Annotated in this window: 46 protein-coding genes and 3 pseudogenes (2 of these 49 only partly in view); 29 read left to right on the top strand and 20 right to left on the bottom strand. The window is 71.0% G+C overall.

Annotated features, from left to right (window positions below; translation table 11 throughout):
- Positions 1-23, top strand: the 3' portion of a protein-coding gene (locus tag ABZ079_RS18485; protein WP_356940485.1) for a carboxymuconolactone decarboxylase family protein. It extends 511 nt beyond the left edge of the window; 23 of the gene's 534 nt are visible here — the last part of the coding sequence; its start codon lies beyond the left edge, outside the window; it ends in the stop codon at positions 21-23.
- A gap of 342 nt (positions 24-365) precedes the next feature.
- Here ABZ079_RS18485 and ABZ079_RS18480 read toward each other — a convergent pair whose 3' ends face one another.
- The 3 genes from ABZ079_RS18480 to ABZ079_RS18470 all read right to left on the bottom strand — a co-directional run bounded on the left by ABZ079_RS18480 (position 366) and on the right by ABZ079_RS18470 (position 3,504).
- On the bottom strand, positions 366-1,853 hold the full coding sequence (locus ABZ079_RS18480) for a glutamate synthase subunit beta (RefSeq protein ID WP_356940484.1): 1,488 nt from the start codon (positions 1,851-1,853) through the stop codon (positions 366-368).
- A gap of 233 nt (positions 1,854-2,086) precedes the next feature.
- Positions 2,087-2,566 carry an anthrone oxygenase family protein gene (locus ABZ079_RS18475; protein WP_356940483.1) on the bottom strand — a complete coding sequence of 160 codons (480 nt, stop codon included), beginning with the start codon at positions 2,564-2,566 and terminating at the stop codon, positions 2,087-2,089.
- A gap of 242 nt (positions 2,567-2,808) precedes the next feature.
- Positions 2,809-3,504: a DUF2293 domain-containing protein gene (locus ABZ079_RS18470; protein WP_356940482.1), complete on the bottom strand. Its 696-nt coding sequence runs from the start codon at positions 3,502-3,504 to the stop codon at positions 2,809-2,811.
- Between the two features lie 556 nt (positions 3,505-4,060).
- On the opposite strand from ABZ079_RS18470, the gene ABZ079_RS18465 reads away from it, so the two are divergent.
- Entirely contained in the window at positions 4,061-4,690 is a 630-nt protein-coding gene (locus tag ABZ079_RS18465) for a uridine kinase (protein ID WP_356940481.1), read from the top strand.
- Positions 4,691-5,120: 430 nt separating this feature from the next.
- On the opposite strand, the gene corA is transcribed toward ABZ079_RS18465, so the two are convergent.
- Positions 5,121-6,248 (bottom strand): magnesium/cobalt transporter CorA, encoded by a 1,128-nt coding sequence (gene corA / locus ABZ079_RS18460; protein WP_356940480.1) that lies wholly within the window; start codon positions 6,246-6,248, stop codon positions 5,121-5,123.
- Positions 6,249-6,456: 208 nt separating this feature from the next.
- Between corA and ABZ079_RS18455 the strand changes: the two are divergent.
- Positions 6,457-7,111, top strand: a pseudogene (locus ABZ079_RS18455) (class I SAM-dependent methyltransferase).
- Positions 7,112-7,188: 77 nt separating this feature from the next.
- Here ABZ079_RS18455 and ABZ079_RS18450 read toward each other — a convergent pair.
- The gene (locus ABZ079_RS18450; protein ID WP_356940479.1) at positions 7,189-8,127 is read right to left on the bottom strand and encodes a PfkB family carbohydrate kinase; all 939 of its coding nucleotides are present in this window, start codon (positions 8,125-8,127) and stop codon (positions 7,189-7,191) included.
- Complete coding sequence (locus tag ABZ079_RS18445) at positions 8,112-9,020, bottom strand: pseudouridine-5'-phosphate glycosidase (RefSeq protein ID WP_356940478.1); 909 nt, start codon at positions 9,018-9,020, stop codon at positions 8,112-8,114. The genes ABZ079_RS18450 and ABZ079_RS18445 overlap by 16 nt, the downstream gene beginning before the upstream one ends.
- Positions 9,021-9,118: 98 nt before the next feature.
- On the opposite strand from ABZ079_RS18445, the gene ABZ079_RS18440 reads away from it, so the two are divergent.
- Entirely contained in the window at positions 9,119-9,550 is a 432-nt protein-coding gene (locus ABZ079_RS18440; RefSeq protein WP_356940477.1) for a VOC family protein, read from the top strand.
- 15 nt (positions 9,551-9,565) lie between these two features.
- Here ABZ079_RS18440 and ABZ079_RS18435 read toward each other — a convergent pair whose 3' ends face one another.
- On the bottom strand, positions 9,566-10,120 hold the full coding sequence (locus ABZ079_RS18435; protein WP_356940476.1) for a methylated-DNA--[protein]-cysteine S-methyltransferase: 555 nt from the start codon (positions 10,118-10,120) through the stop codon (positions 9,566-9,568).
- A 41-nt stretch (positions 10,121-10,161) separates the two neighbouring features.
- On the bottom strand, positions 10,162-11,076 hold the full coding sequence (locus ABZ079_RS18430; protein WP_356940475.1) for a glycerophosphodiester phosphodiesterase family protein: 915 nt from the start codon (positions 11,074-11,076) through the stop codon (positions 10,162-10,164).
- 279 nt (positions 11,077-11,355) lie between these two features.
- Here ABZ079_RS18430 and ABZ079_RS18425 point away from each other — a divergent pair, with 279 nt between their 5' ends.
- From ABZ079_RS18425 to ABZ079_RS18400, 6 genes and pseudogenes are all read left to right on the top strand, one after another.
- Positions 11,356-12,228, top strand: coding sequence for an MHYT domain-containing protein (locus tag ABZ079_RS18425; RefSeq protein ID WP_356940474.1), 873 nt, complete (start codon positions 11,356-11,358; stop codon positions 12,226-12,228).
- A 40-nt stretch (positions 12,229-12,268) separates the two neighbouring features.
- Positions 12,269-14,425, top strand: coding sequence for an excinuclease ABC subunit UvrB (gene uvrB / locus ABZ079_RS18420; RefSeq protein WP_356940473.1), 2,157 nt, complete (start codon positions 12,269-12,271; stop codon positions 14,423-14,425).
- A 159-nt stretch (positions 14,426-14,584) separates the two neighbouring features.
- Positions 14,585-15,163, top strand: a complete 579-nt coding sequence (locus ABZ079_RS18415) for a TerD family protein (RefSeq protein WP_356940472.1) — start codon at positions 14,585-14,587, stop codon at positions 15,161-15,163.
- 67 nt (positions 15,164-15,230) lie between these two features.
- Positions 15,231-17,228 carry a TerD family protein gene (locus ABZ079_RS18410; RefSeq protein ID WP_356940471.1) on the top strand — a complete coding sequence of 666 codons (1,998 nt, stop codon included), beginning with the start codon at positions 15,231-15,233 and terminating at the stop codon, positions 17,226-17,228.
- Positions 17,229-17,451: 223 nt separating this feature from the next.
- Entirely contained in the window at positions 17,452-18,453 is a 1,002-nt protein-coding gene (locus tag ABZ079_RS18405; RefSeq protein WP_356940470.1) for a TerC/Alx family metal homeostasis membrane protein, read from the top strand.
- A gap of 24 nt (positions 18,454-18,477) precedes the next feature.
- Positions 18,478-18,791: pseudogene (locus tag ABZ079_RS18400) on the top strand (ionic transporter y4hA); the annotation flags it as partial.
- Between the two features lie 71 nt (positions 18,792-18,862).
- Here the strand turns inward: ABZ079_RS18400 and ABZ079_RS18395 are convergent.
- Positions 18,863-20,134, bottom strand: a complete 1,272-nt coding sequence (locus ABZ079_RS18395) for an MFS transporter (protein WP_356940668.1) — start codon at positions 20,132-20,134, stop codon at positions 18,863-18,865.
- 210 nt (positions 20,135-20,344) lie between these two features.
- Here ABZ079_RS18395 and aroQ point away from each other — a divergent pair, with 210 nt between their 5' ends.
- Complete coding sequence (gene aroQ, locus ABZ079_RS18390) at positions 20,345-20,818, top strand: type II 3-dehydroquinate dehydratase (protein WP_356940469.1); 474 nt, start codon at positions 20,345-20,347, stop codon at positions 20,816-20,818.
- A 25-nt stretch (positions 20,819-20,843) separates the two neighbouring features.
- Here the strand turns inward: aroQ and ABZ079_RS18385 are convergent, their stop codons facing one another.
- The 5 genes from ABZ079_RS18385 to ABZ079_RS18365 form a co-directional block, all read right to left on the bottom strand.
- Complete coding sequence (locus ABZ079_RS18385) at positions 20,844-21,596, bottom strand: amino acid ABC transporter ATP-binding protein (protein WP_356940468.1); 753 nt, start codon at positions 21,594-21,596, stop codon at positions 20,844-20,846.
- Positions 21,593-22,528 carry an amino acid ABC transporter permease gene (locus ABZ079_RS18380; RefSeq protein ID WP_356940467.1) on the bottom strand — a complete coding sequence of 312 codons (936 nt, stop codon included), beginning with the start codon at positions 22,526-22,528 and terminating at the stop codon, positions 21,593-21,595. The genes ABZ079_RS18385 and ABZ079_RS18380 overlap by 4 nt, the downstream gene beginning before the upstream one ends.
- Positions 22,525-23,409 carry an ABC transporter substrate-binding protein gene (locus ABZ079_RS18375; RefSeq protein WP_356940466.1) on the bottom strand — a complete coding sequence of 295 codons (885 nt, stop codon included), beginning with the start codon at positions 23,407-23,409 and terminating at the stop codon, positions 22,525-22,527. The genes ABZ079_RS18380 and ABZ079_RS18375 overlap by 4 nt, the downstream gene beginning before the upstream one ends.
- 450 nt (positions 23,410-23,859) lie before the next feature.
- Positions 23,860-24,516 carry an MBL fold metallo-hydrolase gene (locus tag ABZ079_RS18370; protein ID WP_356940465.1) on the bottom strand — a complete coding sequence of 219 codons (657 nt, stop codon included), beginning with the start codon at positions 24,514-24,516 and terminating at the stop codon, positions 23,860-23,862.
- A gap of 45 nt (positions 24,517-24,561) precedes the next feature.
- Complete coding sequence (locus tag ABZ079_RS18365) at positions 24,562-25,248, bottom strand: maleylpyruvate isomerase family mycothiol-dependent enzyme (protein WP_356940464.1); 687 nt, start codon at positions 25,246-25,248, stop codon at positions 24,562-24,564.
- A gap of 224 nt (positions 25,249-25,472) precedes the next feature.
- On the opposite strand from ABZ079_RS18365, the gene uvrA reads away from it, so the two are divergent.
- Positions 25,473-28,499 carry an excinuclease ABC subunit UvrA gene (uvrA, locus tag ABZ079_RS18360; RefSeq protein WP_356940463.1) on the top strand — a complete coding sequence of 1,009 codons (3,027 nt, stop codon included), beginning with the start codon at positions 25,473-25,475 and terminating at the stop codon, positions 28,497-28,499.
- A gap of 227 nt (positions 28,500-28,726) precedes the next feature.
- On the opposite strand, the gene ABZ079_RS18355 is transcribed toward uvrA, so the two are convergent.
- Both ABZ079_RS18355 and ABZ079_RS18350 read right to left on the bottom strand, forming a co-directional pair.
- Complete coding sequence (locus tag ABZ079_RS18355) at positions 28,727-29,638, bottom strand: carbohydrate kinase (protein ID WP_356940462.1); 912 nt, start codon at positions 29,636-29,638, stop codon at positions 28,727-28,729.
- Positions 29,635-29,883, bottom strand: a pseudogene (locus tag ABZ079_RS18350) (substrate-binding domain-containing protein); the annotation flags it as partial. The pseudogene ABZ079_RS18350 and the gene ABZ079_RS18355, both read right to left, overlap by 4 nt.
- Positions 29,884-30,337: 454 nt before the next feature.
- Between ABZ079_RS18350 and ABZ079_RS18345 the strand changes: the two are divergent.
- On the top strand, positions 30,338-30,766 hold the full coding sequence (locus tag ABZ079_RS18345) for a Rieske (2Fe-2S) protein (protein WP_356940461.1): 429 nt from the start codon (positions 30,338-30,340) through the stop codon (positions 30,764-30,766).
- Positions 30,767-30,918: 152 nt separating this feature from the next.
- Here ABZ079_RS18345 and ABZ079_RS18340 read toward each other — a convergent pair whose 3' ends face one another.
- Positions 30,919-31,866 carry a hypothetical protein gene (locus tag ABZ079_RS18340; RefSeq protein WP_356940460.1) on the bottom strand — a complete coding sequence of 316 codons (948 nt, stop codon included), beginning with the start codon at positions 31,864-31,866 and terminating at the stop codon, positions 30,919-30,921.
- A 590-nt stretch (positions 31,867-32,456) separates the two neighbouring features.
- Between ABZ079_RS18340 and uvrC the strand changes: the two genes are divergently transcribed.
- From uvrC to pgi, 12 genes are all read left to right on the top strand, one after another.
- Positions 32,457-34,580, top strand: coding sequence for an excinuclease ABC subunit UvrC (gene uvrC, locus ABZ079_RS18335; protein WP_356940459.1), 2,124 nt, complete (start codon positions 32,457-32,459; stop codon positions 34,578-34,580).
- Positions 34,577-35,593: an RNase adapter RapZ gene (rapZ, locus tag ABZ079_RS18330; protein WP_356940458.1), complete on the top strand. Its 1,017-nt coding sequence runs from the start codon at positions 34,577-34,579 to the stop codon at positions 35,591-35,593. Before uvrC ends, rapZ begins: the two co-directional genes overlap by 4 nt.
- Positions 35,590-36,684: a uridine diphosphate-N-acetylglucosamine-binding protein YvcK gene (yvcK, locus tag ABZ079_RS18325; RefSeq protein ID WP_356940457.1), complete on the top strand. Its 1,095-nt coding sequence runs from the start codon at positions 35,590-35,592 to the stop codon at positions 36,682-36,684. Before rapZ ends, yvcK begins: the two co-directional genes overlap by 4 nt.
- Positions 36,675-37,664 (top strand): DNA-binding protein WhiA, encoded by a 990-nt coding sequence (gene whiA, locus ABZ079_RS18320; RefSeq protein ID WP_145491577.1) that lies wholly within the window; start codon positions 36,675-36,677, stop codon positions 37,662-37,664. The genes yvcK and whiA overlap by 10 nt, the downstream gene beginning before the upstream one ends.
- A gap of 174 nt (positions 37,665-37,838) precedes the next feature.
- Positions 37,839-40,793 carry a M14 family zinc carboxypeptidase gene (locus tag ABZ079_RS18315; protein ID WP_356940456.1) on the top strand — a complete coding sequence of 985 codons (2,955 nt, stop codon included), beginning with the start codon at positions 37,839-37,841 and terminating at the stop codon, positions 40,791-40,793.
- 297 nt (positions 40,794-41,090) lie between these two features.
- Positions 41,091-42,098 carry a type I glyceraldehyde-3-phosphate dehydrogenase gene (gene gap / locus ABZ079_RS18310; RefSeq protein ID WP_356940455.1) on the top strand — a complete coding sequence of 336 codons (1,008 nt, stop codon included), beginning with the start codon at positions 41,091-41,093 and terminating at the stop codon, positions 42,096-42,098.
- Positions 42,099-42,232: 134 nt separating this feature from the next.
- Complete coding sequence (locus ABZ079_RS18305) at positions 42,233-43,444, top strand: phosphoglycerate kinase (RefSeq protein ID WP_356940454.1); 1,212 nt, start codon at positions 42,233-42,235, stop codon at positions 43,442-43,444.
- A 5-nt stretch (positions 43,445-43,449) separates the two neighbouring features.
- Complete coding sequence (gene tpiA, locus ABZ079_RS18300; protein ID WP_356940453.1) at positions 43,450-44,226, top strand: triose-phosphate isomerase; 777 nt, start codon at positions 43,450-43,452, stop codon at positions 44,224-44,226.
- 114 nt (positions 44,227-44,340) lie between these two features.
- Positions 44,341-44,571, top strand: coding sequence for a preprotein translocase subunit SecG (gene secG / locus ABZ079_RS18295; protein WP_356940667.1), 231 nt, complete (start codon positions 44,341-44,343; stop codon positions 44,569-44,571).
- A gap of 215 nt (positions 44,572-44,786) precedes the next feature.
- Positions 44,787-45,122: an RNA polymerase-binding protein RbpA gene (locus tag ABZ079_RS18290; RefSeq protein WP_003957010.1), complete on the top strand. Its 336-nt coding sequence runs from the start codon at positions 44,787-44,789 to the stop codon at positions 45,120-45,122.
- A 121-nt stretch (positions 45,123-45,243) separates the two neighbouring features.
- A complete protein-coding gene (locus ABZ079_RS18285) occupies positions 45,244-46,065 on the top strand; it encodes an MFS transporter (protein WP_356940452.1) in 822 nt (273 codons plus the stop codon).
- 73 nt (positions 46,066-46,138) lie between these two features.
- The gene (gene pgi / locus ABZ079_RS18280; protein WP_356940451.1) at positions 46,139-47,791 is read left to right on the top strand and encodes a glucose-6-phosphate isomerase; all 1,653 of its coding nucleotides are present in this window, start codon (positions 46,139-46,141) and stop codon (positions 47,789-47,791) included.
- A 417-nt stretch (positions 47,792-48,208) separates the two neighbouring features.
- Here the strand turns inward: pgi and ABZ079_RS18275 are convergent, their stop codons facing one another.
- Genes ABZ079_RS18275 through ABZ079_RS18265 form a run of 3 tightly spaced genes read right to left on the bottom strand, consistent with a single transcriptional unit; the run spans position 48,209 to position 51,811 of the window.
- Positions 48,209-50,491: an FtsX-like permease family protein gene (locus ABZ079_RS18275; RefSeq protein WP_356940450.1), complete on the bottom strand. Its 2,283-nt coding sequence runs from the start codon at positions 50,489-50,491 to the stop codon at positions 48,209-48,211.
- A gap of 55 nt (positions 50,492-50,546) precedes the next feature.
- Positions 50,547-51,299: an ABC transporter ATP-binding protein gene (locus ABZ079_RS18270; protein WP_356940449.1), complete on the bottom strand. Its 753-nt coding sequence runs from the start codon at positions 51,297-51,299 to the stop codon at positions 50,547-50,549.
- Positions 51,296-51,811 (bottom strand): PadR family transcriptional regulator, encoded by a 516-nt coding sequence (locus ABZ079_RS18265; RefSeq protein ID WP_356940448.1) that lies wholly within the window; start codon positions 51,809-51,811, stop codon positions 51,296-51,298. Before ABZ079_RS18265 ends, ABZ079_RS18270 begins: the two co-directional genes overlap by 4 nt.
- Positions 51,812-51,934: 123 nt before the next feature.
- Here ABZ079_RS18265 and ABZ079_RS18260 point away from each other — a divergent pair, with 123 nt between their 5' ends.
- The 4 genes from ABZ079_RS18260 to ABZ079_RS18245 all read left to right on the top strand — a co-directional run.
- Positions 51,935-53,206, top strand: a complete 1,272-nt coding sequence (locus tag ABZ079_RS18260) for an ABC transporter substrate-binding protein (RefSeq protein WP_356940447.1) — start codon at positions 51,935-51,937, stop codon at positions 53,204-53,206.
- A 131-nt stretch (positions 53,207-53,337) separates the two neighbouring features.
- Entirely contained in the window at positions 53,338-54,996 is a 1,659-nt protein-coding gene (locus tag ABZ079_RS18255) for a glycoside hydrolase family 13 protein (RefSeq protein WP_356940446.1), read from the top strand.
- Positions 54,997-55,037: 41 nt separating this feature from the next.
- Positions 55,038-56,363, top strand: a complete 1,326-nt coding sequence (locus ABZ079_RS18250; protein WP_356940445.1) for an ABC transporter substrate-binding protein — start codon at positions 55,038-55,040, stop codon at positions 56,361-56,363.
- An 8-nt stretch (positions 56,364-56,371) separates the two neighbouring features.
- Positions 56,372-57,671: the 5' portion of an ABC transporter permease subunit gene (locus tag ABZ079_RS18245; RefSeq protein ID WP_356940444.1), read on the top strand. It continues 53 nt past the right edge of the window; only the first 1,300 of its 1,353 coding nucleotides appear in the window; its start codon is at positions 56,372-56,374; the stop codon falls past the right edge of the window.

Here is a 57,671-nt window from a genome sequence, read left to right as displayed (position 1 = left end):
GGACGGACGAGAGGCGCGGCTGACCTCGCACGCTCCCGGCGGGTCACCTCTTCGCGCCGGACATTCGATGCGATCCCGCGGTACCTGATCCCGCCTGGCAGCGGCTGTCTCCAGCACGTGATCAGGCCGAGCAGCCGCTGCCGTCGGCACGAGATCCGGCCGGTCCGCTGACCGCATCGGGCCGCCTCACCGGATCGGGCCGGCTGATCCCATCGGGCCGCCTCACCCCTCGGGGCCGGCTGATCCCATGAGAGGGGGCCGTCTGATCCCGTCGGCCACGTGATCCCACCGCACCGGTGATCGACCACGGGCGGCGGTGACCCGGTGGTGTCGAACCGGGCACGATCACGGCCGCGGTGCCGCTCTCACACCCGCATCGGCCGATCCCTCGGAGAGACCGGCGCCGGCAGCCGTGAACGTCCCGTGAGATACCGGTCGACGGCCGCGGCCACCGCCCGCCCCTCCGCGATCGCCCACACGATGAGCGACTGCCCGCGCGCCGCGTCCCCGGCGGCGAACACGCCGGGAACGTTGGTCGCGAAGCCGTCGTCCCGGGCGATCGTGCCGCGCGGCTCGAGCGCCAGCCCCAACTCCTCGACCAGCCCGTCCTCCTGGTCGGGCCCGGAGAAACCGAGCGCGAGCAGCACAAGGTCGGCGGGGAGCATCCGCTCGGTGCCCGGCACCGGCAGCCGCCGCTCGTCGACCTCCACCAGGCGCAGCGACCGTACGTGACCACCGTCGTCCCCGGTGAAGCGGAGCGTGGACGCCGCGAACAGCCGCGCGTCCGCGTCCGCGGCCGGTGCCGTCCGCAGGTCCCGCGCCTCCTCGTGCGCGGCCGACAAGCGGTAGACCTTCGGGTACGTCGGCCATGGCTCCGTGTCCTCGTCGCGCTCGGCGTCCGGCTGTGCGTAGATGTCCAACTGGGTCACGGACGCGGCCCCCTGGCGCACCGCCGTCCCCAGACAGTCCGCCCCGGTGTCCCCGCCGCCGACGATCACGACGTGCCGGCCGGCCGCGGACAGCGGTGAAACCTCCAGATCCCCCTCACACACGCGATTGGCCAGCGGCAGATACTGCATCGCCTGGTGTATCCCGTTCAACTCCCGACCGGGCACCGGAAGTTCCCGCCACGCCGTCGCCCCCGTGGCGATCACCAGCGCGTCGTACCGCGCCCGCAGGTCCGCCGCCGGAACATCCCGCCCGACCGCCGTCGACGGACGGAACTTCGTGCCCTCCGCCCGCATCTGCTCGATCCGGCGCTCCAGATGCCGCTTCTCCATCTTGAACTCGGGGATGCCGTACCGCATCAGCCCGCCGATCCGGTCGTCCTTCTCGAACACGGCGACCGTGTGCCCGGCCCGGGTCAGTTGCTGTGCCGCGGCGAGCCCGGTGGGCCCGGAGCCGATGACGGCGACGGTCTTGCCCGACAGCCGTTCGGGCGGACATGCGGGGGTGAATCCTTCCTCCCACGCCCGGTCGGCGATCGCGCACTCGACGTTCTTGATGGTCACGGCCGGCTGGTTGATCGCCAGCACGCAGCCCGCTTCGCACGGCGCCGGGCACAGCCGCCCGGTGAACTCGGGGAAGTTGTTGGTGGCGTGCAGCCGGTCGCTCGCGGCCCGCCAGTCCTCCCGCGAGACCAGGTCGTTCCACTCGGGGATGAGGTTGCCCAGTGGACAGGCGTCATGGCAGAACGGGACGCCGCAGTCCATGCAGCGGTCGGCCTGTTTGCTGATGATGGGCAGCAGCGCTCCCGGGACGTACACCTCGTCCCAGTCCCGCACCCGTTCCTCGATGGGCCGTCGCGGCCATTCCTGGCGCGGCGTGGTCATGAACCCCTTGGGATCGGCCATGGTCGTCTTCCTCGCGTACGGGTACCGGAGGCACCGGATGTACGACGGGCCGTGCGTCATCGAGCGGCACGCTTTCGGCCACGATACGTCCCCGACGACAGCCGTGCAGAGCGGCGGACAGCGCTTTCTGCCGCGATCTCCTCAGCGCGGGATCAGACGGCTCCCTGCCGCCTTCCAGAGCAGGCCGAGGGCAGGGACGGGGGAGGGGCAGGGCAGGCCCCGGGCACCGGGATTCACGTGAGCGCCAGCACGTGGACGAGGGCGGCCACTGCGGAGGCGACGGTACGGACGTGGTTCCAGAACGTCCACTCGCGCACGTACACCGGCCAGTACACGACCGCGTCCGGGGCACCGGTGGTCAGCCGGGCCAGTCTGTCGTTGCGGGGCACGTGAGCGACCAGCGTCAGCCCGAAGGAGCCGAACAGGTACAGCGCGCTGCCCAGCAGCAGTTCCACCTTCCCCTCGTCCGGCCACACGACGAACGTGCCCACCGCGATCAGTGTGCTCAGCACCGCCGAACCGGTGAACACCGCCATGAAGGCGGGCCGCACCGCGGCCACGTTGATCGCGTTCATCGCCGCGACGCCCTGCGCGGGCGGCAGCGCGGCAAGGCCACGCATCACGAAGGTCGAGAATCCGCAGAAGACCCCGGCCACCAGCCCGGTCCCCAGGATTCCCAGCACGACCAGTACGAAGAACGGCCCAGCGATCATCTCCACGCCCTCCTCGTTCCACCCGGGCCGGGGCCCGCCCCCCGGCTCCCACCAGTGAATGCCGGGGACGGGCGCGCGACCATGGCCGAGGGACTCAGCGGCATACGCGAGCGTCCAGGGGAAGGGGCGGGTGCTTCCCGCGGACCCCTGTCGTGGGCGTTCCCCTGCGAGCCTTTCCTGCGGAGCCATCACGAGCGCTGTCTGGGGGAGCCGGCGCCGCCTGCCGCCTTCTCGCCGCCCCGTCAGCCCACCCCCTCCCCGGCCCCCTGCCATGCCCGCAGCACGCTCTGCACGGCCGGGGCGATCCGGCGTCGTGCGTCGTGGCGCGACACCCCGCTCATCAGCAGGTGGTCGTACGGCGTGTCCACATGCCGTACGGCCGCCACGACCGCCGAGATCACCGCCCCCTCGGACAGCGCCCGCCCGGCCGCGCTGCGCCCGACCCGACCGCTGCCCCGCACGGACGCGTGCGCGGCGATGGCGCTGGCCCGCTCGGCCGGGCAGCCGGGAAACAGCCGGAGGATCTCCGCGGCGAACGCCGCCGCGAACCGCTCGTCCTCGACCGCCCGGCGCCGGGCGTCGCGCGCCCGCCGCCGGCGCCGGGCCTCCGCGTCCGCCAGGCACCGTTCCTCGGCCCGGGCCAGGGCCGTCTCCTCGATGAGGACGCCCTGCCGTTCGTAGCGGCTCTTGCGCCGGTTGAACCGGACGACCACCACCGACAGCGTGCTCTCCTCCCGCGACCTGCGGGTCAGCGCCGTGTCGCCGCGCGGCAGGAACACCAGGTGTCCGAGGTCGGCGCAGTCCAGGCAGTGCGGGGCCCCGTTCTCCAGCACGAGCGACGACAGCGGACCGCGCCGGCAACCGGTACAGCGTTGGGGTTTCACCGGCTGGATGGCGACAAGCCGACCGGGGGAGTGGGGAGTTGCGGGAAGCGCCATATGCGGTACTTTCCCCGTCACCGCCTGCGCCTCCCCCACCCGGTCCGCGCCATCTCCTCCCAGCCGGAACTCTCCTTTCTTACGGGAAGTCGTCTTCCCCAGCGGAAGCCGAACACCGACACCCGCGTACGGTGCCGCACCGGTGTCTGGGTCTCGTCCACCACCGCCACCGCGGGATCGGCGTACGCCAACCGCCGCTCGCCGCCGTCGGTACCCTCGCCACCGACGCCGACGGGCAGCCGCTCCCGCCCAGGCGGTACCACCCGTCCGGGTCCCGCCGCGCCCCAGATGCCCGGCGGGCGTGAGCATCACCCAGTCGACGGGCCCGTTCCCGCGTTTCCGCAGTCGCGCAGCCCGGCGGTGTGCGCCCGGGCGAAGACGCCGGATCCCGGGCGGGGCGGATCGTCCACCAGTGGCCGTCCGTCCACGCCCATCAGGTTCGCGCCCAGCCCCACCGCGACGAGCCGGTCCACTCCGGCCGCGGCCGGGCCGTCGAGCAGCGCGTCGGCCGCCGCGCCAGCACCGGTCGCCGGGTCCGCCCGGCATCATGGGCCCTGTGCGACTCGAAGCGATCACCTGGGACCGGCTCGCCGAACTGCTCGCCGACCGGCTGGCCGGCCTGGAGCCGGCCGGAGGCGCCTGGCCGCGCGTCGGCTTCGACGGAGCGCCGGCCGCCCGCCCCGGAGACCTCGCCGAGCGGGTCGGGGAGGCGCTGCGGGTGCGTGGCCGGCCCTCGCTCGTGGTCGGCGCGGAGGGTTTCCTGCGCCCCGCCTCGCTGCGCCTGGAACACGGACGGCGGGACGCGGAGTCGTACTACAGCGGATGGTTCGACACCGGCGCCCTGTGGCGCGAGGTCTTCGGCCCGCTCGACCCCGGAGGCAGCGGGTGGGTCCTGCCCGACCTGTGGGACCCGGCCACCGACCGGGCCACCCGCAGCCCTTACGTTCAACTCCCGCCCGGCGGAATCCTGTTGCTCCATGGCCCTCTCCTGTTGCGCCACTGGTTCCCGTTCGACCTGACCGTGCACATCCGCCTTTCTCCGGGCGCCCTGCGCCGCCGGACCCCCGAAGCCGACCACTGGACGCTCCCCGCCTTCGAGCGCTACGAGTCCGAGACGGACCCGGCCGGGACGGCGGACGTCCTGGTGCGTGCCGACGACCCGCGCCATCCCGCCTGGGGCGGCTGATCCGCAGGGTCGGTCCCGAAGATCCCCCCTCGGAAATTCGCCGGCGTCGCGACGCCCGGCCCCCGGCGGTGCCCCGCAGAACTCCGTGGTCTGGATCACACGCGAGGGTGACACCGTGCTCTCCTCGTCCGTGGACCGCCGTCAGAAGGTGCGCGACCTCCGCCGCGACCCCCGTATCAGCCTCTCCGTCTTCGACCTGGCGAACCCCTGTCACTCGGCCGAGATCCGGGGGCGCCGAGATCCTGCCGGACGAGAACAAGCGGCTGCCGTACGAGCTGTCGCACACGTGGCTCGGCATCGACCCGCCGGCGGAGAAGAAGGACGAGATCCGGGAGATCATCAGGATCGTCCCGCAGAAGGTCGTGTCCTTCTCGGCGTGACCGCCGGCGGACGTGACGAGGGCCGGCGAACCGGAGGGAACGGCGGGCCGTCAGAGCCAGCCGTTGCGCCGGAAGCCCCGGTACAGCGCCAGGCAGGCCCCGGCCATCACGGCCATGACCAGTGGATAACCGAACCGCCAGCGCAGCTCCGGCATGTGGTCGAAATTCATGCCGTACACGCCGCACACCATCGTCGGCACGGCGATCACCGCGGCCCAGGCCGTGATCTTCCGCATGTCCTCGTTCTGCGCGACGGTCACCTGCGCGAGGTGCGCCTGCAGGATGGAGTTGAGCAGCTCGTCGAACGCGGCGATCTGTTCCTTGGCCCGTATCAGGTGGTCGAGCACATCCCGGAAGTAGGCCTGTATCTCCGGGGCCACGACCCGAATGGGCCGGGTGGCCAGGTCCTCCACCGGGCGGCTCAGCGGCACCACCGCCCGCTTGAGCTCGAGCAGTTCCCGCTTCATCTGGTAGATGCGGCCCGGGTCGACCCGTGCGCCGATCTCCGAGAACACCTCCGTCTCGACCTGGTCGATGTCGGCCTGCACCGCGTCCGTGACGCTCAGGTAGTCGTCGACGACGTGGTCGGCGATCGCGTGCAGCACCGCCGCCGGCCCCTTGGCGAGCTGCTGCGGATCCGTCTCCAACTCCTCGCGCAGCGGCCCCAGCGAGCCGTGCCGGCCATGGCGCACCGTGATGACGAAGTCCTTTCCGACGAACGCCATGATCTCGCCGCTGTTCACCACCTCGCTGGTCGCGGTGAGCTGTTCGTGCTCCACGTAGCAGACGGTTTTGAACACCGCGAAGAGCGTGTCCCCGTAGTGCTCCAGCTTCGGGCGCTGATGCGCCTCGACCGCGTCCTCCACCGCCAGCGGATGCAGATCGAACAGCTCGGCGACGCCCGCGAACTCGTGGTCCGTCGGCTCGTGCAGGCCGAGCCAGACGAACCCCTCACCGCTCCTGCGTACCAGCCGGACGGCATCCACCAGATCCGCGCACTCCGGCACGCGCACGCCGTCCCGATACATCACGCAGTTCACCACCGACGAGCCCAGCGGTGACCTGGCGGGATGACTCAGGTCCACCCGCGGCCGCCGCCGGGCCAGCCGCGCCACCCTGCGCAGGCCGCCGACCCCGCCCAGCCCCGTGACCTTCCGCAGATTCCCTGCCATGGACATCTGGATCTCCTCGCGCAACGCTTCCCGCCTTGCCCGGCAAGTCTGCCAGCCGACGGGCACTGTGCCGGTCAGTCTGTGGGAACAAGGAGTTCCGCTTGGTTCCCGCCTGTGGACGCGGCGTCGAGTCGGCACTCGGCCCCGGCTCCCTTCCCCGCGAACGGAGGACCGGCCGATACGGACAAACCAGGGTGACTGGGATGACCGCGGCATGACGCGATCCGACGGGTACCTCCTGGACAACCGGCAGCGCGAGGCGGGTCGGCGCTTCGACGCCTTCGCCACCCTCTTCGATCCCACGACCTTCCGGCACATCGAAGGGCTCGGCATCGGCCCCGGCTGGCGCTGCTGGGAAGTGAGGGCGGGCGGCACCTCCGTGGTGTCCTGGCTCGCGACGAAGGTGCGCCCGGCCGGCAAGGTCGTCGCCACCGACATCGACACCTCGCGGCTCGCCCCCGTGGCCCATCCGCCGGTGGACGTCCGCGTCCACGACGTGGGTGCCGGACAACCGCCGGGGGAGGGCTTCGACCTGGTCCACGCCCGGCTCGTCCTGGTCAACCGGCTTCGCCAGGGCTTCCGCAAGCTGCTCGCCGAACGGGGCGCCGATCTGTCCTACGGCCGCAAGTCCGGCGGCTGCTCCGCGAGGCCGGGCCGCACGAGGTGGAGGCCGACACGTACTTCCCCGTGACCTCACCCGCCTGCACCGCCTTGGAGGCCGCGACGGTCCGTCAGGTCCGTGACCGGCTCGTCGCCGCCGCGCTGGCCACCGATGAGGAGATCGACCAGCACCCCTGGCCAACGCCGAGGCCGGCCACATGGACCTGGCCACCGCACCGATGATCTCCGCGTGGGGCAGCAAAGCGTAGAAAGCGATCGGCCGCCCGCTCAGCCTGCCCGGTGGGGGCGTGCCGGCCGCCTGCGGACGCGTGCCCGAGGTCTCGCCTTAGCCGTCACTCCCCGGCTGCGGCGGTCTTCCGCCCACCCGTCGCACCGCCTCCGCCCCCGCCTCGCACCCGCGTGCCGCCGCCTCCTCCGGGTCCGCGCCCGAGACCAGGGCGGCGAGGAACGCGCCGGTGAAGGCGTCGCCGGCGCCGGTGGTGTCCCGAGGGGTCGCCGACACCGCCGGAATCCGGGCGCCCACGGCGCCGGAACGGGCCACCAGCGCCCCGTCCGCACCCGCCTTGGCCACCACCAGCGGCACGAGACGGCTCAGCTTGGCCGCCGCGTCCGCCGGATCCGACAGTCCCGTCAGCAGACACGCCTCGTCCCGGCTGGGCAGCAGCACGTCCACGCCTTCCGCGAACGCCAGGAAACGGTCCACCCCCAGCTCCGTCAGGAAGCCCGCCGACGCGGGATCCAGGCTGACCGGCACGCCGCGCACGCGTGCCGCCGCGAGAGCCACCTCGGCGAGCGCCCGGCTCGAGTCCGTGAACAGCAGATAGCCCGACAGATGCAGCCGGGCGACCCCGTCCAGCAGCGCGTCCGACCAGTCGGCGGGTTCGAGTCGCAAAGACGCCCCGCTGTCCGTGAGGAACGTGCGCTCGGCCGCCGCACCCGTGTCGACGAGGCAGATCACCGTCCCGGTCGCCGCCTCCGAATCGACCACCAGCCGGGGCCGCACCCCGGCGGCCACCAGTTCCCGCTCGTGCCACGCGGCCGCGTCCGCGCCCACCCGTCCCAGTAGCCGTACGTCCGCACACCCCGTGTGGGCGGCCCAGCAGGCCACGTTGGCGCCCGCGCCGCCCGGAAGCGCCCGGATCACGGCGGCCGTGTCGGTGCCGGCCGCGAGCGGCCCCCGGTGCCGGGCGACCACATCCGTGACCACGTCCCCGACGACCAGCAGCGCCCGGTTCCGGCGCCCCGCGGTCACCCCCTGGTCCACGCCGTGGCGATCCGTGCCGCCAGCCGTACGTTCCCGCGTACGGCCGCCAGATTGGCGCTCAGGGAAGCACCGTCCGTGTGCCGGACCAGGTAGTCCAGCAGGAACGGGGTCACCGCCTGTCCGGTGACGCCCCGCTCCGCACAGGTGGCGAGCGCGTCGGTGAGCACACGTGCGTGCAGCTCGGGGTCGAGCTGTTCCGCCTCCGGCACGGGATGGGCGACGATCAGCGCCGACTCCGGTGCGCCCAGCGTGTCCTGGGCCCGCATCACGTCGGCGACCTGCTCCGGACTGCTCAGCGTCCAGTCGACCGGATGGCCCGAGTCGGACACATAGAAGCCGGGGAAGCGGTCCGTGCCGTACCCGGCGACGGCCACGCCCAGTGTCTCCAGCCGTTGCAGGGTCGCCGACACGTCCAGGATCGACTTCACGCCCGCGCACACCACCGTGATCCGCGTGCGCGCCAGCACTCCGAGGTCGGCCGACTCGTCCTGCGTCACCGTCCACTCCCGGTGCACACCGCCCAGACCGCCCGTCGCGAACACCCGGACGCCCGCCAGCGCGGCCAGCTGTGCCGTCGCCGACACCGTGGTCGCCCCGCTCGCCCCCGCCGCCACGGCGAGGGACAGGTCGCGGTGGCCCAGCTTGCGGATGCCCTCCTCGTTCGCGACCCGCTCCAGCTGCTCCTTGTCCAGGCCGACCCGGGGACGTCCGTCGAGCACGGCGACGGTCGCCGGGACGGCGCCCTCCCGCCGCACCGCATCCTCCAGTTCCAGCGCCACCTGCAGATTGCGCGGACGCGGCAGGCCGTGCGCGATGATCGTGGACTCCAGTGCCACCACCGGCCGCCGCCCGTCGATCGCCTCCCGGACTTCTTCCGACACCACCAGCACCATGCGCCCGCCTCCTGTCCGTCGGTCCTTCCTCATCTCTGGCGGGCAGCAACCCCCGCTAAACGCTTGCGAACCGTGGGAGGCGCCACCAGCCTGGTGGCATGACGAGCAAGAGCGCGCGCCTCGACCATGTGGTCCTCTGGGTGGCCGATCCGGTCGCCGCCGCCGGCTTCTACGAGGAGGCCGTCGGTCTGCAACCCCTGAGAGTCGACGAGTTCGCCGAGGGGAAGGTGACGTTTCCCTCCGTACGCGTCAATGAGGAGACGATTCTGGACCTCGCGCCGCACGGCGTCGCGGACCGCATGAGGATGCTGCCCGGCTCGGCCGACAGCGCGGGCCACCCCGTCAACCATGTCTGCCTGTCCCTGCCGGCCGAAGCCTTCGACGCCCTGCGTACCCGCCTGCAGGAACACGGCGTGCCGGTGAGCGACATCGGCCACGACTCCTTCGGCGCCCGCGGCGAGGCCAGGCGCACCTTCTACTTCCGGGATCCCGACGGCAACGTCCTGGAGGCCCGGCACTACGACGAGTAGCGGGCACCCGGTCGGTCAGAACAGCGGCTCGGGCAGCACGCCCTCCAGCGCGAGCAGCTTCCGCTTGGTCTCCAACCCGCCCCCGAACCCGCCGATGCCGCCGTCGCTCTCCACCACCCGGTGGCACGGCACGACCACCGGCAGTGGATTGGCGCCCATCGCCGCGCCGACCGCTTGCGCCCCGCCGGGCTGTCCGACCCGCCCGGCGAGATCGCCGTACCCCACCACGGTGCCGTACGGCACACCGGACGCCAGCTCACGCAGCACCTGCCGGTTGAACCCGGTGATCAGCGACCAGTCCAGCGGCAGGTCGAAGTCGTGCCGCTCGCCCGCGAAGTAGGCGCTCAGCTGGTCCATCGCCTCGGCCAGCAGCGGCGAGTCCGGGTCCTCCACGGGCTCGCCGCCCAGCCGGGCCGCCAGCCGCTCCAGGGCCCGGTCGCGCACCGCGTCCGTGGCGTGGAAGACGACGTTGACCAGGCCGTCAGGGGTCGCCGCCAGCATCAGGGGGCCGAGGTCGCTGCCGACGACGGCCCACACGATCCGCTGCTCATCCTGCCCGAGGCTGTCCATGCGCCCACGGTACGACCCGCCACTGACAACGCCCTCCCGGTTCAGCCGGAGGCCACCGCCGAGTCCACCGCCGAGTCCACCGCCGACCCCACCACGTCGGGCTTGTTGGTGATGATCCCGTCGACGCCGTAACCGGCGACCTTGCGGGCGGTGGCCGCGTCGTCCACCGTCCAGACGAACACCCCGAGCGGCCTGCCGTGCGGACCGTCGAAGGCATGGACGGCCGAGACGTACCCCGGAGAGAGCGTCCCGTACGAGGGATTGATCAGATCGGCGAACCGGGTGTACTGGTGCAGCTCCGCCACGGTGGGCATGCCGAGGTAGCCGGTGGTGACCGCGGGCTTCAGCTCATGGACCGTCCGCACACTGTCGGCGCTGAAGCTCTGCACGATGAGCCGTCGTAGGTGGCCGTGGTCCAGCCAGCCCTCATCGCCGAGCAGCGTCAGGGTCTGCTGCTCGATGCCCGGATACAGCTCCGGGTTCTTGATCTCCAGGAGGAGTTTCTCGCGGTTGTGCTCGACCCGGCGCATGTACTGTTTCAGCGTCGGCACGCGCGCCCCCGCGTACGCGGGGGAGAACCAGCTGCCCGCGTCCAGCCGGGCGATCTCGGCGGCGGTGAAGTCCTTCACCTTCCATGGTGCCCGGCCGGGGAAGAGGTCCTCGACGTTCGTGGTGCGCCGCAGGCTGTCGTCGTGGACGACGACCAGCTCGCCGTCCTTCGTTCGCTGGACGTCGTTCTCGACCCAGGAGAAGCCGAGCTTCGCCGCCTTGTCGATCGAGGCGAGCGTGTTCTCTGGAGCGTAGGCGGAGGCTCCCCGGTGAGCGATCACCGTGGGCTCGCCGACCGCGGTGACCTCGCCGCCCTCGTCGGCTTCGGCGCCGGAAGTGGGGCTCAGCAGGGTCACCGCCGTCCCCAGGACCACGGCGGCCGCGGCGAAAACTACGCGCGCGTGCATGCAGACTCCTCGCGTCGAGCAAATACGGACAGCACCAGACTGACAGCAGAGGGTCAACAACACCCGAGCGCACGATGGCCACAGATGGAACGGAGACGTCCAAGTGCGCTCACCGGTGCCGCACAACTGCGGCAAGGCCGTGTTTCTTTGCCGGAAAATCGTTCGACCATTCCGGTGGGGGTCATACTCTCTGCGACAACCCTGACCGCCCGCGCGGTCCTGGGACGGGGGCACATCGCAGACATTCCGGGACGCAAGAAGGCGGAAGGGCAGCCGCGGATGCAAGGCACGGTCGACGGATTCGGCTACGGGGCCGTCACCCCATTGGTGGCCTATGTGATGGCCTGCCTCGGCAGCGCTCTCGGCCTGCGCTGCACCACCCGTTCCCTGCTGGTCACGCACTCCTGGCGCCCCGCCTGGCTGGCCCTCGGCGCCGCCGCGATCGGCTCCGGCATATGGACGATGCACTTCGTCGCGATGATGGGCTTCACCATCGGGGAGACGCCGATCCACTACGACAAGCCGGTCACCTATGCGAGCCTCGCCCTCGCCATCGTCATGGTCGGCGTCGGGATCTTCATCGTCGGCTACCGGGGCGCCACCGGCACCGCTCTGTTCACCGGCGGCACGATCACCGGTCTGGGCGTCGCCTCGATGCACTACCTCGGCATGGCCGGCATGCACTTCCCCGGCCGGTTCACGTACGACACCGTCACCGTCGCCGCCTCCGTCGTCATAGCGGTCGTGGCGGCCACCGCCGCCCTGTGGGCCGCCGGACGCGTCCGGGGTCTCCTGTGGAGCGTGGGCGCGAGCCTCGTCATGGGCCTCGCGGTCAGCGGCATGCACTACACCGGCATGGCCGCCCTCAGCGTCCAGCTCGACGGCGCCCCCCACACCTCCGGGGGCGGCCCGGCGGCGTCCGTGCTCGCGCCGATGCTGATCGGCCCGCTCGCCTTCCTGCTCCTCGCGGGCGTGATCGTGATCTTCGATCCGCTGATGGTCGCGGGCCGGCCGGTCCGCACGCCCGTCGAGCACAAACCGGGTGTCCCGGCCGCCGCCGCCCACCCCGGCCGCCGTCCCGCTCCCGACGAGGGCCGCGGGCCGGTCCGCCGGCCCGAGCACCACGGCTCCCGCACCCCCCAGAACCGCTGATCCGGACCCGTTGTCAGTGCGGGGTCGTACGGTGGATGACATGCGGCCCGTTTCCCACATCGAACGCACGGTGGCGCCCTTCGAGGTCGTCAGCCCCTACCAGCCCAGCGGCGACCAGCCGGCAGCCATCGCCGAGCTGGCCAAGCGCATCGAGGCCGGCGAGAAGGACGTCGTCCTGCTGGGCGCGACCGGCACCGGCAAGTCCGCCACCACGGCGTGGATGATCGAGAAGCTCCAGCGCCCCACTCTCGTGATGGCGCCGAACAAGACGCTGGCCGCCCAGCTGGCCAACGAGTTCCGCGAGCTCCTGCCGAACAACGCGGTCGAGTACTTCGTCTCGTACTACGACTACTACCAGCCCGAGGCCTACGTCCCGCAGTCGGACACCTACATCGAGAAGGACTCCTCCATCAACGAGGAGGTCGAGCGCCTGCGCCACTCGGCGACGAACTCGTTGCTCACCCGCCGTGACGTGGTCGTGGTCGCCTCGGTGTCCTGCATCTACGGCCTCGGTACCCCGCAGGAGTACGTCGACCGGATGGTCCCGCTCCGGGTCGGCGACGAGATCGACCGCGACGAACTGCTGCGCCGCTTCGTCGACATCCAGTACACGCGCAACGACATGGCCTTCACCCGGGGCACCTTCCGGGTCCGCGGCGACACCATCGAGATCTTCCCGGTCTACGAGGAGCTGGCCGTCCGCATCGAGTTGTTCGGCGACGAGATCGAGGCGCTGTCGACACTGCACCCGGTCACCGGCGAGATCATCAGCGACGACCAGCACCTGTACGTCTTCCCCGCCTCCCACTACGTCGCAGGGCCCGAGCGCATGGAGCGGGCCGTCAACGACATCGAGAAGGAGCTGGGGGAGCGCCTGGCCGAGCTGGAGAAGCAGGGCAAGCTTCTGGAGGCCCAGCGCCTGCGCATGCGCACCACGTACGACCTTGAGATGCTCCGCCAGATCGGCACCTGCTCCGGCGTGGAGAACTACTCGATGCACTTCGACGGCCGCTCGCCCGGCTCCCCGCCCAACACCCTGCTGGACTACTTCCCGGACGACTTCATGCTCGTCATCGACGAGTCGCACGTCACGGTTCCGCAGATCGGTGCCATGTACGAGGGCGACGCCTCCCGCAAGCGCACCCTGGTCGAGCACGGCTTCCGGCTGCCCTCGGCCCTGGACAACCGGCCGCTGAAGTGGGAGGAGTTCCAGGAGCGCATCGGGCAGACCGTCTACCTGTCGGCGACCCCGGGCGCCTACGAACTGTCGCGCGGCGACGGCGTCGTGGAGCAGATCATCCGTCCGACGGGCCTGGTCGACCCGGAGGTCGTGGTCAAGCCCACCGAGGGCCAGATCGACGACCTGGTGCACGAGATCCGCAAGCGCACCGAGAAGGACGAGCGAGTCCTGGTCACCACGCTCACCAAGAAGATGGCCGAGGACCTCACCGACTACTTCCTGGAACTCGGCATCCAGGTGCGCTACCTGCACAGCGACGTCGACACCCTGCGCCGCGTCGAGTTGCTGCGCGAGCTGCGCTCCGGAGAGTTCGACGTCCTGGTCGGCATCAACCTGCTGCGCGAGGGCCTCGACCTGCCCGAGGTGTCCCTCGTGGCCATCCTCGACGCCGACAAGGAGGGCTTCCTGCGCTCCGGGACCTCCCTGATCCAGACCATCGGCCGAGCGGCGCGCAACGTCTCCGGCCAGGTCCACATGTATGCCGACAAGATCACCCCGGCGATGGAGAAGGCCATCGAGGAGACCAACCGCCGCCGGGAGAAGCAGGTCGCGTACAACAAGGCCAAGGGCATCGACCCGCAGCCGCTGCGCAAGAAGATCAACGACATCGTCGCGCAGATCGCCCGCGAGGACGTCGACACCGAACAGCTGCTCGGCTCCGGCTACCGCAAGCTCAAGGACGGCAAGGGCGCCAAGGCGCCCGTACCGTCGCTCGGTGGCAAGACGGCCAAGGGCGCGAAGGCCGGGAAGGCCACCAAGTCCGCCAAGGGCAAGGCGGGGGCCGTGGTGCCCACGGACCGCCCAGCGGCCGAACTCGCCGAGCAGATCGAGGAGATGACCGAGCGCATGCGCGCCGCCGCCGCGGAGCTGCAGTTCGAGATCGCCGCCCGGCTGCGCGACGAGGTCTCCGAGATGAAGAAGGAACTGCGCCAGATGCGCGAGGCGGGCCTCGCCTGAATCCTCCGCCACCCTGCCGGACCTCGGGATATGCGCCAAGTGTTGCAACACCGACACAAAGCGCGAGCCGGGGTTCGGCAGTGTCGGTGCCCCTGCGTAGGGTTCTGGTCAACCGCGCAGTGCGCGCGGCAACAGGGGACGTCGAGAGGGGAACCAGCCGTGTCCGTCAACTTGACCAAGGGTCAGGCCATCAGCCTGGAGAAGAACGACGGGGCCAGCCTGACCGCGGTCCGCATGGGGCTCGGCTGGCAGGCGGCGAAGCGGCGCGGCCTGTTCGGCTCCCGCACCCGCGAGATCGACCTGGACGCCTCGGCCGTCCTCTTCGCCGAGAAGCAGCCGATCGACGTGGTCTTCTTCCGCCACCTGGTGAGCGATGACGGGTCCGTCCGCCACACCGGCGACAACCTCGTGGGCGGCGTCGGTCAGGGCGGTGACGACGAGGCGATCCTGGTGGACCTGCAGCGCGTTCCGGTCCACATCGACCAGATCGTCTTCACCGTGAACTCCTTCACGGGCCAGACCTTCCAAGAGGTGGAGAACGCGTTCTGCCGCCTCGTGGACGAGACCAACGGCCAGGAACTCGCCCGCTACACGCTGGCGGGCGGCGGCGAGTACACCGCCCAGATCATGGCCAAGGTGCACCGGGCGGGCTCCGGCTGGACGATGACGGCCCTGGGCACCCCGGCCAACGGCCGCACCTTCCAGGACCTGATGCCGTCGATCCTGCCGCACCTGTAGGACCGGGACCGGACCCGCCCGCCGCAGGGTGGGGGCAGGACAACACGAAAAAGGGGGGGCGACGGCGATGACGGCCGAGCTGGTGAGGGGGCAGAACCACCCGCTGTCCCAGGTCCGGTTGACGATCCGGATCTCGGCCGGAGTGCCGGTCCTGACCGGAGCCGTACTCGGCGACGAGAACGGCAGGGTGCACGGCCCCCAGTGGGTGGTCCGCCCCGGCGCCCCCGCACTGCCCGGCGTCGAGGTGTCACGGCAGGCCGCCGCCGAACACCGCCTGGCCGTCGACCTCGCCGCCCTGCCCGAGGCCGTGCACCGCGTCGACGTGTTCCTCGCCCTGCCGGCCGGGACCGCGGGGCCGCTCCGGTTCGGGGCCGTGCCCGCACCGCACACCGCGGTCGAGGGGCCCGACGGCACCGAACTGGCCTCCTACACTCTCACCGGGCTGGACGCCGAGGCCGCCGTGATCGCCCTGGAGCTCTACCGCCGGCAGGGCGCCTGGAAGGTACGCGCGATGGGCCAGGGCTACGCGGGCGGTCTCACCGCGCTCCTCGCCGACCAGGGACTGAGCGAGGCCGCTGGGCTCGCGGCCACCGTCCAGGAGGCGACCGCCCAGAGCCTGGCCCACGCTGTTCCGGCACCGTCCTCCGCACCCGCGCCTCAGGACGTCTCCGAGCCCCAGGCCTCCCATCCCCAGGCCTCCGCGCCTCAGGACACCTCCGCGTCCGTGCCCTCCGCGCCCGGGACGGCCGAGGCGACGCCCTCGTACGATCCGCAGCACCCGTCCCGCGACGGCCGGAACCCGTACGAAGCGGCCCCCGGCGTCGAACCCCAACCGCAGGACCTCAGCGGCCCGGTCGACTACACGCACCCCCGCCGCCACAGCCCCCCGCCCCCGCCACCACCCTCCGCGGTCCCGGCGACCGGCGGGCAGGCCGCCCTGCCCGTCGCGGGCGACGCTGTGGGCTGGTCGATGGAGGAACGGCTGTACAACCAGGTGTGGGGCATGTTCGAGGACCTGGCCCGGACCACGGCCGCCTACCGCAGCGCCGTCGACTTCGCCGATTCCCGCATGGAGCGGGAAGTCGACCAGGCCCTCGCTGACCCGCGCGACCGGCTCGGTGGATCCGGAGACACCGCGCGGGAGGCGGCGCACGCCCGTCGGACCCAACTGGTCGACCAGGCGCGCGCGGCCCTCGACCGCGACCTCGCCCAGCTCACCGCCGAGGCGGAGGTCGTCGAGCCGGCGCTCCCGCCCGCGTACGCCGGCTGGGACAGCCCCGTCTGGCACGGCTACCGCGTGCCCGCAGAGCCGCCGATGGCCCTGCGACTGGGTGATCTCCATCTGCCCGAAAGCTTGCCGCTGCGCGTCCCGATGCTGGTCAGGCTGCCGCTGGAGCGAGGCCTGTGGATCGACAGCGGTTCGGCGTCGACGCTCGACGACTCCTTCCCGGACTCCGTCGAGCTGCGGTATCCGGCCATGGAGGTGGCCGTCGCGCTCGCGGCCCGGCTGCTCGCCGTGCACCCGGCGGGGGAGTTCGCCGTCCACGTCATCGATCCGGCCGGTGCCGGCGCGAGGGCGCTCCTGCCGCTGACGGGAGCCGGGGTGCTCGCGGCTCCGCCCGCGACCGGGGCGGCAGCAGTGACGCAGGTGCTGGAGAGGCTCACCCGGCGGGTCGATCTGGTGCAGATGGCGGCGCGGGCCGGCGCCGCCGCGTCGCTGCCGGCCGATGTCGACGCCGCGCAGCAGCTGCTGATCGTCAACGACTTCCCGCATGGATTCGACGACCGGGCGGTCACCCGGCTGCGTTACCTCGCCGACGAGGGCCCGGCGGTCGGCGTCCACCTGCTGATGGTCGCGGATCGTGAGGACGCCGCGGCCTACGGCCCCCTGCTCGACCCGCTGTGGCGTTCGCTGATGCGACTCACTCCCGTGCCCGACGACCACCTCGCCGACCCCTGGGTCGGCCACGCCTGGACGTACGAGCCTTCGCTCGTGCCGGGCGGAAGCCGGGTCGTTCAGCAGGTGCTGGCCGAGGTGGCGAAAGCGCAGACCAAGCAGAGGTAAAGCCATCTTGACCAGCTCACTTGGGCTTTATTTTACTTAGCGCTTTACCTTTTCTTGGTCATTGGGGTACTGTTCTCCGTACGGAGGGGAGTACTCCCTGACTGCGGCGCACCCGTCAGTACGGACCGGTTCCGGTCCCGGGTCGTCGGCCCCGCGCGGGTGGAAGAGACCTCCGGCAGTGACAACGCTGATGTGTTTGCCGTTACGTAATGCCGGAGGTGCAGTGGAAGTCTCCATGACCCTGTGGGTCCTGACCATCCTGGGTCTCGCCGCCCTGATCGCCGTCGATTTCCTCATCGGTCGTAAGCCCCATGAGGTGTCGCTCAAGGAAGCCGGAATCTGGACCGTCGTCTGGATCGCCCTGGCCGGGCTGTTCGGCCTGGGGCTTCTCGTCTTCGGCGGCGGACAGCCGGCCGGTGAGTTCTTCGCCGGCTTCATCACCGAGAAGTCGCTGAGCGTCGACAACCTCTTCGTCTTCGTCCTGATCATGGCGAAGTTCGCGGTACCCACTCAGTACCAGCAGCGTGTGCTGCTCGTCGGCGTCCTCATAGCCCTGGTCCTGCGGGCGATCTTCATCGCCGCGGGAGCCGCGATCCTCGCCAGCTTCTCCTGGGTGTTCTACCTCTTCGGCGCCTTCCTGATCTGGACCGCCTGGAAGCTCATCCAGGAGGCCCGCGCCGACGAGGAGGACGAGGAGTACGAGGAGAACAAGCTGCTGAAGGCGGCGGAGCGCAAGTTCGGTGTGGCCGACCGGTACCACGGCACCAAGCTGTGGATCCAGCAGAACGGCAAGCGGGTCATGACCCCGATGCTGGTCGTGATGCTCGCCATCGGCACCACGGACGTCCTGTTCGCCCTGGACTCCATCCCGGCCATCTTCGGCCTGACCCAGGACCCGTACATCGTCTTCACCGCCAACGCCTTCGCCCTGATGGGTCTGCGGCAGCTGTACTTCCTCATCGGCGGCCTGCTGAGGAAGCTGGTCCACCTCTCCTACGGCCTGTCGATCATCCTCGGCTTCATCGGCGTCAAGCTGGTGCTGCACGCGCTGCACGAGTCCGGTGTCCATGTCCCCGAGATCAGCATCCCGGTCTCGCTCGGCGTGATCTGCGCCGTCCTGGTAGTCACCACGATCACCAGCCTGCTGGCCACCCGGAAGCAGACGGCCGTCGAGGCGGAGCGCACCGGCGGCGAGGGCGCTTCGAAGGACAGCGTCGACGCCTGACCGCTCCGGACAAGACGTCGAGCGATCACCGCCCTGCCCATCCTTCTTCCGAGGCGATCGCCGCGCTGCGCTCCGCCCGCCGCGACCGGGTGCAGGCCAGCCTCGGCCTTGCGCTCGCTCCGCGACGGCCGGCATCGGCCTGACCATCCCGGCCAGTGGCGCTCGCCTCCGTCTGGCACGGGCCGCTCGTTCCCGGCCTCGGCTCGCCCCCCAAGCTGCTGTTCGCGCTCACGGTCGTCGTCGGCTCCCGGACGGTCGTGCCGGGGCGGGCCACACCCGAGCAGGGCGGTGTCCACCCGGCGCCGTTCGCCGCCTGCCTGGGGCCGGCGATCAACCCCTGGCACACGGCGGCACCACTGGCCGACCGCGGCCGGTGGTCGCACGCACGGGCGTGGCGGCGCCGCCGCGGTCATCCCGTGGCCGGCTCCCCCGCCGGCATGGGGAGCGGCCGTGTCTCCGGCAGTAGCGCGAAACACCCCAGGCTGAGCAGCGCGACGCCCGTCAGATACGCGCCCACGCCCCACGGGACGCGCCCGCCGTGTTCCGCGAGCGCGGTGGCCACGATCGGGGTGAGCGCGCCGCCGAGGACCCCGCCGAGGTTGTAGCCGACCGCCGCCCCGGTGCAGCGCACCCGCGCCTCGTACAGCTCGGGCAAGTAGGCGGCGATCACCGCGAACATGGTGACGAAGGCGAGCAGCGCGCCCAGGATGCCGAGGAACATCAGCAGCGGCTCACCGGTGGCCAGCAGCGCGACCATCGGGAACATCCACAGGGCACAGGCGGCGCAGCCCGTCAGGCACATCGGCCGGCGCCCGAAGCGGTCGCCGAACAGCGCCATGAGGGGCGTGAGCGCTCCCTTCACCGACACCGCGGCCATGACACAGGTCAGCATGACCGTCCGGCTCACTCCGAGCCGTTCCGTGGCATACGCCAGCGACCAGGTCGTCACCGCGTAGAACACGGCGTAGCCGGCGGCAAGCGCCCCGGCGGTCAGCAGCACCAGCCGCCCGTGGTGCCGTACGACCTCGACGAGGGGCACGCGCGCGTGGTCGTCGATTTCCAGGAACCGAGGACTCTCGGCGAGCGACGAGCGCAGCCACAGTCCCGCCAGCGCCAGCGCTCCGGCCGCCCAGAAGGGCACGCGCCACCCCCATCGCGCGAACTCCGCGTCGGACAGCGCAGCCGACAGCGCGAGCATCACCCCGTTGGCGAGCACGAAGCCGACCGCGGGCCCCACTTGAGGGAAGCTCGACCACAGTGCACGCCGCCCCGCGGGTGCGTGCTCGGCGGTCAGCAGCACGGCCCCGCCCCACTCCCCACCGAGCCCGAGCCCCTGCAGGAAACGCAGGACCAGCAGCAGTACGGGCGCGGCGACACCGATCGTCCCGTAGGACGGCAGGCAGCCGACCGCGACCGTCGAGGCGCCGGTCAGCAGCAGCGAGGCGACGAGCACCGGCCGCCGCCCGCGCCGGTCACCGAGGTGCCCGAACACCACCGAGCCCAGTGGCCGGGCCACGAAGCCCACCCCGAACGTCCCGAACGCCGCCAGCGTCCCCGCGAGCGGCGAGAACGTCGGGAAGAACAGCGGCCCCAGGACCAGGGCGGCCGCGGTCCCATAGACGAAGAAGTCGTAGAACTCGATCGCGGTCCCGGCGAGGGAGGCGGCGGCGAGCCGCGACATGGACGGTGTGCTTACGGCGCGTACCTCGTGCATGCCGCGTCAACTACCCCGAGTGATCACCGGTTACGGGGGCGTGCGGTGGTGATCACCGAGGCCGGAGCGTGCACCGAGGCGGCGGTGCGCGCGGCCCGCCGCCCGCTCCGTCGGGCGTGATAGACCGGGTGCGAGCAGCGGTCGTCGACACACCGCCCCCAACGGACCGGAGGAACCGTGCCCCGCACCCTGGCCAACGCCCCGATCATGATCCTCAACGGGCCCAACCTGAACCTGCTCGGCCAGCGCCAGCCCGAGATCTACGGCAAGGACACGCTGGCCGACGTGGAGGCGCTGTGCGCCAAGGCGGCGGCCACACACGGCGGCACGGTGGACTTCCGGCAGTCCAACCACGAGGGCGAACTGGTCGACTGGATCCACGAGGCGCGGCTGAGTCACTGCGGCATCGTCATCAACCCCGGCGCCTACTCGCACACGTCGGTCGCGATTCTGGACGCACTCAACACGTGCGACGGAATGCCCGTCCTTGAGGTGCACATCTCCAACATCCACCAGCGTGAATCGTTCCGGCACCACTCCTACGTCTCGCTGCGCGCCGACGGTGTGATCGCGGGCTGCGGCGTGCAGGGCTATGTGTTCGGCGTCGAGCGGGTCGCGGCTCTGGTGGGGGCGGCGCAGGCCGACGCGTAGCCCCCTGGCTCCCAGCCCCTGGCTCCTATAGGCGGCCGGCCTCCACGATCCGCCGCAGGAAGCGCTGTGTGCGCTCCTGCTGCGGATCGCCGAAAACCTGCTCGGCGGTGCCACGCTCCAGCACGACGCCACCGTCCAGAAAACAAACCTGGTCGGCGACGTCCCGGGCGAACCCCATCTCGTGCGTCGCCAGCACCATGGTCATGCCCTCGTCCTTCAGGCCCCGGACCACTTCCAGTACCTCGCCCACGAGTTCGGGGTCGAGCGCGGCCGTGATCTCGTCCAGCAGCAACAGCCGGGGCCGTACGGCAATGGCCCGTACGAGCGCCACACGCTGCTGCTGGCCGCCGCTGAGCCGGTCCGGGTAGGTGTCCGCCTTTCCGGCGAGGCCGAGGCGCTCCAGCAGCCCCCTGGCCCGCTCCTCGGCCTCGGCACGCGGCACGCCGTGCACCCGGCGCGGGGCGAGCGTGATGTTGTCGAGGACGGTCATGTGCGGGAAGAGGTTGTACGCCTGGAAGACCACACCGATCCGGCGCCGTACCGCGTCCGGGCCGACCCGGGGATCGGTGATCTCCTCGCCGTCCAGCCAGATCGCGCCGTCGTCGATGTCCTCCAGGAGGTTGGCGCAGCGCAGCAGAGTGGACTTGCCCGAGCCGGAGGCACCGATCAGCGCGGTCACCGTGTGCGGGGCGACCTCCAGATCGACGTCCCGCAGCACGACCGAGCCGTCGAAGGTCTTGCGGACGGACTCCATGCGCAGCACAGGCACGTCGCTCATAGGGATCCTCCCTGGGCCCGCTGCCGGTCCATCCGGGCCGTCACCCAGTCCGTGAAGCGGGTCATCGGGATGGTCAGCGCCACGAACACCAGCCCCGCGACGATGTACGGCGTGTAGTTCAGACTGCGGCCCACGATGATGTCGGCCGCCCGTACGGCGTCCACCGCGCCGCCGATCGACACCAGACCCGTGTCCTTCTGCAGCGACACCAGGTCGTTGAGCAGCGGCGGCACCTGCCGGCGCACCGCCTGCGGCAGCACCACGAAGCGCAGGGCCTGCCGGTTCGTCAGACCCAGGGAGCGTGCCGCCGCCCGCTGGGAGGGGTGGACGGACTCGATGCCGGCCCGGAACACCTCCGCCACGTAGGCCGAGTACGTCAGCGTCAGGGCCGTACCACCGAGCAGCACCGGATCGACCGTGACGCCCTGCAGGCGCAGCGCGGGAACGCCCAGCACCACGATCATCAGGTTGATGATCAGCGGCAGGCCGCGGAAGAAGTCGGTGTACGCCGCCGCCAGCGCCCGCAGGGGGAAGAACACCGGGCCGCGCAGGGTCCGCGCGACGGCGATCAGCATGCCGAGGACCAGGACGGCGGCACCGCAGATCAGGAGCAGGCGGACGTTCAGCCACAGCCCTTCGAGGACCTTCGGGAACGCCTCGCGCGCGTACTGCGCGCTGAAGAAGGTCTCCTTGGTGCGCGGCCAGCCCGGCGCGTTGACGACGACCAGGTAGAGCCCGGCGGCCGTGACGAGGGTCGAGAGCGCCGCGACCGCTGTGGCGCGGCGGGCACGCGTGCGTTGGTAGCGCTCGCGCTCCAGGCGCCGCTCGGAGGGCACGTAGCCGTCGTCGGCGGCGCCGTCTCCGGTGCCGTTCGTCATGCCGCCCTTGTCGTCCGCTCCCTCCCGGGCCGACTCGCCCTCGGTGACCGTCACTTGAGTACCGGGGCGTCGACGGCGTCGGAGAGCCACTGCTTCTCGAGCCTCGCCAGCGTGCCGGCCTTGCGCAGGGCGTCCACGGCGCCGGTCACACACGAGGTGAGCGAGCTGCCCTTGTCCAGCACGAGCCCGAACTGTTCCGGCGTACCGCCCTGGTTCTCGAACTGGCCGACGATCTCCGCGTTCGTCACCTCGGCCGCGGTGATGTAGAACGCGGTCGGCAGGTCGGTGACGATGGCGTCCACCTGACCGTTCTTCAGTGCCGACTTGGCCTGGTCGTTCTTGGCGTAGGCGGCGGCCTCCTGCTTCGGCTTCACCACGTCGGCGATGTAGTCGAGGCTCGTCGTGCCGACCTGGGCGCCGAGCTTGAGGTTCTTCAGGTCCGCGACGCTCGTCGCCTTGGCGGCCTGGCTGCCCTTGAGTGCGATGACGGCCTGGCGCACGTCGTAGTAGCCGGAGGAGAAGTCCACGGCCCCCTTGCGCTCGGCGCTGATCGACACCTGGTTGATGTCGAAGTCGAAGGTCTTCGCGCCGGGGGCGAACGCCTTGTTGAACGGCATGCTCTGCCACACGACCGCGCTTCTATCGTACCCCAGTTGCTTCGCCACGGCGTAGGCGACCGCCGACTCGAAGCCCTTCCCGTTGGCGGGCTTGCCGTTCTTGAACCACGGCTCGTACGCCGGCTCGTCGGTCGCGATCGTCAGCTTCCCGGACGTCTTGGTGGCCAACTTGCCCTGGGCGCAGCTCTTCCCGGTCGCCCCGGACGGGGCGGCCGACGCCTTCTCCTCGGGCTGCGGTGCACAGCCGGCAGCGGTGGCGAGCAGGGCTACGGTGGCGGCGGCTACCGCACGGCGCAGGGCGCGAGGGGCAGGGTGCATGGCGGGAGAGTGGCAGTGAACGCCGCGTTTGTCGAGGTCACGGCAGTGTTTGTCCGCATACTGGGAACGGGTGTTGCGGTCGTGTGAACGCCGGTTGCGGCATGCGCCCTGGCCTGGGCCGCCGGCCGAGGGCGGTGGGAAGACCGGCGGCCCATACCGCGCAGGAGCCGTCATCCTGTGCGGGGCTGCCACCAGTTGACTGCGCGACACCGTTCTACGGGAGCGCGCATGCGCGTCGGCCGCGTGCGAAGTGTTCACACGGGGCGCGCGCGGGGCGCAGGGGCGGGGAGTGCGCTGGGCGCGCAGACTCGCTCACCTCTCGGTCCGGCGCGCTTCCGAAGGGGCGCTGGGCTCGTCGCTGTGCGGCTCTGCCGCGTGAGTGCGGCAACCCACGACGGACCCGCAGCCGCACCCGCGCCGGGCCTCCGGGCGGTCAGGCGCTCGGCCCTCTCACCACCCGCGCGCGTGCCACTCCGGCAGATGCGGCCGTTCCGCCCCCAGCGTGGTGTCGTTGCCATGGCCGGGGTAGACCCAGGTCTCGTCCGGCAGCACGTCGAAGATCTTCGTCTCCACGTCGTGGATCAGGCTGGCGAACGCCTTCGGGTCCTTGCGCGTGTTGCCGACGCCGCCCGGGAAGAGACAGTCGCCGGTGAAGAGGTGCGGATGGCCGTGCGGGTCGTCGTAGACCAGCGCGATCGAGCCCGGGGTGTGCCCGACGAGGTGGCGCGCGGTGAGCTCCACGCGCCCCACCTTGATGACGTCGCCGTCGTCGACGAGAACGTCCGTCGGTACGGGGATGCCGGGCGCGTCCTCGCGGCCGGCGTAGGTGCGCGCGCCCGTGCCGGCGACGACCGCGGCGAGCGCCTGCCAGTGGTCGCCGTGCTGGTGCGTGGTGACGACGGACGCGATGCCGTCGTCACCGATCATGCCCAGAAGCGTCTGCGCCTCGTTGGCGGCGTCGATCAGAAGCTGCTCGTCGGTGGCCCGGCAGCGCAGCAGATAGGCGTTGTTGTCCATCGGGCCGACCGCGATCTTGGTGATCATCAGGTCTTTCAGCTCGTGCACGTCCGCCGGTCCGCCGACCTTGACCTCTCCGGTGTACGTCATGGCCGTCAGCCTATAGCGGAGGAGTCCCGGCGGACGGTTGTCCCGCTACAGCGGGGGCAGCTTCGGGAGCGTGCCGCCCCGAACCTCCAGCGTCGCACCGTCGCGGCGCCCGGCGAGCCAGCCCACCAGCTCCGCCGGCGGGCCGCTGACCGTGACTTCGGTCTCGTCCGCCGTACGACCGGTGCGCCACGCGTGCGTGCCGTCCGTGACCCGGGTCGCCGGGATGCCGGAGTGCCCGGAGAACCGCTGCGCGAGGAAGTCGATCTCCCGCTCCGTGAACTCGTCCGGAAGGTCCTCCAGCTCGTATCCGACCCCGAGGTCCACGTGATGCAGCTCCACCTCGACCCACCGCCGGAACGGCACCCGGGACGCGGAGTCGGTGACCCCGTTGCGCAGCTCGACCGTGCGCGTCCAGTCCGCGGGGGCGTCCCCCGCCGCCAGGAAGCGGGCTCCGCTCTCGCGCAGGTCGGCGAGGTGGATGTCGAGGGGGCGGGGGGCGTCGCGCTCGATGTCGGCGTCCCGCGCCTCCGCTCCGGGGTACATGGGACGGCCCTGCAGGACGTTCACGAGCGCGTCCGCGTTGCGGGCGAGATGGGCGAGGACGTGTCCCCGGCTCCAGCCGGGAAGCCGCGACGGTTCGGCGAGCGAGGCGTTGTCCAATGCGGCGACCGCGGTGAGGAGCCGTTCGGTCGCGTCACGTACACATGCCAGGTCATGAGCGTGATCAATCATGGTGCTGACCCTAGCCCCGTCGCACCTTCGGGTGAAGGTGCTGATCCTCGTCCGTAAATCGAATGCACGTGCTATATGGTCGAGTGCGGCGTCGGGCATGCTGGAGGGCCGGGGGTTGTTATGCAACCGGGCAATCCGACCGGCGTTGTCAGTGGCTCCCCCTAGTCTGGAGAAGTACGGGGGCCCCGCCCCTGTCACTTCTCTCAAGAAAGGTGCGGACCGGCGTGGCCGACCGTCTCATCGTCCGTGGCGCGCGCGAGCACAACCTGAAGAATGTCTCGCTCGACCTGCCTCGTGACTCGCTCATCGTCTTCACGGGCCTGTCCGGGTCGGGCAAGTCCTCCCTGGCCTTCGACACGATCTTCGCCGAGGGGCAGCGCCGTTACGTGGAGTCGCTCTCCTCGTACGCCCGGCAGTTCCTCGGCCAGATGGACAAGCCGGACGTCGACTTCATCGAGGGCCTGTCCCCGGCGGTCTCCATCGACCAGAAGTCGACCTCGCGCAACCCGCGCTCGACGGTCGGGACCATCACCGAGGTCTACGACTACCTGCGTCTGCTCTTCGCGCGTATCGGCAAGCCGCACTGCCCCGAGTGCGGCCGCCCGATCTCGCGCCAGTCGCCGCAGGCCATCGTGGACAGGGTCCTGGAGCTGCCGGAGGGGAGCCGCTTCCAGGTGCTGTCGCCGCTGGTGCGCGAGCGCAAGGGTGAGTTCGTCGACCTCTTCGCGGACCTGCAGACCAAGGGTTACTCCCGCGCGCGCGTGGACGGAAAGACCATCCAGCTCTCCGACCCTCCGACGCTGAAGAAGCAGGAGAAGCACACCATCGAGGTGGTCGTGGACCGCCTCACGGTGAAGGACTCCGCCAAGCGGCGCCTCACCGACTCCGTGGAGACCGCCCTCGGCCTGTCCGGCGGCATGGTCGTGCTCGACTTCGTGGACCTCCCCGAGGGCGACCCCGAGCGCGAGCGCATGTACTCGGAGCACCTTTACTGCCCGTACGACGACCTGTCCTTCGAGGAACTGGAGCCCCGCTCCTTCTCCTTCAACTCTCCCTTCGGCGCCTGCCCCGAGTGCACCGGCATCGGCACGCGCATGGAGGTCGATCCCGAGCTGATCGTCCCGGACGAGGACAAGTCCCTGGACGAGGGCGCCATCCACCCCTGGTCGCACGGGCACACCAAGGACTACTTCGGCCGCCTGATCGGCGCCCTCGCCGACGCGCTCGGCTTCCGCACGGACATCCCCTTCGCGGGCCTGCCCCAGCGCGCCAAGAAGGCCCTGCTCCACGGCCACAAGACCCAGATCGAGGTGCGGTACCGCAACCGGTACGGCCGTGAGCGCGTGTACACGACGCCCTTCGAAGGCGCCGTGCCCTTCGTGAAGCGCCGGCACAGCGAGGCCGAGAGCGACGCCAGCCGCGAGCGCTTCGAGGGGTACATGCGCGAGGTGCCCTGCCCGTCCTGTGAGGGCACGCGTCTGAAGCCGATCGTCCTCGCGGTCACGATCATGGAGAAGTCGATCGCCGAGGTCTCCGCCATGTCGATCAGCGACTGCGCGGACTTCCTGGGCGAGCTGAAGCTGAACGCCCGTGACAAGAAGATCGCCGAGCGGGTGCTGAAGGAGGTCAACGAGCGGCTGCGCTTCCTGGTCGACGTCGGCCTGGACTACCTCTCGCTGAACCGCGCGGCCGGCACCCTCTCCGGCGGCGAGGCCCAGCGCATCCGCCTGGCCACGCAGATCGGATCCGGCCTCGTCGGCGTCCTGTACGTCCTGGACGAGCCGTCCATCGGCCTGCACCAGCGGGACAACCACCGGCTGATCGAGACCCTGGTCCGGCTGCGGGACATGGGCAACACGCTCATCGTCGTGGAGCACGACGAGGACACCATCAAGGTCGCCGACTGGGTCGTGGACATCGGTCCCGGCGCCGGTGAGCACGGCGGCAAGGTCGTGCACAGCGGCTCCCTGAAGGAACTGCTCGCCAACACCGAGTCGCAGACCGGGGCCTACCTCTCGGGCCGCAGGTCGATCCCGCTTCCGGACGTGCGCCGTCCCCGCGATCCGTCCCGGCGGCTCACCGTGCACGGCGCCCGCGAGAACAACCTGCAGGACATCGACGTGTCCTTCCCGCTGGGTGTGTTCACGGCCGTCACGGGCGTCTCCGGCTCCGGCAAGTCCACGCTGGTCAACGACATCCTGTACACGCACCTGGCCCGCGAGCTGAACGGGGCGCGGAACGTCCCGGGACGCCACACGCGCGTGGACGGCGACGACCTGGTCGACAAGGTGGTCCACGTCGACCAGTCGCCGATCGGCCGCACCCCACGGTCCAACCCGGCCACCTACACGGGGGTCTTCGACCACATCCGCAAGCTGTTCGCCGAGACCACCGAGGCGAAGGTTCGCGGCTACCTGCCCGGGCGTTTCTCCTTCAACGTCAAGGGCGGCCGCTGCGAGAACTGCGCGGGCGACGGCACGATCAAGATCGAGATGAACTTCCTCCCGGACGTCTACGTCCCGTGCGAGGTCTGCCACGGCGCCCGGTACAACCGGGAGACCCTGGAGGTCCACTACAAGGGCAAGTCCATCGCCGACGTGCTGAACATGCCGATCGAGGAGGCCACCGACTTCTTCGAGGCCGTCCCGGCCATCTCCCGGCATCTGCGGACGCTGAAGGACGTCGGCCTCGGCTACGTCCGCCTCGGCCAGTCCGCGACGACCCTGTCCGGCGGTGAGGCCCAGCGGGTGAAGCTTGCCAGCGAACTCCAGAAGCGGTCCACCGGACGCACGGTCTACGTCCTGGACGAGCCGACCACCGGTCTGCACTTCGAGGACATCAGCAAGCTGCTGGCGGTCCTCGGCGGCCTGGTCGACAAGGGCAACACGGTCATCGTCATCGAGCACAACCTCGACGTGATCAAGACCGCCGACTGGATCGTGGACATGGGTCCTGAAGGAGGCGGCGGCGGTGGCCTGGTGGTCGCCGAGGGAACGCCCGAGGAGGTCGCCGGGGTCCCGGCGAGCCACACCGGCAAGTTCCTGCGCGAGATCCTCGGCGCCGACCGCATCAGTGACGCGGAACCCGTGAAGGTGCCGCGCGGCACGACGACGAGGAAGACGGCCGCGGCGAAGTCAGCGGCGAAGAAGACGGTGACGGCCAAGGCCAACAGCACGGCGACGAAGAAGGCCGCCTCGGCCGCGAAGAAGGCGACGCCCGCGAAGAAGACGACGCGGGCCCGCAAGGCCTGAGGCGGCCGGCACCGGCCGGCCCGACCCCCGGCACAGGCGCCGACACCGGCCGAAAGTCGCCGCCCGGGGCCCATGCCTGACACACCATCGAAGAATCGGCGCCCCGCGGGAACTCCCCGCGGGGCGCCGCTCGTTCCACCGTCAGCCAGCCCGGCGCGACGGTTCGGCAGGTCCCTCGACCGCGCGTCCGGCCGCACCTTGACAGGACCACAGGGAAATCAGATCGCTCACCACTCACCCAGCTCGGCCGCGTACGGCGGCTCGGCTCCCGCCCGCGAGCAGGTGATCGCCGCCGCGCGTGCCGCGAAGCGCAGCAACCGCGTCCAGCCCTCCGTCCCGAGGGCCGCGAGTGCTTGCGGCGAGAGCGCATCCTGGGCGGACAGCCCGTGCAGCAAGGCCGCGTTCACCGTGTCCCCGGCGCCGATGGTGTCCACGACGTCGACCTTCTCACCCGGAACGGAGTGCTCCGCGCCGTCCCGGGTGAACACGGTCAGGCCCTCGCCGCCCCGGGTGACCACGACGGCCGACGGACCCGCGGCCAGCCACTCGCTGGGGGTGCCGCCCAGCCAGGCGGCGTCCTCAGCGGAGAGCTTCAGCAGCGTCACCGAGGGCAGCCAGCTCTTGAAACGCGCCCTGTAGGCGTCCGCGTCCGGGATCAGTCCCGCCCGGACGTTGGGGTCCAGTGCGGTGAAAAGCCCCTGCCCGGCCGCCGTCCGCATCAGCTCCTCATAGGCGCTCGCCCCCGGTTCCAGGACGAGCGAGCAGGTGCCGAAGGACACAGCGCGCGTGCCGGTGGGGAGAGCGGCCGGGGCGGTGAACAGGCGGTCGGCGGTGCCGTCGACGTAGAAGGAGTACGCGGCCGAGCCGTCGGCATCGATCGTGGCCACGGCAAGGGTCGTGGGCTCCGGACCGCGTGCCACCCCCGACACGTCGACGCCGGCCCGCCGCAGCCCGTCGAGCAGGGCCTCGCCGAAGGCGTCGGACGACGTCCGGGAGCAGAAGGCGGTGGGGGAGCCGAGCCGGCCGAGGGCCACGGCGGTGTTGTACGGGCCGCCGCCGAGCGCCGGCTTCAGGTCCGCGAGGGCGCCGGGGCCCTGCGGCACCAGGTCGATCAGTGCCTCACCGGCGACGACGATCACGAGGCGGTTCCCTTCTCGGGCAACGTGGATGATGCGGTCGGCCCGGACCCTTCCGTCCCGGCCGGCTCCTCCGGGCACCCGCACGAGGCGCGGTGCACGAACGCGCTCGGCAGCCGCACCGTCCGGGCCGGCCGGTCCGGCTCGGCCAGGCGGCCCAGGAGAACCCGGACGGCCGTGGCGCCGAGCTCCCTGCCGGGCTGGGCGACGGCGGTGAGCCGGGGCGAGAACAGGTCGGCCCAGGCGAAGTGGGAGACCGTCGCCACGGAGACTCCGGCGCACCGGGCGACATCCGCCATGGTGGGCACCCTGTCCCCCTCTCCCCGGTCGTCCGGGCCGTCCTGCTCGGCCGAGTCCGGCTTAGGCGGCATGCGGGTCCGCTCCGGGACTGGTCCGCCTCTCGGTTCCCTAGGGGTCTTCCGGCCGGGAAGGTATCTCATCGACCGACCGCGCGTAAACGCTTACGCAAGCGTTTACGTCACCCGTCCCGGCAAGCCTCGGTCTCCGCCCGGAACTCCGCCTCGGCCGGAACCTGCGTCCCCCGCCGGGCCCACCATCCCCCCGCCAGGGTCCGCCGTCTCTCCCCGCGGGGCCGTCTCCCCGACGGCCTCGGCTACCGCGCCCTCACCGCCCCGCCCCCGTACCGGCCCTTCTGCCCGGGTATCGTCGCCCCGCCTACCTCTTTGACCCATGGAGTCCCAGATGCCCGCCCGTCCGTCCACCAGCCGCCGCACCGTCCTTCGAGGGGCCGCCGCGGCCCCGGTCGTCGGGCTCGGCCTGGCCGCGTGCTCGGCTCCGGGCAACGGTGTCCCGGTTGCGGCCACCCCGACCGCGCCGGTCGACCTCGGCGCCGAGAACGAGGTCCCGAAGAGCGGTGCCAAGCTCTACCGGGACCACAACGTGGTGGTCAGCCGTGACGGAAACGGCACCCTGAGGGCGTACAGCACCATCTGCACGCACGCGGGGTGCCCCATCAACGAACTGCAGGGAACGATCCTGATCTGCCCTTGCCACGGAAGTCGGTTCGACGCCGTGACGGGTGAAGTGGTCCAGGCGCCTGCCACCGAGCCCTTGACCGGACTGTCGGTGAAGGCCGCGAACGGCAGGATCGTCGCCGGCCCCGCCGCCTGACCGGAGAGGAGCGCGGAGACCCCGGCCACGCGCCATGCCGCCGGCGTTGCGCTGCCCGGCCGCACACCCACCGTCGGTGCGACGGGGGCGTGACCTCTGGGACATCGGGGCGCGGCCTCAGTGAGATCAACGGGCAAGTGGCACGGGCTCGCTCACTCCCACTCCCAGGCGATGCCCACGATGCCCGGCCGTATCCGCGGCTCGACCACATGGACGCAGCGGTGCGGCCACGTGACGGACAGTTCCTGCCGGCCGCTGCGCGGGGCCGCAGGCGAGTGCTGGGTGAAGCGGTGGCAGCGCGCCGGCAACGCGGCCGCATCGAAACGCACCTGGAGGGCGTACTGCCCGCCGGGGAAGCCGAAGCGGTGGAGGTACTCGCGGGAGATCCCGGCCGTGCCGTCGTCGATGCCGTACCGGAAGAGAAAAGTGTCGCCGGAGCGGAGCCGGGTGCCGAAGAGCAGCTCGGCCAGCAGCACGCCGGTGTCCTGGTCCCAGCGGACACGACCCGTGCGGCAGTTCTCCAGGGCCCGTACCCGCATGTCGCGCGGGCTGCTGCCGGGGTCGCCGTGGTGCACGGCGACGAAGCGGTCGACGCCGTCGCGGTGAGCCCGCACGATGTGGTGCGCCTCGCGTCCCACCAGCTCGTGCCGGGCGCCGATCCGGACGCGTTCGTGGTGGCACAGGGTGTGCAGTCCGCCGTCGAGGGACCAGCCCAGCTCGGCCCGGAGGCGGTCCACGACGTCAGAGGCCTCGACCAGGGACCGGTACGACCGGCTCGCCGGCCGGCCGGCCACCGCGTGCTCGTCTGCCTCGGCGAGCAGCCGGATCAGTGACTCGTCCGGCAGCTGGAGGATCTCCTCCAGCGCCCGTACCGCGCGCAGCGACTCCGGGCGCTGTGGGCGGCGTGCACCCTGCTGCCAGTAACTCAGACTGGTCACGCCGACCTTGACCCCGTGCCGCGACAGATGGTGCTGGACGCGCTGGAGCGGCAGCCCGCGTGCGGCGATCGCGGCGCGCAGCGCCACATGGAAGGGGCCGCCCCTCAGGGCCGTGTCCAGCTCCGCGATGGGGACGTCCGCGTGCTCTGTGGCATGGCGCATGCCGAGAGGCCTTCCTGTGAGGTTTCACAACGGCTGGTCAGCCCGTCTGCGCGGGTGAGCGGGGCCCACCCCCGTGGGCGCTGTGGACGCCCGTAGCTGCGCACGCCGCGCCCGTCCGCGCGCGTGCACGGCACCGAGTTCCCGTGCATTGAAGCGTGTTGACCAGACCCCGACAACACCTCTGACTCGGCCGCAGCGCACTCCTGGCCGGACCATGCCCGTACCCGGGCGGGCGGCGAGGTCGGTGCGGGTTCCCCAGGGCCGCGGGCAAGGGGCCGCTCCGAGGGCGGCGCGGACAGCGGCCAGGGCCGCGCCTGGCCGCACGTGCGGGTCGAATCGAGGCCGGGGCTGCGGGCCGGGCGGGCTGCGGGCCGGGCGGCGTCCGCGGCCATCCCGGCCAGACGGCGTCCGCGGCCATCCCGGCGGGATGGCGTCCACGCCACGCTTGCTCAGGCGCCGGCGTGGCCGTGCCGTGGGAAGGCGACCGGAACGGTCCTCCCGCTCACGGCCCCGGGCGGTGGACCGTAGGGGCGGGGGCGTCAGTCCACGGGCCGGACGTGGTGTCGGTGCTCGCCAGTAGGGTGTGAGACATGGCCGACCCCTCCAGCTACCGCCCCAGGCCGGGTGAGATCCCGGACTCCCCCGGGGTGTACAGGTTCCGTGACGAGCACCGCCGGGTGATCTACGTCGGAAAGGCGAAAAGCCTGCGCCAGCGCCTGGCGAACTACTTCCAGGACCTGGCGAACCTGCACCCGCGCACCCGGACGATGGTGACCACCGCCGCGTCCGTGGAGTGGACCGTGGTGTCCACGGAGGTCGAGGCGCTGCAGCTGGAGTACTCCTGGATCAAGGAGTACGACCCCCGGTTCAACGTCAAGTACCGCGACGACAAGAGCTACCCGTACCTCGCGGTGACGATGAACGAGGAGTTCCCGCGCGTGCAGGTGATGCGCGGTCACAAGAAGAAGGGTGTCCGGTACTTCGGTCCGTACGCGCACGCGTGGGCCATCCGGGACACCGTCGACCTGCTGCTGCGCGTCTTCCCGGTGCGCACCTGCTCGGCCGGAGTCTTCAAGAACGCCGCTCGCACCGGCCGCCCCTGCCTGCTCGGTTACATCGGCAAGTGCTCCGCCCCGTGCGTCGGCCGGATCGCCCCCGAGGACCACTGGGAGCTGGCCGACGAGTTCTGCGACTTCATGGCGGGCCGCACCGGTACCTACCTCCGCCGTCTGGAGAAGCAGATGATGGAGGCCGCCGAGGAGATGGAGTACGAGCGGGCCGCCCGCCTGCGCGACGACATCGAGGCCCTGAAGAGGGCCATGGAGAAGAACGCGGTCGTGCTCGCCGACGCGACCGATGCCGACCTCATCGCCGTCGCCGAGGACGAGCTGGAGGCGGCCGTGCAGATCTTCCACGTGCGCGGCGGCCGGGTGCGCGGCCAGCGCGGCTGGGTGACCGACAAGGTCGAGGAGGTCACCACCGGCGCCCTGGTCGAGCACGCGCTGCAGCAGCTGTACGGCGAGGAGACCGGGGACGCTGTCCCCAAGGAGGTCCTCGTCCCGGCGCTGCCCGAGCCGGTCGAGCCGGTCCAGGAGTGGCTGACCGGCCGCCGCGGGGCGAACGTCTCGCTGCGCATCCCGCAGCGGGGCGACAAGAAGGCGCTCATGGAGACCGTGCAGCGCAACGCCCAGCACGCCCTCGCACTACACAAGACCAAGCGCGCCTCCGACCTGACCACCCGCTCGCGCGCGCTGGAGGAGATCGCCGAGGCCCTCGACCTGGACAGCGCCCCGCTTCGGATCGAGTGCTACGACATCTCGCACCTCCAGGGGGACGACGTGGTGGCCTCCATGGTCGTCTTCGAGGACGGCCTGCAGCGCAAGAGCGAGTACCGGCGCTTCCAGATCAAGGGCTTCGCCGGGCAGGACGACGTCCGCTCCATGCACGAGGTGATCACCCGCCGCTTCAGGCGCTACCTCGCCGAGAAGGAGAAGACGGGGGAGTGGGCCGACGGGGTCGGCGCGGGGGATGCCCTCATCGACGGCGACAGCACGCTCACCGCTCCGGACGCGATGACCGGCGGCCTCAAGGACGACGGGATCATCGGCGCCCTCAAGGAGGAGGACGGCCGCCCCAAGAAGTTCGCCTACCCGCCCCAGCTCGTCGTCGTCGACGGTGGTCGGCCGCAGGTCGCGGCGGCCCGGCGCGCCCTGGACGAACTGGGCATCGACGACATCGCCGTCTGCGGTCTCGCAAAGCGCCTGGAGGAGGTCTGGGTGCCCGGCGAGGACGACCCGGTGGTCCTGCCGCGCACCAGCGAAGGTCTCTACCTGCTCCAGCGCGTCCGCGACGAGGCCCACCGCTTCGCGATCACCTACCAGCGCGCCAAGCGCGCCAAGCGCTTCCGGTCCAGCCCGCTGGACGACGTCCCCGGCCTCGGCGAGACCCGTAAACAGGCGCTCATCAAGCATTTCGGCTCGGTGAAGAAGCTGCGGTCCGCCACAATCGAGCAGATCCAGGAAGTGCCCGGAATAGGCCGGAAGACGGCCGAGACCATCGCCGCGGCCCTCGCCCTGGCGACCCCGGCCGCACCCGCCGTGAACACGGCGACCGGAGAGATCATTGAGGATGAGGAACCCGATACGACGGGGGGTTCCTCGGGGGAGCCCGTGACCGCGGGCGTCCCGGACGAACGACGGGGGCAGGAGACATGACCGAGCACGACGCACAACCCACCACGCGGCGAGATCAGACGCACAGCGACACGGGCGACGACGTCGTCCGGCACAACGCCGGCCAGGACACGGGCCAGGACAACGGAGCACAGGTGAGTACGGGCAACGAGACAGCCGGGGTCCCCGAGGCGGCCATCCCCGAGCTGGTGATCATCTCCGGCATGTCCGGAGCGGGCCGGTCGACGGCCGCGAAGTGTCTGGAGGACCTCGGCTGGTTCGTCGTGGACAACCTCCCGCCCGCGCTCATCCCCACCATGGTGGAGCTGGGCGCCCGCTCCCAGGGCAACGTGGCGCGGATCGCGGTCGTCGTGGACGTACGCGGCCGCCGCTTCTTCGACAATCTGCGCGAGTCCCTCGCGGACCTGGAGGCGAAGAACGTCACCCGGCGGATCGTCTTCCTGGAGTCCTCCGACGAGGCCCTGGTGCGCCGCTTCGAGTCGGTGCGCCGCCCGCACCCGCTGCAGGGCGACGGCCGCATCGTCGACGGTATCGCCGCCGAGCGGGAGCTGCTGCGCGAGCTGCGCGGCGACGCCGACCTGGTGATCGACACCTCCAGCCTCAACGTGCACGAGCTGCGCGCCAAGATGGACGCCCAGTTCGCCGGCGAGGAGGAGCCCGAGCTGCGGGCTACCGTGATGTCCTTCGGTTTCAAGTACGGCCTGCCGGTCGACGCCGACCTCGTGGCGGACATGCGGTTCCTGCCCAACCCGCACTGGGTCCCGGAGCTGCGCCCGTACACCGGCCTCAACGAGGAGGTCGCCGCCTATGTCTTCAACCAGCCCGGCGCGAAGGAGTTCCTGGACCGGTACGCCGAACTGCTGCGGCTCATCGCGGCCGGCTACCGGCGCGAGGGCAAGCGGTATGTGACCATCGCCATCGGCTGTACCGGCGGCAAGCACCGCTCGGTCGCGATGTCGGAGAAGCTCGCCGCGCGCCTCGCGGCCGAGGGCGTGGAAACGGTGGTCGTACACCGGGACATGGGACGGGAATGACGGAACGTACACCGCGGCTGAGCAGGCTGCGCCGGGTGGTGCCGGAAGGGCGCGCGAACCGCGCGACGGCCGAGGCCCGGGCGGCGCGGCCCATCGAGGCCCGCGGCGGGCGGGCCCGCCGCCGGGGCGCCCAGCCCAAGGTCGTCGCCCTCGGCGGCGGCATGGGCCTGTCCGCCTCGCTCGCCGCGCTGCGCCGGATCACCGGCGACCTCACCGCCGTCGTCACCGTGGCCGACGACGGCGGCTCCAGCGGCCGGCTGCGTGACGAACTGGGCGTGCTGCCGCCCGGCGATCTGCGCAAGGCGCTGGCCGCGCTGTGCGGCGACGACGACTGGGGGCAGACCTGGTCCCGGGTCATCCAGCACCGCTTCCACTCCCAGGGCGACCTGCACGACCACGCGGTGGGAAACCTGCTGATCGTCGCCCTGTGGGAGCAGCTGGGCGACCACGTGCAGGCGCTGGACCTGGTCGGCAAGCTGCTCGGCGCGCACGGGCGCGTACTGCCCATGTCCGCCGTGCCGCTGGAGCTGCAGGCCCTGGTCAGGGGGCACGACCCGGAGCGCCCGGACGACGTGGACACCGTGCGCGGACAGGCGACCGTCGCCCTCACACCCGGCGAGGTGCAGTCCGTGCATCTCGTGCCCCACGACCCGCCCGCCGTCCCGGAGGCCGTCGCCGCCGTCCTGGACGCGGACTGGGTGGTGCTCGGTCCCGGCTCCTGGTTCTCCTCGGTCATCCCGCACCTGCTCGTGCCCGAGCTGCTGGACGCCCTCACCCAGACCAAGGCGCGCAAGGTGCTGTCCTTGAACCTCGCTCCGCAGCCGGGAGAAACCGAGGGCTTCTCCCCGCAGCGTCATTTGGAGGTTTTGGGGCGACACGCCCCTAAACTCGCCCTGGACGTGGTGCTGGCCGACAAGGCCGCCGTGCCCGACCGTGACTCGCTCACCGAGGCCGCCAAGCGGCTGGGAGCCGCGGTCGAGCTGGCGCCGGTGGCCCGGACCGACGGAAGCCCCCGGCACGACCCGGAGCTGTTGGCCGCCGCGTACGACCGTATTTTTCGGATGCATGGAAGGATCGGCCCATGGCGATGACGGCAGCGGTGAAGGACGAGATCTCCCGGCTCCCCGTCACCCGGACCTGCTGCAGGAAGGCGGAGGTCTCCGCCATTCTGCGGTTCGCCGGCGGCCTTCACCTGGTGAGCGGGCGCATCGTGATCGAGGCGGAGCTGGACACCGCGATGGCGGCCCGCCGCCTCAAGCGGGACATTCTGGAGATCTTCGGCCACAGCTCCGAGCTGATCGTGATGGCACCCGGTGGGCTGCGCCGCGGCTCGCGGTACGTCGTGCGGGTCGTCGCGGGCGGTGACCAGCTGGCCCGCCAGACGGGTCTGGTGGACGGCCGGGGCCGGCCGATCCGCGGGCTGCCCCCGCAGGTGGTCTCCGGGGCCACGTGTGACGCGGAGGCGGCCTGGCGCGGGGCCTTCCTGGCGCACGGCTCGCTGACCGAGCCGGGCCGTTCCTCCTCCCTTGAGGTCACCTGCCCCGGCCCCGAGGCCGCGCTCGCGCTGGTCGGTGCCGCCCGCCGGCTGTCGATCGCCGCGAAGGCCCGTGAGGTGCGCGGCGTGGACCGGGTGGTCGTCCGTGACGGTGACGCGATCGGCGCGCTGCTGACCCGGCTCGGCGCCCATGAGTCCGTGCTGGCCTGGGAGGAGCGCCGGATGCGCCGCGAGGTGCGGGCCACCGCCAACCGGCTCGCCAACTTCGACGACGCCAACCTCCGCCGCTCGGCCCGCGCCGCCGTGGCCGCCGGTGCCCGGGTGCAGCGGGCGCTGGAGATCCTCGGCGAGGAGGTCCCCGAGCACCTCGCCGCCGCCGGACGCCTGCGCATGGAGCACAAGCAGGCCTCCCTGGAGGAGCTGGGGGCGCTCGCCGACCCGCCGCTGACGAAGGACGCCGTCGCGGGCCGGATCCGCCGTCTGCTGGCGATGGCCGACAAGCGCGCTTCCGACCTGGGTATCCCGGGCACGGAGGCCAACCTCTCCGAGGAGCTGGCGGACAACCTGGTCGGCTGACCGCTCCGCGTCGATACGCCGGTGCCGACGGCCACTCGAGCCCGTCGGCACCGGCGTTTCCGCACCCTCGTGACCCTCGTTCAGGTGTCCATGAGGCGCTCTTGACTCGATCATGAAGTGACATGAGCCTGGCAACCTGTTCGCCACTGCGGCGGACCACCGCTAGGGGGGTTCATGAGACACAGAGCGAGATCGATCCTCGCTGTCGGCGCGCTTCTGATCGGCGGAGCGAGCCTTGCACCCATCGCCCAGGCACAGAACGGAAACCCGGCGCAGTCCGACCCGGACGAGGTCAAGGTCTTCCGCGCCGACGTCACGAAGAAGCAGATACCCCTGCTCCTGAAGGCCGGACAGGACGGCCATGAACTCGGCGAGCAGACCACGGCAGGCGGAAAGACCGAGGTCGAGGTCTACCTCACCGACAAACAAGCGGCGAAGCTCCGGAAACAGGGCGTCGACCTCACCGAGCACGCCCTGTCGGCCAAGGCGGAGGCGCGCGTGGCGGACGCCGCGCAGGGCGTGTTCCGCCCGTACAGCGGAAGCGGTGGGCTCCGGGAGGAGCTCCTGCGGACCGCCCAGGCCAACCCCGGCCTCACCAAGGTCGAGTCCATCGGCAAGACCATCAAGGGCCAGGACATCCTCGCGCTCAAACTGACCAAGAACGCGAAGAAGTCGAAAGACGGCTCCAAGCCGTCCGTGCTCTATCTGTCCAACCAGCACGCGCGCGAGTGGATCACGCCGGAGATGACCCGGCGGCTGCTGCACCACTACCTGGACCACTACAAGACCGACAAACGCATCAAGAAGATCGTCGACTCGACCGAGCTGTGGTTCGTGCTCTCGGCCAACCCCGACGGCTACGACCACACCTTCCAGAACTCCGGCACCCGGCTGTGGCGCAAGAACCTGCGGGACGTCAACGGCGACGGCGTCATCAGCACGGGCGACGGCGTCGACCTCAACCGCAACTTCGCCTACAAGTGGGGCTACGACGACGAGGGTTCGTCCCCCAACCCCACCAGCCAGACCTACCGCGGCGCGAGCCCCGCGTCCGAGCCCGAGACCCGGGCGCTGGACGGCTTCGAGAAGCGCATCGGCTTCACCTTCGGCATCAACTACCACTCCGCCGCCGAACTCCTCCTCTACGGCGTCGGCTGGCAGGTGGCGACCGAGACCCCGGACGACGTCCTGTACAAGGCGCTCGCCGGCACCCCCGGCAACTCCGCCGTCCCGGGCTACCACCCCCAGGTCTCCTCGGAGCTGTACACCACCAACGGCGAGGCGGACGGCCACGCGTCGAACGTCAACGGCATGGCGATGTTCACCCCGGAGATGTCGACCTGCCAGACCGCGTCGGACCTCGACCCGAACGACGCCTGGAAGCCCGCGGACTGTCAGTCGGTCTTCAACTTCCCCGACGACGAGAAGCTGATCCAGCAGGAGTTCGTGAAGAACATCCCGTTCGCGCTCTCCGTCGCCGAGACCGCCGCCCACCCGGACAAGCCGGCCTCCCCGGTCGGCCTGAGCGCCGCCGACTTCACCCCGGGCGCGTTCTCCACGTCGTACTCCCGGGGCGCGGACCAGGAGGTCTCGGTCGTCGTCCGCAAGGCGATCCGGGACAAGGAGCTCAAGTACCGCGTCAACGGCGGCCGTACGCTCGACCAGGCGCTGAAGCCCTGGAAGGGCGGACGGACCTACGGCGGTGAGGACGACCTCTACTTCGGTGAGTACCGGGCCAAGGTGCAGGACGGTGAGCCGGGCGACGAGGTCGAGGTGTGGTTCACCGGTGAGACGAAGAGCGGCAAGAAGGTCGCCGGCGCCCACTTCACCTACACCGTCGCCGAGCGGCCCAGGGCCGACACCCTCGTGGTCGCCGAGGAGGGCACGGCCTCCGCGCAGGCCCAGACGTACGTGGACGCGCTGAAGGGGGCCGGACACCGGGCGATCGTGTGGGACGTGGCCACCCAGGGCGTCCCGGACGCGCTCGGCGTGCTGAAGCACTTCCGGACGGTCGTGCACTACTCCGGCGCGAAGGGCCCGGGCCATGCCACCCAGCTCCAGCTGCGCGCCTACCTCAACGAGGGCGGCAGGCTGATCGAGGCGGGCGAGCTGGCCGGCGGCGCCGTCGACCTCGGTGACGGCACCCTGTCCGACGACTTCAGTCAGTACTACCTGGGCGCCTACAGCCGTACCTCGACCAAGGGGGCCACCGGCTTCACCGGCTCCGGTGCCCTCGGCGGCTTCACCGGTTCCCTCGGGGACGCGCCCGGCAACCCGCTGGACAAGGCCGGCACCTACGGCGTCACCTCCGACGAGTTGCCGGTGGCCACGTACCCGCAGTTCAAGAGCGCGGGCGCGGGCCGGTTCGCCGGGACCGTCAACCCGTACGGGCCGTATGCCGGCTCGGCCATGGCCGCCGCGGTGCACACCGACGACGCCTACAAGCGCCTGACCCGCACGATCGACCTCACCGGGGTCAGCGCCGCCGACAAGCCGACCCTGAGCACCCGGCTGCTGTGGGACACCGAACCCGGTTACGACCACGCGGTGGTCGAGGCGCACACCGTGGGCGCCGACGACTGGACGACCCTTCCGGAGGCCTCGGGTGCCACGAAGACGGCCGTGCCGGCCGAGTGCGGGGCCGGTTTCCTGATCGGTGAGCACCCGTGGCTCCAGCACTATCTGACGCTCGCGGGCACGGCGTGCACCGCGACCGGCACCACCGGCTCGTGGCACAGCCTCACCGGCAGCTCCACCGGCTGGCAGCAGGTCGGCTTCGACCTGAGCGCCTACGCCGGGAAGCCGGTCGAGGTGTCGATCGCTTACATCACCGACCCGGGCAGCGGAGGCCACGGCGTCCTCGTTGACGACGCCTCGCTGGTCGTCGGTGGTACGTCGAGGCAGACCGAGGGCTTCGAGTCGTCCCTGGGTGTCTGGAAGCCGGCCGGACCGCCCGCGGGCAGCCCGGCGGTACTGAAGGACTGGACGCGCACCGGAACCCTGTTCCAGACATACGGAGCGGTCGCCACGGACGACACGGTGCTGCTCGGTTTCGGCCTGGAACAGGTGCCGTCGGCGGCCGACCGGGCGGCCCTGCTGAGGAAGGCGTTCGCCTCGCTCGACAGGTGAGCGGAACCCCCTCTCAACGGTGCGCGGAACGGGCACTCGACAGGTGAGCCGACCCGCTCACGAAAGAGTGACAACGGCGTCAATAAGGGGCCGCATTCCATAACAAATACGGGTGAAGCCATTGCCGATCCCTGGTGGTCCGTACCCCTACTGGTGGGTACGGACCGCCTGCCCTCTATGCGGCATCTCGATGTCACCTCGGGGGCCTCAGAGAGGTAGGGTCGGGGGTGGTCGGGGACATCCCAAATACAGCTCGCCGGCACCGCATGGCCGGCGTACCAACGAGGAGATCGGTTCGTGACGATCCGCGTAGGCATCAACGGCTTCGGCCGCATCGGCCGTAACTACTTCCGCGCACTGCTCGAGCAGGGTGCAGACATCGAGGTTGTGGCTGTCAACGACCTGGGTGACACGGCGACCACCGCCCACCTGCTGAAGTACGACACGATCCTGGGCCGCCTCAAGCAGGAGGTCTCCCACACCGCCGACACCATCACCGTCGACGGCCACACCATCAAGGTGCTCTCCGAGCGCAACCCGGCCGACATCCCCTGGGGCGAGCTGGGCGTCGACATCGTCATCGAGTCGACCGGCATCTTCACCAAGCGCGAGGACGCCGCCAAGCACCTCGCCGGTGGCGCCAAGAAGGTCCTCATCTCGGCTCCGGCCAAGGACGAGGACATCACCATCGTGATGGGCGTCAACCAGGACAAGTACGACCCGGCGCAGCACAACGTCATCTCCAACGCCTCCTGCACCACCAACTGTGTGGCCCCGATGGCGAAGGTCCTCGACGAGAACTTCGGCATCGTCAAGGGTCTGATGACCACGGTGCACGCGTACACGAACGACCAGCGCATCCTGGACTTCCCGCACAAGGACCTGCGCCGCGCCCGTGCCGCCGCCGAGAACATCATCCCGACCACCACCGGTGCCGCCAAGGCCACCGCCCTGGTCCTCCCGCAGCTCAAGGGCAAGCTGGACGGCATCGCCATGCGCGTCCCGGTCCCGACCGGCTCCGTCACCGACCTCGTCCTCGAGCTGTCCTGCGAGGTCACCAAGGAAGAGATCAACGCCGCCTTCCAGAAGGCCGCGGAGGGCGAGCTGAAGGGCCTCCTCGAGTACACCGAGGACCCGATCGTCTCCTCCGACATCGTCAACTCCCCGGCGTCCTGCACCTTCGACTCCTCCCTGACCATGGTCCAGGAGGGCAAGAACGTGAAGGTCATCGGTTGGTACGACAACGAGTGGGGCTACTCCAACCGCCTCGTCGACCTCACGGTCTTCGTCGGCAACCAGTTCTGATCGCCGAAGCAGGACCTTGAAGTGAGAGCAGGGCTCGGGCAGCGCACCGTCGCGCTGTCCGGGCCCTGTCCCACGTACGGACCACGTCCTTTTACGATCAGGTGCACCACGAGCCCTCCTCAGGAGTCCACCCAATGAAGACGATCGACGAACTTCTCGCCGACGGCGTGAGCGGCAAGCGGGTCTTCGTCCGCGCCGACCTCAACGTGCCGCTGGCCGAGGGGACGATCACCGACGACGGCCGTATCCGCGCCGTCCTGCCCACCGTCAAGGCCCTTGCGGACGCGGGCGCCAAGGTGGTCGTCGCCTCGCACCTGGGCCGCCCCAAGGGTGCCCCGGACCCCGCCTTCTCCCTGCTGCCCGCCGCCGAGCGCCTCGGTGAACTGCTCGGCGCCCCGGTCGCCTTCGCCCAGGACACCGTCGGCCCCGCCGCCCACGACGCCGTCGACGGCCTCCAGCCCGGCCAGGTCGCGGTCATCGAGAACCTGCGCTTCAACCCCGGCGAGACCTCCAAGGACGACACCGAGCGGGGCGCGTTCGCCGACCGGCTGGCCGCCCTCGCCGACGTCTACGTCGGTGACGGTTTCGGCGCCGTGCACCGCAAGCACGCCTCCGTCTACGACCTCCCGGCCCGGCTCCCGCACTACGCCGGCCACCTCATCGCCACCGAGGTCGGCGTCCTGAAGAAGCTCACCGAGGACGTCAAGCGCCCCTACGTGGTCGCGCTCGGCGGCGCCAAGGTCTCCGACAAGCTCGCCGTCATCGACCAGCTGCTCGGCAAGGCCGACCGCCTGCTCATCGGCGGCGGCATGGCCTACACCTTCCTCAAGGCCAAGGGATACGAGGTCGGCATCTCCCTCCTGCAGGAGGACCAGGTCCCGGCCGTCCGGGAGTACATGGAGCGCGCCGAGAAGCAGGGCGTCGAGCTGCTGCTCCCCGTCGACGTCGTGGTCTCCCGGGAGTTCCCGGACCTGAAGGCCAAGGCGCCGACCGAGAACACCGTCGTCGACGCGGACAAGATCCCCGCCGACCAGGAGGGCCTGGACATCGGCCCGCGGACCCGGGAGCTGTACGCCTCGAAGCTCGCCGACGCCGAGACCGTCTTCTGGAACGGTCCCATGGGCGTCTTCGAGCACCCCGACTACGCCGAGGGCACCAAGGCGGTCGCCCAGGCTCTCGTCGGCTCGGACGGCTTCACCGTCGTCGGCGGCGGTGACTCCGCCGCGGCGGTGCGTACGCTCGGCTTCGACGAAAACGCATTCGGCCACATCTCGACCGGTGGTGGCGCCTCCCTCGAATACCTCGAGGGCAAGACGCTCCCCGGCCTCGCCGCACTGGAGGACTGACCTCAATGAGCACGCGCACGCCGCTGATGGCGGGCAACTGGAAGATGAACCTCAACCACCTCGAGGCCATCGCGCACGTCCAGAAGCTCGCCTTCGCCCTGGCCGACAAGGACTACGAGGCCGTCGAGGTCGCCGTCCTGCCGCCCTTCACCGATCTGCGCTCCGTGCAGACTTTGGTCGACGGCGACAAGCTCAGGATCAAGTACGGCGCCCAGGACATCTCGCAGCACGACTCGGGCGCCTACACCGGCGAGATCTCCGGCTCGATGCTGGCCAAGCTGAAGTGCACCTTCGTGACGATCGGCCACTCCGAGCGGCGCCAGTACCACAACGAGACCGACGAACTGGTCAACGCCAAGGTCAAGGCCGCCTACAAGCACGGCCTCACCCCGATCCTGTGCGTCGGCGAGGAACTCGACGTCCGCGAGGCGGGCAACCACGTCACCCACACCCTCACCCAGGTCGAGGGCGGCCTGAAGGACCTCCCGGCCGAGCAGGCCGAGTCCATCGTGATCGCCTACGAGCCCGTGTGGGCCATCGGCACCGGCAAGGTCTGCGGCGCCGAGGACGCCCAGGAGGTCTGCGCCGCCATCCGCGGCAAGATCGCCGAGCTGTACTCCCAGGACGTGGCCGACAAGGTCCGCATCCAGTACGGCGGGTCCGTGAAGTCGGGCAACGTCGCGGAGATCATGGCCCAGGCCGACATCGACGGCGCCCTGGTCGGCGGTGCCTCGCTGGACGCCGACGAGTTCGTCAAGATCGTGCGTTTCCGCGATCAGTGACCAGGGCTGAGAGTAGGCGGTAGCGGCGATACGTCGTACCCTTGCGGGGGCACAGCCGAGGTGCTGTGCCCCCGTCGTCCATCCTTATCCGAGGAAGTTGGTCCAGCCGTGGTTTTGGGGTTCTCGATCGCCCTGATCGTCTTCAGCCTGCTGCTGATGCTGCTGGTGCTGATGCACAAGGGGAAGGGCGGCGGCCTCTCCGACATGTTCGGTGGCGGCATGGCGTCGTCCGTCGGCGGCTCCTCCGTCGCCGAGCGCAACCTCGACCGGATCACCATCGTGATCGGCCTGCTGTGGTTCGCGTGCATCATCGTCCTCGGCCTCCTGATGAAGACGAACAGCTGACACCCGAACGGCACGTACATCACGCACATTCCGTACGTAAGGCCCCATGTCCGGTACGCGCTCCGGAGCGCCGCCTATCATGGGGCTTGCGTCTACGTGTGGGGGTTGTAACTCCAATCACTGGACGCGCGTTGGGCCTTACGTAGACTGAGGCGCTCGCAGCGAAGCGGAACGCCGTCTCGCTTCGCGGCACCATCACGCAGGGAGTTACGACCGTGGCAAGTGGCAACGCGATCCGAGGTAGCCGGGTCGGTGCGGGGCCGATGGGCGAGGCCGAGCGCGGCGAGTCCGCGCCCCGTCTGCGCATCTCCTTCTGGTGCTCCAACGGGCACGAGACGCAGCCGAGCTTCGCCAGCGACGCTCAGGTTCCCGACACCTGGGACTGTCCGCGCTGCGGCTTCCCGGCCGGTCAGGACCGGGACAACCCGCCGGACCCGCCGCGCACCGAGCCGTACAAGACGCATCTCGCGTACGTACGGGAGCGGCGCAGCGACGCGGACGGCGAGGCGATCCTCGCCGAGGCGCTCGCCAAACTGCGCGGCGAGATCTAGGACTTCACCGGCCGGGTACTTGCGGGCGCCTGGCCGGAGCCGTATCCGCCACTCGGGGCCGACCGATTGTCAGTGGTGCCCTCTACGGTTTTCGTGAAGGCGAGAACCGCGAGGGGGAGTCATGGCGGCGGTCGAGACGGGGGAGCGGCGTACGCCCGTGTGGCGCGGGGCTTTCGGGCGGCTGTGGAGCGCCGCCGTGCTGTCCAGCTTCGGTGACGCGCTGCGCAGGGCCGCGCTGCCGCTGCTCGCCGCCTCGCTGACCGACCGGCCCCTGCTCATCGCGGCCGTGGCCGCCTGCGGTTATCTCCCCTGGCTCGTCTTCGGCCTGTTCGGTGGAGCGCTCGCCGACCGCGTCGACCAGCGGCGCGCGATGTGGACGGTCGATGCGGTACGAGCGCTGCTCGTCGCCGGTGTCGCGGCTGCCGTGGCCCTCGGGCACGCCTCGATCGCCCTGCTCATCGCGCTGGCCTTCACCCTGACCGCCCTGGAAACCCTCTTCGACAACGCCGCCACGGCCCTGCTGCCCGCCCTGGTGGATGCCGAGGCCCTCGGGAGTGCCAACGCCCGCCTCCTGACCGGGCAGCGAGTCGCGGGCGGTCTGCTCGGAGCGCCGGTGGTGCCGCTGCTGCTCGCCGCTGGAACCGCCGCCCCGTTCGCGGCCGACGCGGCCACCTTCCTGCTGGCGGGCGCCCTGGTCGCCTCCCTGCGCACCGGTGCGCCCGGGCGAGAGCCGAGACCGGCGGGCAGCACCCTGCGCCGGGAGATCGCCGGCGGACTGCGCACCCTGTGGCGCGACGGGGCCCTGCGCGGCCTGTGCGCCGCCACCGCCCTGTGCAACATCGGCGTCGTTCTGTCCGTCACCGCGCTGATACCGGCCGGCAAGCCCGACGTACCTGTTGTCGCGCATGAGGACAGCGTCGTGACCGCTCGTCCCATGGGCTGATCAATTAGGTTGGGACCGGCAGCGGGGCAAGGGACGCAGCAGGACAGGTGCAGGAAAGAAGGCTGAGTCGGAAATGAACGCAGACGGCCGTACCAGGCTCAATCAGACGCCCGAGTGGACCGCTCTCGCCAAGCACCGGGAGGAGCTGGCCGACACCCGTCTGAGGGACCTGTTCGCCGCCGATCCACGGCGCGGCGACGGATACACGCTCCAGGTCGGTGACCTGTACATCGACTATTCGAAGCACCTCGTCACCGACGAGACGCTGCGGCTGCTGCGCGAGCTGGCCGCCGCGACCGACGTGTTCGGCCTCAGGGACGCCATGTTCCGCGGCGAGAAGATCAACGTCACGGAGAACCGCGCCGTGCTGCACACCGCCCTGCGCGCCCCGCGGGACGCGGTGGTCGAGGTGGACGGTGAGAACGTCGTGCCGAAGGTGCACGAGGTCCTCGACAAGATGGCCGGCTTCGCCGAGCGGATCCGCTCCGGCGCGTGGACCGGCCACACCGGCAAGCGCATCAAGAACGTGATCAACGTCGGCATCGGCGGCTCCGACCTGGGCCCCGCGATGGCCTACGAGGTGCTGCGCAGCTTCACCGACCGCGATCTGACGGTCCGTTTCGTCTCCAACGTGGACGGCGCCGACCTGCACGAGGCCACCCGTGACCTGGATCCGGCCGAGACGCTGTTCATCATCGCCTCCAAGACCTTCACGACCATCGAGACGATCACCAACGCGACCTCCGCGCGTACGTGGGTGCTGGACGCGCTCGGTGACGAGTCCGCCGTGGCCAAGCACTTCGTGGCCCTGTCGACCAACGCCGAGAAGGTCGCCGGGTTCGGCATCGACACGGCCAACATGTTCGAGTTCTGGGACTGGGTCGGCGGACGGTACTCCTACGACTCGGCGATCGGCCTCTCCCTGATGATCGCGATCGGCCCCGACCGCTTCCGGGAGATGCTGGACGGTTTCCGCCTGGTCGACGATCACTTCCGCACCGCCCCCGCCGAGGCCAACGGTCCGCTGCTCCTGGGCCTGTTGGGCATCTGGTACGACAACTTCCACGACGCCCAGTCGCACGCCGTCCTGCCCTACAGCCACTACCTGTCCAAGTTCACCGCGTACCTCCAGCAGCTGGACATGGAGTCCAACGGCAAGTACGTGGCACGCGACGGCAAGCAGGTCGACTGGCAGACCGGCCCGATCGTCTGGGGCACGCCCGGTACCAACGGGCAGCACGCCTACTACCAGTTGATCCACCAGGGCACCAAGCTGATCCCGGCGGACTTCATCGGGTTCGCCGAGCCGGTCGCCGAGCTGAGCGGCGAACTCAAGGCCCAGCATGACCTGTTGATGGCCAACTTCTTCGCCCAGACCCAGGCCCTCGCCTTCGGCAAGACCTCCGAGGAGGTCCGTGCGGAGGGCGTGCCGGAGGAGCTGGTCCCGCACAAGACCTTCCAGGGCAACCGGCCGACGACGACCATCCTGGCCAAGGAACTCACCCCGTCCGTCCTCGGCCAGCTGGTCGCCCTCTACGAGCACAAGGTGTTCGTGCAGGGGGCCGTCTGGAACATCGACTCCTTCGACCAGTGGGGGGTGGAACTCGGCAAGGTCCTCGCCAAGCGTGTCGAACCCGCCCTGACCGAGGGCGCGGAGGTGCCCGGCCTGGACGCGTCGACCAAGGCGCTGGTCGCCAAGTACCGGGAGCTGCGCGGCCGCGGCTGACCACGCCCGCCAGGTCCGCCCGACGGCCGTCGCGGGGAAAAAGCACGCCTGATGCGCAGGGTGTGTGCCGCGGCGGTCGCGGTGGCCGTGGTGGGGATGCCGAGGGCGGGCTGCGGCAGCGGACACCGGCCGTCCGGCTCCGCAGACGGCCGGCCGAACGTCACGGCGGAGGCCGAACGCGACGATGCCGGCTGCCGGACGCACCGGAGCGGCCGGCGGCGGACGGGACGGCCGTCCTGGCCGGCGATCCGCACGCCACGGTGACCGTGCACCCGCACAAGCACCGCGGTGCCCGGCCTGCGAGGAGTTCGGGATCAGCGGCGGTGCACCGGAGGTGCCCATGGCTTCACCGACGCCTCTGCGGCCAAGCTGACCGTGGTGCTGACCGTGAAGGACACGTCCCTCTGAGCCGCCGGCTCAGGCCGCCGCGCTCAGCGTGTCCGCGAGGCGTCTGCGGGCCGCGCGGGCCGCGGGCAGCGCGGCCAGCGCCGCCGCCCCCAGCACGGCCGCCGCGCCCAGCAGGAGCAGCGGCCCGGGGGAGGGGGACTGGGCGATCCCGGCACCGATGCCGCTGGAGCTGCCCTGGGCGTCGATCAGCCGGCGGGCCAGCGGCAGGCCCAGCGCCGTACCGGCGACGGCCGCGGCCAGGGCCGTACAGCTCATCGCCGTGACGGTGATCGCGGTGATCTGCCGCGGGGACATGCCGATCGCCCGGAGCGCCAGCACATCCCGCTCGCCTTCGCGGACGCTGCCGCCGATCGCGGTGAGCAGCTCGACGAGGCCGATGAGGGCCAGGACGGCGATCAGCCCCGCGACGACCGCTCGCAGCGGGGACAGCCCGTCGGCGGGGTTCGTCACGGGGTGCACGTCCAGGTGGCCCCGGCCGGCCGTGGTGAGCGCGGCGGCCACGCGATGCGGGTCGGCGCCGGGGCGCAGACGCAGCTCGTAGAAGGCCGGGGACAGCCCGGGGTCGTTCTCGCGGAGGGTGTCCAGGGAGGTCGTCACCACCCGGCCGGCGTTCTGCGGTTCGATGCTGCGGCCGACGATGTGCAGGATCTGCGGCCGGTCGCCCACCGTCATCCGCACCCAGTCGCCGACCCGCGCGTGCAGCAGGTCCAGCAGGCCCTGGCCGGCCACCGCCTCGTCCGGTCCGCGTGCGGCGCGGCCGTCGGCGAGCGCGTAGGGGTAGGGCTCGCCGCGGGTGCCGAGGCCGCGCAGGGCGATGGTCCCGGTCTGCCCGGGGACCAGCGCTGCCACCTCGACACCGGGATAGGCGGCGGCGACCCGCGAGTCATGGGTCAGCAGAGTCCGCACGTCGGCCGCGTCCGCGGCGCCGTCCGAGCGGACCGTGAGCGCGGTCGGCAGGCCCACCCGCTCGGGGCTGCTGTGGAACCGGTCGATCGTGGTCCACGCGCTGAGCGCCACCACGATCAGCACCAGCGGCAGCGTCAGCCGGGCCACGGTCGCCAGGGACCGGCCGCGTCCCGCGAACGCCTTGTGGCAGCCGAGGACCAGCGCGGCCGGCAGCCGCAGCCCCAGCGCCCGCCGGGCCAGGCCGGTCAGCCGCCCGCCCGCCGGTGCGGCCGGCCGCGGTACCGGGACCGGCGGCACCCGCCCCGCCCGCCAGGCCGCGAGCCCCGTGGTCAGGCCGATGAACAGCACCGCGCCCACGGGCACGACGCACAACGCCAGGGTGTGTCCGGGCAGCCCCTGCCAGACGCCCACGGCGTCCCCGAGCCGTCCGGGGACACGGCGGCCCAGGGCCTCGGTGAGCGCCGCCGCCGCCAGCGAGCCGAGCAGGGCGTACGCGAGGTGCTGGAGCAGGTAGATCCGCACCACCTGGCCGGGGGTGAAGCCGATCGCCTTGAGTACGGAGAGGTCCCGCAGATGACCGCGGATGCGGGTGGCGATCGCCCCGTGCACCGCGAACCCCGCGGCGATCAGGGCGCCCAGACCGAACAGCCCGAGCACCTGCCCGAGCAGCCGGTTGTCGCCCTGCGCCTCGGAGCGCGTCTGCTGCCACGTGGAGACCTCCCCGACCGCGCCCGCGCCCAGCACGGTGACGGCGCGCTGCACCGCGTAGTCCGTGTCGGCGGGATCACCCAGCCGCAGCCCGGTCACCTGACCGCCGGGGGTGCGTAGCGCGGACGGCAGGGCCCACACCAGCCCTGGCTGCTCACCCGGGCGGTAGTGGGGCTCGGCGCTGTCGGCGATGCCCTCGACGGTGAGGGTGCGGGCGGTGCCGGGCACCGTGAGAGTGTCCCCGGGCTCGGCCAGCAGGGCCCGGGCCAGGCCGCTCTCCAGCACGACGCCGTCCGGTTCGGCCGGGTCCAGCCAGTGTCCGGCGGTGAGCAGCGGGCGGCCGACGGAGGGCGGCTCCGGGGTGCCGCGCAGCTCCACGGAGGCGCGGGTGCCGCGCGCGGAGAGGGTGGCGGACTCGGTGCGGTAGGGGCCGGCGACGGACTCGACGCCGTCCAGCCGGGCGAGCTTGCGGGCGTCCGCGGACGGGAGGGTGTGGATCCACACATGGGCCCCGCGTGCCTGCGTGAAGACCCGCTGCCAGGGGTTCGTGGCATAGCCGAACAGGGCGGTGGCCAGCAGCAGCGAGGCGACGATGCCCGCGGTGGCCAGCACCAGGAACAGCGCCTCGCCGCGATGCGTACGAAGATCGGAGTGCGCCCAGCGCAGGGTGGCCCGCACGTGTCTCAGCCCCTCGCCCCGCGAAGCGCCGCCGGATGTGCCGTCAGCCGCGTCATCAGTCCCTCAGCTCCAGCACACCGGAGATACCACCACGGCGCGACGGCGTGCCGTCCAGGGCGGCGTCGTCGGCTATGCGGCCGTCGAAGAAGCTGATCACCCGGTCCGCGGCGCTCGCCAGCCGGGCGTCATGGGTGACCAGCACGATCGCCTGGCCGCGCCCGTGGAAGCGGGACAGCAGCCGCATCACCTCGCGGGTGCCCTTGCTGTCGAGGCTGCCGGCGGGCTCGTCCGCGAGCAGCAGCGGCGGATGGTTGACCAGGGCCCGGGCGAGCGCGACGCGCTGCTGCTCGCCACCGGACAGCTCGCCGGGCATGCTGCGTTCCTTGCCCCCCAGGCCCAGCTCGGCGAGGAGGGCCTCGCGCTCGGCGCGGGCCTTCTTCGGCGGGACACCGGCCAGCAGGGCGGGCAGCTCGACGTTGTCGGCGACGGACAGGTTCGACACCAGGTTGAAGAACTGGAACACGATCCCGATGGCCTTCCGGCGCTCCACCGCCCAGCGCGCCTCTCCGAAGGAGTCCGTGCACCGTCCGTCGAGCCAGATGCTGCCCTCGTCCGGCCGCTGCAGCCCGCCCAGCAGATGCAGCAGTGTCGACTTCCCGGCCCCGGACGGGCCGGTGATCGCCACGAACTCACCCCGCGCCACCGCGAGGTCCACCCCGCGCACGGCACGCGCGGGCGCGCCCTCACCGTGGTGGGTCTTCACCAGCCCCTCGGCGCGCAGCAGGGGAGCGGCAGAGCCGTCGGTCATTCCAGCTCCTCCAGTTCCTCCTGGCACCGCTCCAGCCAGTCGAGGTCGGCCTGCAGATGCAGCATGGCGCCCTCGATGAGCAGATGGGCGATTCGGTTGTCCCGGTTCTCGGCCGCGGCCAGTTTCGACAGGTTGCGCATGGTGTTGAGGTACTGGCGCCGCTGCTTGTTGATGAGGGCGATCTGGTCGGCGAGACCGGTCTGCGGGGCGACGGCGAGCTTCATGAAGAACTCGTCCCGCACCCGCGGCTCGTCCTCGGTCTCCTCGAACCAGGCGTGCAGCGCCTCGCGCCCGGCGTCGGTGAGGTGGTAGACCTTCTTGTTGGGCCGGCTGGACTGCTCGATGTCCTCGCCCTCGATCAGTCCCGACTTCTCGAGGCGGCCGAGGGTGACGTAGATCTGGCCGACGTTCGGCTGAGGGTACGCGGAGCCCAGCAGTTGCTCAAGGTCCTGCTTCAGCTCGTAACCGTGGGCCGGGCCGCGGGCGAGGAGTGCCAGGAGGGGCAGACGCACTCGTGCTGTCCTCCTGTCTGCTCAATGTGCTCCAGGCCCTAGTATCGCTCATACCTAACGGGTATACATGGCCTCTGATCCCGGGCGAGGGTGCCCGCGGTGCCGGTGTACAGGGAGGAACCTATGCGGTGGATGCGCGCCGCCGGTAGGGGCCTTCTCGTTCTCGTCGTGGTCATGACAGGGTACGTCGCTTCCGGCACCCGTGCCGACGAGGGCGGCGACGACGGTCGCGGACCGCTCACCCTGGCCACCGCCGGCGATCTCACCGGCTATCTCGGCCCGCTCCTCCAGGGCTGGAACCGCACCCATCCCGGCGAGAGGGTCACCCTCGTCGAGCTGCCGGACTCCGCCGACGAGACCCACGCGCAGATGACCACCGACCTGCGCGGCGGCGACCGGGGCCGCTTCGACGTCCTGAACATCGACGTCAACTGGACCTCGGAGTTCGCGGCGGCCGGCTGGATCCGCCCGCTGCCCCGCGACCGCTTCCCGCTGAAGAGCCTCCTGCCACCGGTCGTGGACACGGCCACCTACGAAGGACGCCTGTACGCCGTCCCGTACGTCACCAACGCCGGACTTCTCCTGTACCGCAAGGACGTCCTCGCCCAGGAGGGCGTCCCCCCGCCGCGCACCTGGGCCGAGCTGGAGCACGACGCGAAGACCATCGCGCCGAAGCACGGACTCGGCGGCTACGCGGGCCAGTTCCTGCCCTACGAGGGCCTCACCGTGAACGCGGCCGAGGCCGTCTACTCGGCGGGCGGCACGATCCTCGGTGCCGAGGGCACCCGCGTCACCGTCGACTCGCCCGCCGCCCGCGAGGGTATCGGCTTCCTCGCCCGCGGCATCCGTGAGGGCTGGATCCCGAAACAGGCGCTGACGTACAAGGAGGAGGAGTCCAAGCGGGCCTTCCAGGACGGCCGGCTGCTCTTCCTGCGCAACTGGCCCTACGCCTACGCCGTCGCCTCCGCCAGGGGATCCAAGGTCGCCGGAAGGATCGGAGCCGTACCGCTGCCCGGGCCCGACGGGCCGGGGACGAGCGTCCTCGGCGGCTCCAATCTCGCGGTCAACACCCACGCCCGGCACCCCGACTCCGCCGCGCGTCTGATCGCCTACCTCACCAGCGGGCCCGTTCAGCGCCAGGTGCTCACCCGGGGCGCGCTGCCGCCCGTGCGTGCCGCGCTGTACGAAGATCCCGCGCTCGTACGGCGGTTCCCCTATCTGCCAACCCTGCGCACCGCCGTCCTCACCGCCGCGCCGCGCCCCAAGAGTGCGCACTACGGCCAGGTCAGCCTGGCGGTGCAGGCGGTCGTCCAGGACGCGCTCACCGGGCGTGAGACGCCCGAGCGGGCCGTGCGCCGGCTGGCACGCGAACTCGACGCGATCGCGCGCCGCTAGTTACCTGTTAAGTAACGCCGCCATCACGACTGCACTCATCTTGGGGTGAAATGCCCCGATTTTAACGGAGGGCTGGACAGGAGTGTCTGTTCATCTCATTGACACCTGCGCGCGACGCCTACCTAACATGCATGCATAACAGCCCCCTTAAGAGACAGGTCACAGGGTTGAACAGGCATCATTGGTGGCGCGACGCGGTGATCTACCAGGTGTACGTCCGCAGCTTCCTGGACAGCACCGGCGACGGCATCGGCGATCTGGCCGGCGTCCGCGCCGGGCTTCCGTACCTGAAGAAGCTCGGCGTCGACGGCATCTGGTTGAGCCCGTTCTACCCCTCGCCGCAGCACGACCACGGCTACGACGTGGCCGACTACCGCGGCGTCGACCCCGTCTTCGGCGACCTCGCCGAGTTCGACCTGCTGATGGCGGCCGCCCGGCGGCTCGGCATCAAGGTGCTGCTCGACATCGTCCCCAACCACTGCTCCAGCGAGCACCCGTGGTTCCGCGAGGCGCTCGACAGCGCACCCGGCAGCCCGGCCCGCGCCCGCTTCCACTTCGCCGACGGCCGCGGCCCCGACGGCAGTGAGCCGCCCAACAACTGGCACGCCATGTTCGGTGGCCCGGCCTGGACCCGGGTCACGGAGTCCGACGGCCGCCCGGGCCAGTGGTACCTGCACATGTTCACGCCCGAGCAGCCCGACTGGAACTGGCGCAACCCCGAGATCCCCGCCGAGTTCGACCGCACCCTGCGCTTCTGGCTCGACCGGGGCGTGGACGGCTTCCGCATCGATGTCGCGGCCGGCCTCTACAAGCATCCGCAGCTGCCCGACTCGGACGACCCCGAGGCCGACGCCCGCACCCGCGACTCGGTCAACCCGCTGGCCTGGAACCAGCCCGAGGTGCACGACGTGTGGCGGCAGTGGCGTGCCACCTGCGAGGAGTACACCGCACTCGACGGCCGCGAGCGCCTCCTCGTCGGTGAGGTCTCCGTTCCCACCGCCCGCGAGCACGCCCTCTACGTCCGCCCCGACGAACTCCACCAGGCCTTCTTCTTCGACCTGCTCGGCGCCCCCTGGGACCCCGACGCCTTCCGGAAGGTCATCTCCGAGGCCATGCAGGACATCGCCGGGACGGGCTCGACCGTCACCTGGGTCCTCAACAACCACGACCAGGTCCGCACCGTCACCCGTTACGGCGAACCCATCCCGCAGGGCAGCGGCCTCGGCGCCGCCCGGGCCCGGGCCGCCGCGCTGCTCATGCTGGCACTGCCCGGAGCCGCGTACATCTACCAGGGCGAGGAGCTGGGGCTGCCCGAGGTCGTCGACCTGCCGGACGACGTGCTCACCGACCCGATCTTCCGGCGCACCGGAAGCCGCGCCCGCATCCGCGACGGCTGCCGGGTGCCGCTGCCCTGGTCCGGGCAGGCGTCCCCGTTCGGCTTCACCTCCGGCGCCGAGGGCGCCAAGCCGTGGCTGCCGCAGCCGGAGTACTTCGCCGAATACGCCACCGACCGCGCGCTCGCCGACACCCGCTCCTTCTGGCACCTGTACCGCGACGGACTCCAGCTGCGGCATTCCCTGCCCCAGCTGGGCGAGGGCACGCTGCGCTGGCTGGACACCCCGCCGGGTGTCCTCGGCTTCGTCCGGGGCGACGGGCTGGTCTGTGCCGTCAACTTCGGTACGGCCCCCACGCCCGCGCCCGTCTCCGGCACCCCGCTGCTCTCCAGCGGCCCCTGTCCGCCCGGCGTCCTGCCCGGCTCCACGGCGGCCTGGTGGCTCAACGACCTCTGAACCGAACCGTCAACTCCCATCCCCCTGAAGGGACATCAACGATGATGCGACGACGTACCACCCTGCTCACCAGCTGCACCGCGCTCGCCCTGGCTCTCGGTGCCACCGCCTGCGGCGGCGGGCCGGTCTCCGCGGGCGGCGGTGACAAGGCGCTCAGCGGCCAGACGGTCACCGTGGCCGGCGTCTGGTCCGGCAGCGAGCAGAAGAACTTCCAGAAGGTGCTGGACGCGTTCACCGAGAAGACCGGCGCCAAGACCCAGTTCGTGTCCACCGGTGACAACGTCTCCACGGTCGTGGGCAGCAAGATCGAGGGTGGCAACGCACCCGACGTCGTGATGGTCCCGCAGGTCGGCGTGCTCCAGCAGTTCGCGAAGAAGGGCTGGCTCAAGCCGCTCTCGGGGACCGCCCAGCAGACCATCGACGCCGACTACGCGCCCGTGTGGCGCACGTACGGCAGCGTCGACGGCACCCTCTACGGCCTCTACTTCAAGGCCGCCCACAAGTCCACCGTCTGGTACAGCCCCGACGCGCTCACCCAGGCCGGGGTCAAGCCGCCGAAGACGTACAACGAGCTGCTCAAGGCCGGGCACACCGTCTCCGACTCCGGTCTCGCCGCCTTCGCGGTGGCCGGACAGGACGGCTGGACCCTCACCGACTGGTTCGAGAACATCTACCTGTCCCAGGCCGGCCCCGAGAAGTACGACGCCCTCGCCACCCACAAGCTGAAGTGGACCGACTCCAGCGTGGTGAAGGCACTCACCACCCTCGGCAAGCTCTTCAAGGACAAGCAGCTGATAGCGGGCGGCCAGAAGGGGGCCCTGAACACCGACTTCCCGGGCTCGGTGGAGAAGGCGTTCGGCCCCAAGCCCGAGGCCGGCATGGTCTACGAGGGCGACTTCGTCGCCGGGGTCGCCCACGACCAGTACGGGAAGACCATCGGCAAGGACGCGAACTTCTTCCCCTTCCCCGCGGTCGACGGCGGCACGGCACCGGTCGTCAGCGGCGGTGACGCGGCGGTCGTCCTCAAGGACGCCAAGAACGCCAAGGCCGGCATGAAGCTTCTGGAATACCTGGCCACCCCCGAGGCGGCGGCCGTGTGGGCCAAGGCGGGCGGCTTCCTGTCCCCGAACAAGAAGCTCGACCTCGCCCAGTACGGCGACGACGTCACCCGCGCCACCGCCAAGTCCCTCGTCGGCGCCGGGGACTCGGTCCGCTTCGACATGTCCGACCAGGCCCCGGCGGCCTTCGGCGGCACCAAGGGCGTGGGGGAGTGGAAGCTGCTCCAGGACTTCCTGCGTGACCCGTCGGACCCGAAGGGCACCGCGGCGAAGCTCGAAGCCGCGGCGGCCAAGGCCTACCAGGACTGAACGGCACCATGACCGCCACCACACTCGTGAAACAGCAGGCGGGCCCGCGGGCCGCCGGCACGGCGCCCGGGCGCCGCAGCCGGCGGCGCGCCCGGCTGATCGCCCTCCTCTTCGTCTTCCCCGCGCTGCTCCTGCTCGGCGCCCTCGTTGTCTACCCGGTGCTGTTCTCCGTCGGCCGCAGCTTCTTCGACGCCTCCGGCACCCGGTTCGTCGGCGGCGACAACTACGCCGAGATGTTCCGCGACCCGGCCACGTTGAAGGCCATCCGCAACACCACCGTCTGGGTCGTCGTGGCCCCGGCCCTGCTCACCGGCCTCGGGCTGATCCTGGCCGTGCTGGTGGAGAAGGTCCGCTGGGCCACGGCGTTCAAGCTGCTCCTCTTCATGCCGATGGCGGTGTCCTTCCTCGCCGCCGGCATCATCTTCCGGCTCGCCTACGACGAGGACCCGGACAAGGGTGTCCTCAACGCCGCCGTGGTCTCCGTCCACGACGCCTTCACGGGGACGTCGACGTATCCGACGGCCCGCGGCCGCCAGGGTGTGCTGACCCAGGACCGGGACGGCTCCTACGGCACGACCGCCGCGACCGGCCACGCGGTGACGCTCCCCCTGGTCGGCGTCCTGCCGAAGGACCTGCCCGAGGACGCCTCACCGGCGTACCCGGCGGCCCGGGCGAAGGCCGCCCCCGATGAGCTGCGCGGTGTCGTCTACCTGGACTTCACCCCCGGCGGCGGAGGCAAGCAGGGCACGGTCGACCGGCGGGAGAGCGGGCTGCCCGGAATGAAGGTCGAGGCGGTGCGGGACGGGAAGACGGTCGCGAGCACGACGACCGCCGCCGACGGCTCCTTCCGCTTCTCCGGGCTTGACGACGGCTCGTACACGGTGAAGCTGCCCGCCTCCAACTTCGCCGCGCCCTACCAGGGGATCTCCTGGCTCGGCCCGGCCCTCGTCACACCGGCGATCATCGGCGCGTACCTGTGGATCTGGACGGGCTTCGCGATGGTGCTCATCGGCGCGGGGCTCGCCACGCTTCCACGGGACGCACTGGAGGCGGCCCGGATGGACGGTGCGAACGAGTGGCAGATCTTCCGCCGGATCACCGTACCGCTGCTCGCGCCCGTGCTCACCGTGGTCTTCGTGACCCTCGTGATCAACGTGATGAAGGTCTTCGACCTCGTCTACATCATCGCGCCCGGCCCGGTGCAGGAGGACGCCACCGTCCTTGCCACCCAGATGTGGCTCGTCTCCTTCGGCGGCGGCAACAACCAGGGCCTCGGCAGCGCCCTCGGCGTGCTCCTGCTGCTCCTGG

Origin of the sequence: Streptomyces sp. NPDC006314 (genome assembly GCF_040613075.1) — a bacterium.
Classification (GTDB): domain Bacteria; phylum Actinomycetota; class Actinomycetes; order Streptomycetales; family Streptomycetaceae; genus Streptomyces.
The sequence above is the reverse complement of the archived record's forward strand: the minus strand, read 5'-3'. Positions and strand labels throughout refer to the sequence as shown.

Bases quoted from the DNA above. Each gene is read 5' to 3' on its own strand.
- ABZ079_RS18445 (WP_356940478.1), bottom strand. From the start codon at position 9,020: ATGGTGCTGGTGGTGTCGGAAGAAGTCCGGGAGGCGATCGACGGGCGG.
- ABZ079_RS18430 (WP_356940475.1), bottom strand. From the start codon at position 11,076: ATGCACGCGCGCGTAGTTTTCGCCGCGGCCGCCGTGGTCCTGGGGACG.
- ABZ079_RS18385 (WP_356940468.1), bottom strand. From the start codon at position 21,596: ATGAGCGACGTGCCTGTGCTGCGCATGGAGTCCGTCCGCAAGACCTTC.
- ABZ079_RS18305 (WP_356940454.1), top strand. From the start codon at position 42,233: ATGAAGACGATCGACGAACTTCTCGCCGACGGCGTGAGCGGCAAGCGG.
- ABZ079_RS18410 (WP_356940471.1), top strand. From the start codon at position 15,231: ATGACGGCCGAGCTGGTGAGGGGGCAGAACCACCCGCTGTCCCAGGTC.
- ABZ079_RS18255 (WP_356940446.1), top strand. From the start codon at position 53,338: ATGCATAACAGCCCCCTTAAGAGACAGGTCACAGGGTTGAACAGGCAT.
- ABZ079_RS18365 (WP_356940464.1), bottom strand. From the start codon at position 25,248: ATGATTGATCACGCTCATGACCTGGCATGTGTACGTGACGCGACCGAA.
- ABZ079_RS18315 (WP_356940456.1), top strand. From the start codon at position 37,839: ATGAGACACAGAGCGAGATCGATCCTCGCTGTCGGCGCGCTTCTGATC.
- pgi (WP_356940451.1), top strand. From the start codon at position 46,139: ATGAACGCAGACGGCCGTACCAGGCTCAATCAGACGCCCGAGTGGACC.
- ABZ079_RS18425 (WP_356940474.1), top strand. From the start codon at position 11,356: ATGCAAGGCACGGTCGACGGATTCGGCTACGGGGCCGTCACCCCATTG.
- ABZ079_RS18395 (WP_356940668.1), bottom strand. From the start codon at position 20,134: ATGTCGCGGCTCGCCGCCGCCTCCCTCGCCGGGACCGCGATCGAGTTC.
- ABZ079_RS18345 (WP_356940461.1), top strand. From the start codon at position 30,338: ATGCCCGCCCGTCCGTCCACCAGCCGCCGCACCGTCCTTCGAGGGGCC.
- ABZ079_RS18260 (WP_356940447.1), top strand. From the start codon at position 51,935: ATGCGGTGGATGCGCGCCGCCGGTAGGGGCCTTCTCGTTCTCGTCGTG.
- ABZ079_RS18435 (WP_356940476.1), bottom strand. From the start codon at position 10,120: ATGGACAGCCTCGGGCAGGATGAGCAGCGGATCGTGTGGGCCGTCGTC.
- ABZ079_RS18370 (WP_356940465.1), bottom strand. From the start codon at position 24,516: ATGACGTACACCGGAGAGGTCAAGGTCGGCGGACCGGCGGACGTGCAC.
- ABZ079_RS18375 (WP_356940466.1), bottom strand. From the start codon at position 23,409: ATGCACCCTGCCCCTCGCGCCCTGCGCCGTGCGGTAGCCGCCGCCACC.
- yvcK (WP_356940457.1), top strand. From the start codon at position 35,590: ATGACGGAACGTACACCGCGGCTGAGCAGGCTGCGCCGGGTGGTGCCG.
- uvrC (WP_356940459.1), top strand. From the start codon at position 32,457: ATGGCCGACCCCTCCAGCTACCGCCCCAGGCCGGGTGAGATCCCGGAC.
- corA (WP_356940480.1), bottom strand. From the start codon at position 6,248: ATGTCCATGGCAGGGAATCTGCGGAAGGTCACGGGGCTGGGCGGGGTC.
- whiA (WP_145491577.1), top strand. From the start codon at position 36,675: ATGGCGATGACGGCAGCGGTGAAGGACGAGATCTCCCGGCTCCCCGTC.
- ABZ079_RS18480 (WP_356940484.1), bottom strand. From the start codon at position 1,853: ATGGCCGATCCCAAGGGGTTCATGACCACGCCGCGCCAGGAATGGCCG.
- ABZ079_RS18470 (WP_356940482.1), bottom strand. From the start codon at position 3,504: ATGGCGCTTCCCGCAACTCCCCACTCCCCCGGTCGGCTTGTCGCCATC.
- ABZ079_RS18270 (WP_356940449.1), bottom strand. From the start codon at position 51,299: ATGACCGACGGCTCTGCCGCTCCCCTGCTGCGCGCCGAGGGGCTGGTG.
- ABZ079_RS18475 (WP_356940483.1), bottom strand. From the start codon at position 2,566: ATGATCGCTGGGCCGTTCTTCGTACTGGTCGTGCTGGGAATCCTGGGG.
- rapZ (WP_356940458.1), top strand. From the start codon at position 34,577: ATGACCGAGCACGACGCACAACCCACCACGCGGCGAGATCAGACGCAC.
- tpiA (WP_356940453.1), top strand. From the start codon at position 43,450: ATGAGCACGCGCACGCCGCTGATGGCGGGCAACTGGAAGATGAACCTC.
- ABZ079_RS18285 (WP_356940452.1), top strand. From the start codon at position 45,244: ATGGCGGCGGTCGAGACGGGGGAGCGGCGTACGCCCGTGTGGCGCGGG.
- ABZ079_RS18340 (WP_356940460.1), bottom strand. From the start codon at position 31,866: ATGCGCCATGCCACAGAGCACGCGGACGTCCCCATCGCGGAGCTGGAC.
- ABZ079_RS18250 (WP_356940445.1), top strand. From the start codon at position 55,038: ATGATGCGACGACGTACCACCCTGCTCACCAGCTGCACCGCGCTCGCC.
- ABZ079_RS18440 (WP_356940477.1), top strand. From the start codon at position 9,119: ATGACGAGCAAGAGCGCGCGCCTCGACCATGTGGTCCTCTGGGTGGCC.
- uvrB (WP_356940473.1), top strand. From the start codon at position 12,269: ATGCGGCCCGTTTCCCACATCGAACGCACGGTGGCGCCCTTCGAGGTC.